The sequence below is a fragment of the Undibacterium sp. GrIS 1.2 genome, assembly GCF_040544435.1.
In the GTDB taxonomy this organism is placed as follows: domain Bacteria; phylum Pseudomonadota; class Gammaproteobacteria; order Burkholderiales; family Burkholderiaceae_D; genus Undibacterium.
Window position 1 is genome coordinate 1 of record NZ_JBEONP010000038.1, and the last position, 49,446, is coordinate 49,446.

The 49,446-nt window shown below is 46.7% G+C and carries 31 protein-coding genes and 3 pseudogenes; 17 read left to right on the forward strand and 17 right to left on the reverse strand.

The window, feature by feature from the left end:
• Positions 1-111 precede the first annotated feature (111 nt).
• From AAKU61_RS15660 to AAKU61_RS15675, 4 genes are all read right to left on the reverse strand, one after another.
• Positions 112-2,715, reverse strand: coding sequence for a DNA topoisomerase III (locus tag AAKU61_RS15660; protein ID WP_354333744.1), 2,604 nt, complete (start codon positions 2,713-2,715; stop codon positions 112-114).
• Between the two features lie 284 nt (positions 2,716-2,999).
• On the reverse strand, positions 3,000-3,476 hold the full coding sequence (locus AAKU61_RS15665; RefSeq protein WP_322120442.1) for a Smg family protein: 477 nt from the start codon (positions 3,474-3,476) through the stop codon (positions 3,000-3,002).
• A gap of 223 nt (positions 3,477-3,699) precedes the next feature.
• Complete coding sequence (gene dprA / locus AAKU61_RS15670) at positions 3,700-4,884, reverse strand: DNA-processing protein DprA (protein ID WP_503012626.1); 1,185 nt, start codon at positions 4,882-4,884, stop codon at positions 3,700-3,702.
• Between the two features lie 33 nt (positions 4,885-4,917).
• The gene (locus AAKU61_RS15675) at positions 4,918-6,015 is read right to left on the reverse strand and encodes a LysM peptidoglycan-binding domain-containing protein (protein WP_354333748.1); all 1,098 of its coding nucleotides are present in this window, start codon (positions 6,013-6,015) and stop codon (positions 4,918-4,920) included.
• A gap of 151 nt (positions 6,016-6,166) precedes the next feature.
• Here AAKU61_RS15675 and def point away from each other — a divergent pair, with 151 nt between their 5' ends.
• The gene (def, locus tag AAKU61_RS15680; RefSeq protein WP_354333750.1) at positions 6,167-6,706 is read left to right on the forward strand and encodes a peptide deformylase; all 540 of its coding nucleotides are present in this window, start codon (positions 6,167-6,169) and stop codon (positions 6,704-6,706) included.
• The gene (fmt, locus tag AAKU61_RS15685) at positions 6,706-7,680 is read left to right on the forward strand and encodes a methionyl-tRNA formyltransferase (RefSeq protein ID WP_354333752.1); all 975 of its coding nucleotides are present in this window, start codon (positions 6,706-6,708) and stop codon (positions 7,678-7,680) included. The genes def and fmt overlap by 1 nt, the downstream gene beginning before the upstream one ends.
• Before the next feature lie 358 nt (positions 7,681-8,038).
• Here fmt and AAKU61_RS15690 read toward each other — a convergent pair whose 3' ends face one another.
• The 3 genes and pseudogenes from AAKU61_RS15690 to nhaR all read right to left on the reverse strand — a co-directional run bounded on the left by AAKU61_RS15690 (position 8,039) and on the right by nhaR (position 12,498).
• Positions 8,039-9,760: a diguanylate cyclase gene (locus tag AAKU61_RS15690; protein ID WP_354333754.1), complete on the reverse strand. Its 1,722-nt coding sequence runs from the start codon at positions 9,758-9,760 to the stop codon at positions 8,039-8,041.
• Positions 9,761-10,435: 675 nt separating this feature from the next.
• Positions 10,436-11,467 (reverse strand): annotated as a pseudogene (locus AAKU61_RS15695) (ABC transporter substrate-binding protein); the annotation flags it as partial.
• A gap of 131 nt (positions 11,468-11,598) precedes the next feature.
• A complete protein-coding gene (gene nhaR / locus AAKU61_RS15700) occupies positions 11,599-12,498 on the reverse strand; it encodes a transcriptional activator NhaR (RefSeq protein ID WP_354333758.1) in 900 nt (299 codons plus the stop codon).
• Between the two features lie 313 nt (positions 12,499-12,811).
• On the opposite strand from nhaR, the gene AAKU61_RS15705 reads away from it, so the two are divergent.
• A complete protein-coding gene (locus AAKU61_RS15705; protein WP_354333760.1) occupies positions 12,812-13,498 on the forward strand; it encodes a Bax inhibitor-1/YccA family protein in 687 nt (228 codons plus the stop codon).
• A gap of 132 nt (positions 13,499-13,630) precedes the next feature.
• Positions 13,631-14,584, forward strand: a complete 954-nt coding sequence (locus AAKU61_RS15710; RefSeq protein ID WP_322120450.1) for a TerC family protein — start codon at positions 13,631-13,633, stop codon at positions 14,582-14,584.
• 328 nt (positions 14,585-14,912) lie between these two features.
• Here the strand turns inward: AAKU61_RS15710 and AAKU61_RS15715 are convergent, their stop codons facing one another.
• Positions 14,913-15,728, reverse strand: a complete 816-nt coding sequence (locus AAKU61_RS15715; RefSeq protein ID WP_354333762.1) for an NF038132 family protein — start codon at positions 15,726-15,728, stop codon at positions 14,913-14,915.
• A 436-nt stretch (positions 15,729-16,164) separates the two neighbouring features.
• On the opposite strand from AAKU61_RS15715, the gene metH reads away from it, so the two are divergent.
• The 4 genes from metH (at position 16,165) to AAKU61_RS15735 (ending at position 25,055) form a co-directional block, all read left to right on the forward strand.
• Positions 16,165-19,950, forward strand: a complete 3,786-nt coding sequence (gene metH / locus AAKU61_RS15720; protein WP_354333764.1) for a methionine synthase — start codon at positions 16,165-16,167, stop codon at positions 19,948-19,950.
• A 445-nt stretch (positions 19,951-20,395) separates the two neighbouring features.
• Positions 20,396-20,872, forward strand: coding sequence for an RICIN domain-containing protein (locus AAKU61_RS15725; RefSeq protein ID WP_354333766.1), 477 nt, complete (start codon positions 20,396-20,398; stop codon positions 20,870-20,872).
• A 732-nt stretch (positions 20,873-21,604) separates the two neighbouring features.
• Positions 21,605-22,615 carry a substrate-binding domain-containing protein gene (locus AAKU61_RS15730; RefSeq protein WP_354333768.1) on the forward strand — a complete coding sequence of 337 codons (1,011 nt, stop codon included), beginning with the start codon at positions 21,605-21,607 and terminating at the stop codon, positions 22,613-22,615.
• 25 nt (positions 22,616-22,640) lie between these two features.
• Positions 22,641-25,055: an ATP-binding protein gene (locus AAKU61_RS15735; protein WP_354333770.1), complete on the forward strand. Its 2,415-nt coding sequence runs from the start codon at positions 22,641-22,643 to the stop codon at positions 25,053-25,055.
• 87 nt (positions 25,056-25,142) lie between these two features.
• Here AAKU61_RS15735 and AAKU61_RS15740 read toward each other — a convergent pair whose 3' ends face one another.
• Positions 25,143-26,864, reverse strand: a complete 1,722-nt coding sequence (locus AAKU61_RS15740; RefSeq protein ID WP_354333772.1) for a methyl-accepting chemotaxis protein — start codon at positions 26,862-26,864, stop codon at positions 25,143-25,145.
• 499 nt (positions 26,865-27,363) lie between these two features.
• On the opposite strand from AAKU61_RS15740, the gene AAKU61_RS15745 reads away from it, so the two are divergent.
• The 3 genes from AAKU61_RS15745 (at position 27,364) to AAKU61_RS15755 (ending at position 33,343) form a co-directional block, all read left to right on the forward strand.
• On the forward strand, positions 27,364-29,046 hold the full coding sequence (locus AAKU61_RS15745) for an acid phosphatase (RefSeq protein ID WP_354333774.1): 1,683 nt from the start codon (positions 27,364-27,366) through the stop codon (positions 29,044-29,046).
• A 565-nt stretch (positions 29,047-29,611) separates the two neighbouring features.
• On the forward strand, positions 29,612-30,919 hold the full coding sequence (locus AAKU61_RS15750; protein ID WP_354333775.1) for an HD-GYP domain-containing protein: 1,308 nt from the start codon (positions 29,612-29,614) through the stop codon (positions 30,917-30,919).
• A gap of 24 nt (positions 30,920-30,943) precedes the next feature.
• Positions 30,944-33,343: a sensor domain-containing protein gene (locus tag AAKU61_RS15755; RefSeq protein WP_354333777.1), complete on the forward strand. Its 2,400-nt coding sequence runs from the start codon at positions 30,944-30,946 to the stop codon at positions 33,341-33,343.
• Positions 33,344-33,505: 162 nt separating this feature from the next.
• On the opposite strand, the gene AAKU61_RS15760 is transcribed toward AAKU61_RS15755, so the two are convergent.
• The 3 genes from AAKU61_RS15760 to AAKU61_RS15770 all read right to left on the reverse strand — a co-directional run bounded on the left by AAKU61_RS15760 (position 33,506) and on the right by AAKU61_RS15770 (position 38,290).
• Positions 33,506-35,098, reverse strand: a complete 1,593-nt coding sequence (locus AAKU61_RS15760) for a GMC family oxidoreductase (RefSeq protein ID WP_354333795.1) — start codon at positions 35,096-35,098, stop codon at positions 33,506-33,508.
• A 156-nt stretch (positions 35,099-35,254) separates the two neighbouring features.
• Entirely contained in the window at positions 35,255-37,696 is a 2,442-nt protein-coding gene (locus AAKU61_RS15765) for a PAS domain-containing protein (RefSeq protein WP_354333779.1), read from the reverse strand.
• A gap of 132 nt (positions 37,697-37,828) precedes the next feature.
• Positions 37,829-38,290 carry a thioredoxin family protein gene (locus AAKU61_RS15770; RefSeq protein ID WP_323491730.1) on the reverse strand — a complete coding sequence of 154 codons (462 nt, stop codon included), beginning with the start codon at positions 38,288-38,290 and terminating at the stop codon, positions 37,829-37,831.
• Positions 38,291-38,703: 413 nt separating this feature from the next.
• On the opposite strand from AAKU61_RS15770, the gene dinB reads away from it, so the two are divergent.
• Positions 38,704-39,780, forward strand: a complete 1,077-nt coding sequence (gene dinB / locus AAKU61_RS15775) for a DNA polymerase IV (protein ID WP_354333781.1) — start codon at positions 38,704-38,706, stop codon at positions 39,778-39,780.
• 184 nt (positions 39,781-39,964) lie between these two features.
• Here dinB and AAKU61_RS15780 read toward each other — a convergent pair whose 3' ends face one another.
• Positions 39,965-40,738, reverse strand: coding sequence for a substrate-binding periplasmic protein (locus AAKU61_RS15780; RefSeq protein WP_354333782.1), 774 nt, complete (start codon positions 40,736-40,738; stop codon positions 39,965-39,967).
• Between the two features lie 217 nt (positions 40,739-40,955).
• Positions 40,956-42,296 carry a chloride channel protein gene (locus AAKU61_RS15785; RefSeq protein WP_354333784.1) on the reverse strand — a complete coding sequence of 447 codons (1,341 nt, stop codon included), beginning with the start codon at positions 42,294-42,296 and terminating at the stop codon, positions 40,956-40,958.
• A gap of 136 nt (positions 42,297-42,432) precedes the next feature.
• On the opposite strand from AAKU61_RS15785, the gene AAKU61_RS15790 reads away from it, so the two are divergent.
• The 3 genes from AAKU61_RS15790 (at position 42,433) to AAKU61_RS15800 (ending at position 45,716) form a co-directional block, all read left to right on the forward strand.
• Entirely contained in the window at positions 42,433-43,008 is a 576-nt protein-coding gene (locus AAKU61_RS15790) for a MarR family winged helix-turn-helix transcriptional regulator (RefSeq protein ID WP_354333786.1), read from the forward strand.
• Between the two features lie 168 nt (positions 43,009-43,176).
• Positions 43,177-43,800: a DUF3106 domain-containing protein gene (locus AAKU61_RS15795; protein WP_354333787.1), complete on the forward strand. Its 624-nt coding sequence runs from the start codon at positions 43,177-43,179 to the stop codon at positions 43,798-43,800.
• 623 nt (positions 43,801-44,423) lie between these two features.
• Positions 44,424-45,716: an MFS transporter gene (locus AAKU61_RS15800; RefSeq protein ID WP_322120793.1), complete on the forward strand. Its 1,293-nt coding sequence runs from the start codon at positions 44,424-44,426 to the stop codon at positions 45,714-45,716.
• Positions 45,717-45,783: 67 nt separating this feature from the next.
• On the opposite strand, the gene AAKU61_RS15805 is transcribed toward AAKU61_RS15800, so the two are convergent.
• The gene (locus AAKU61_RS15805) at positions 45,784-46,350 is read right to left on the reverse strand and encodes a TetR/AcrR family transcriptional regulator (RefSeq protein WP_354333790.1); all 567 of its coding nucleotides are present in this window, start codon (positions 46,348-46,350) and stop codon (positions 45,784-45,786) included.
• Positions 46,351-47,029: 679 nt separating this feature from the next.
• Between AAKU61_RS15805 and AAKU61_RS15810 the strand changes: the two are divergent.
• Both AAKU61_RS15810 and AAKU61_RS15815 read left to right on the forward strand, forming a co-directional pair.
• Positions 47,030-47,512: pseudogene (locus tag AAKU61_RS15810) on the forward strand (IS3 family transposase); the annotation flags it as partial.
• Between the two features lie 66 nt (positions 47,513-47,578).
• A pseudogene (locus tag AAKU61_RS15815) lies at positions 47,579-47,788 on the forward strand (DDE-type integrase/transposase/recombinase); the annotation flags it as partial.
• Between the two features lie 48 nt (positions 47,789-47,836).
• Here the strand turns inward: AAKU61_RS15815 and AAKU61_RS15820 are convergent.
• Positions 47,837-48,631 (reverse strand): hypothetical protein, encoded by a 795-nt coding sequence (locus tag AAKU61_RS15820; RefSeq protein ID WP_354333791.1) that lies wholly within the window; start codon positions 48,629-48,631, stop codon positions 47,837-47,839.
• Between the two features lie 289 nt (positions 48,632-48,920).
• Positions 48,921-49,211 carry a hypothetical protein gene (locus AAKU61_RS15825; RefSeq protein ID WP_354333793.1) on the reverse strand — a complete coding sequence of 97 codons (291 nt, stop codon included), beginning with the start codon at positions 49,209-49,211 and terminating at the stop codon, positions 48,921-48,923.
• Between the last annotated feature and the right edge of the window lie 235 nt (positions 49,212-49,446).

Genomic DNA, 49,446 nt, shown 5'->3' on the forward strand with positions numbered 1-49,446 from the left:
TGTCACATGTGCCGCTTCAAACAAGAAAACCAATCGCAACAGTGGCCACACCCATGCTCGACTTTACTGGTTTGGGTATTTTGCAAGAAGCTCTTTTGTTAAACTTTTTTATCAAGCCGCTTTTTTCTTAACCGTAGTCGTTTTTTTGGGTGATTTTGCCGTAGTTTTAACTATTTTTGCGGACACTTTTACTGCCACATCTTCAGTTTCGCTGGTCGCTTTTGCCTTAGCAGGCACTTTAGCTTTGCGCTCTTCAAACTCAAAACTGACTTTGCCATCTTTGCCGCGTACCAAGAACGCCTTAAACGGACGACGAGTGCGCTGGGAAATAAAACCAGGTAGCAAATCAGTTTTACCGTCATTTAATAATTTTGCCATTTGCTCCGGCAAAATCTCTTGCTGCAAAATGATGCGTCCGCTACGGAAATCGCACGCCTTAGGTTTGGCAACGGTTTTTTCACAGGTATAAGATAAGCCCATTTCGTACACATCGCTGCCACATTTAGGACAAGGTCCCAGCGCAGTTTGGCCAGTAAAATCAACAGGCTCAGCATTTTCATCATCCTGATTTTGACCGAAATCAAATTCAAGCTTGAAGTTATTGTGCTCTTCATCACGTACAATTTTTAGGATCGCGGCGAATGGTCTGCCCATTTTTGAGCGAAACCCTTGCAAGGGACCAATTTCTCGCTTACTTAAAACCTCCTCCACTTCAGCAACCTCAAATTGACGGCTGCCTGGCGTCTTGCTCATAGAAAACTCACACTTGGTGCAAGCGAAGCGACGATAGTTTTCTTTAACTATGCCGCCACAATTCGGGCATGGTGTGTGCAGCGTGGCGTAGTCGCCGGGGATTGTATCGTTGTTATATTCCTTGGCGCGCTTGACGATCACTTGCGTCATTTGGGCAATTTCGCGCATGAATTCTTCGCGACTGATTTTACCGCGCTCCATTTGCGAGAGCTTGTATTCCCATTCACCTGTCAATTCTGGCGAAGTCAATTCATCAACACCAAGTCCGCGCAGCAACGTCATTAGCTGAAACGCCTTGGCGGTCGGCATCATCTCACGGCCTTCACGCAGTAAATATTTTTCGTTAATCAGCCCCTCGATAGTGGCAGCACGAGTAGCTGGCGTACCTAAACCTTTACCAGCCATTGCCTCACGCAAATCACCGTCGTCAACCAATTTACCTGCACCCTCCATCGCCGACAACAACGTAGCTTCAGTGTAGCGAGCAGGTGGTTTAGTAACTAAGCCGTTAGCTGTGATTTTTTCTGTTTTGACTTTTTCACCCTTAGCAACAGCAACTAAATTGCCTTTATTTTCCGGGTCATTATCGTCTTGTGCCTCTTTGCCATAAATAGCTAACCAACCAGGGTTGGTCATGACCTTGCCTTCGGTCTTAAACTGATAGCCAGACACTTCTGTAATACGAGTCGTGACTTGGAATTCTGCCGCGGGGAAGAACACGGACATAAAGCGACGTGTCACTAAGTCATATAACTTTTGCTCGGGCTCGGACAAATTTTTTGGCGCTTGGCTAGTTGGAATAATCGCAAAGTGATCACTGATTTTGGCGTTATCAAATATCCGCTTATTCGGCTTGACCCAATTACTATTCAAGATCTGGGCGGCGAACTGGTAATAGTTATTATTTTCCGAGACCGTTTCGAGCGTTTGCTTTACCGTATCTAAATAATCTTCTGGCAAGTGACGGGAATCAGTACGCGGGTATGTCAGCACCTTATGTTTTTCATACAGAGCTTGCGCTAATCCAAGTGTATTCTTGGCAGAGAAACCGAAACGAGAGTTCGCTTCACGCTGCAAGCTGGTCAAGTCGAATAATGCCGGCGCCATTTGTGTAGCTGGTTTAGATTCTTCACTAACATTGCCTTGTTTATTTCTGCAAGCAGCGACAATCGATTCTGCTGCTGCTTTGCTCCATAAACGCTCGGCTTTTTTCTCTGGGTCATGCTCATCTTTTTTGAACTGATGATCTAACCAGCGCCCTTCATAAATACCGGCAGCGCAAATAAATTCTGCACGGACTTCCCAAAAATCACGAGAAACAAACTTCTTAATTTTTTCTTCGCGCTCGACCACAATCGACAAGGTTGGCGTTTGTACGCGACCTACTGTGGTGAGATAAAAACCACCCTCTTTAGAATTGAATGCCGTCATGGCGCGAGTGCCATTAATACCGATTAGCCAGTCAGCCTCGGAGCGGCAACGCGCGGCATCAGCCAGCGGCATCATGTCTTCATCTGTACGTAGCTTTTTAAAACCATCGCGGATAGATGCTGGCGTCATAGATTGCAACCACAAACGACTTACTGGTTGTTTGGCTTTGGCGTGCTGCGCAATCAAGCGGAAAATTAACTCTCCTTCACGGCCCGCATCGCATGCGTTGATAAGAGCAGTAACATCTTTACGCTTGATGAGTTTATTCAACACCTTTAAGCGCGATTCGGTCTTGGCGATAGGATTCAGTGCGAAGTGCGGCGGGATCATCGGCAGATGGGCGAAACTCCATTTGCCACGCTTGACGTCATATTCTTCTGGTACCGTGATTTCTAGCAAATGGCCGACCGCCGATGACAATACATAATCGTCCGACTCAAAATAATCATCATGTTTAGTAAAGCCGCCCAAAGTTTTGGCGATGTCATTTGCGACTGAGGGCTTCTCGGCAATGATGAGGGTTTTGGTCATGGTGTTATTTCTCTATCGTTTCTTTGGCGTCTCTATATCAGAGACTGGCTGAATCGGTGCATGCTAAACAGATACTGATTAATCACTAAAGGGTAAAGTAAAAACTTAATTCGTCTCAATGCAGCGCAAGCCTAGCCTAAATTTGCTTGCGCCGCTGCAACAAGATAGCGCAAACCCATGCACATAAGGCATATTAAGCGCGAATAATAAACGTGATCGATGAAAAACTGCAATCGAGATATGTTTTTTACCACAAAACAAGCGATGACAGTGCTTTAGTGAACTTAGTGCAACAAGCGAGGTTCGCTCTCTTCGTCGGATAATAGCAATTCGTCAAACATGAGCATATCCGGTTCTTTGCCCTGACTCCAGAGCATCATCAGAACGATGACCTTGAGCTTATCCAAAGGAACAGGAGATTCATTAATGGCCAGAGCACGCTCAATCACGATCTCCCGCTGTTGTGAGTTCATCAGGCCAGCGGATTCCAGAAATTGCAAAAAACCCATGGCTGGCGTACCCAAAACTGCAATTTCGCGCTCGGCGTAGATACGGAAACCCTTGGATGCGAGAACATCAGATTCGGTCTGCTTATCGATTTCATTCGTTGTGTCGGCCAGGACGGTAAGCCAGTCCAGTGCTTCGGAAATTTCATCTTCTTCAAAGCCGACTGCGGAAAGTTTTTTAGCCAAAGCTACCGTGTCCGGACATGCGTCAGGACGGTAGTAGGTTTCATAGAGGTATACAAGAATATCGAACATGCCGTTACTGTAGCCTCAAGGAGAATTCGAGACAAGTCCTGCGTTACTGCTTTTTTGCATCATCAATAATACAAAATCACTGCGAAACTTGCCTTATTATATATACTAGGTAGTAGTATTCTAACATGTCCATGTGTTACCTGTTCAATATGCCAGATTTTGACGATACTCCCCAATTTTTAATGGCTATTTTAGTTTTAGGAATTATAGAAGTTACGCAAAATTACCCCAGGCGTTTAATCATGGCACCAGCGAGCTGCTCAATATGCCCGTCCAACTCTAATGATAATAATTGTGCGCTCAGGCTTCCCGCATCCATACCTACACGCTCAGCCAGCATATCGATGTGCACGGGATCGTAGCCAATCGCATTTAATAATTCGCTGTCGGCGGCCGACACGCTGACATTTACATCGGCTCTTACCGCATTTTGTGCGAAGTTTGGGGCAACCGAATTAGCTAGCGACCGATCACGGCTACCGACACCGCTTGAAAATAGTGGCAAAAATCCCAACTCATCCAAAATATCCTGCGCGTTATCGACTAATTTTGCACCTTGCTTAATCAGTTGATGGCAGCCCTTAGCCAAAGGTGAATGAATCGAGCCAGGAATAGCAAATACATCACGCCCTTGTTCTGCCGCCATGCGCGCGGTGATCAATGAACCTGACTGCGCGGCTGCCTCAATGACTAATACCCCTTTTGCCAAGCCAGAAATAATCCGGTTACGGCGCGGGAAGTTAGAGGCAATCGCTGGCATGCCGAGCGCATATTCACTGACAATACAACCACCATCAGCAATCAAGTGCGCAAGGCTGCGATTGCGTGCTGGATAAACAATATCGGCGCCAGTACCAATCACAGCCACGGTCGATCCAGCACCGCGCAGAGCACCATGATGCGCAGCGGCATCAATGCCTGCAGCCATGCCAGAACTAATTGTTAAACCAGCCTTGCTTAAGGATTCAGAAAATTGCTCGGCATTTAAGATGCCCTGCGTAGTTGCATTTCTGCTACCGACAACGGCAATGGTTGGCGCATCCAATAAAGCAGCACGGCCTTTGACATAAATCAAAATTGGCGGATCAGGGATGTCAAGCAAGGCACGCGGATAATTGGCATCGGCCAAGGTCATTACCTGATTACCAGGCGATGCGCACCAATTCTGGGTAAGATTGATTTGTTGTTGAAGTTGATCGGAAGGCGCCTGCAGCAAAGCACGTGCAATTTTTTCCGATACAACTTGGGTCAGCGCAGAGAAGCTTGCTGCAAAAATCTGCGCTGGCAATCCAAATGCAGCCAACAGCTTACGGGCAGTTTCTGGCCCGACACCTGAGGTTTGTTCTAGCCGGAGCCAATCCTGCCAATCCGTGTCGTCAGTCTTTAACGATATTTCTGACGAAGGCAAAAGCATCCCAGCGTAAAGCACTATTTAACTGATTTATTCTGGCGAACTAGCCAGATCGCCGACGGTGACTGCCTCTGATACTCCCATGATCAAGCCATAAGAAATATTATCAAAAACACGGAAGACAAACAATGTGCCATATTGCTCGTCCGGCAAACGTATTGATTTTTTATCATCTGTTTTGTCTTGTATAACTTTGCCGTAACGAGATAATTGCAAGACTGTGCCTAGATTTAAGCCGGCATTGGTACCGCGATTAATGCTGATCACTTGGTTCGAGCCTGCATTGCTAACGCCACCATAGATCGAGACTACGCGTGCGCTAACAGACTGCTCAGGTGGATGAGGTACGTAATTCAGAATTGGCATTGGAGGAATCGGCACCAAGCGATCGCCGACCGTCATTTCTTCTTTGGAATTACTGACAATAAAGGTATCAACACCATCCGATGTTTTGGCAACACGATCCAACTTCACAGCACCAAGGAAAGTTGCTTCATAAGCGATCACTTTCTTGGTCTCAGGATCTTTCAGCGGCCTTCCAGGGCGGAATACTTGGAAGGCTGTGCCTCCTTTTAAATCACCACGCACGTAAGCCTTGTCACCTTTCCCCACATTCACTCTACCCTCTTGGGTTGCAACAATCCGTGGTGAGGTTAATAGCGTATTTTCTTCAACGATTAATGGTTGCACCAAGAAAGGTTCAATCAAATTAGAGGGGATTGAAGTAATCGCGTTCCCATCTAAGGATTCACTGCGAATTTGTGGCTGTAGTCTGCTCGATCCACTAGTCCCTAAATCACTACCGCCCATAGGATTGCCCAAGCGAAGACGTCCATTGACACGGTCAAAATAAACAATCTGGTTTGGATAAATCCAGTGCGGATTACGGATTTCTTCCCGGTTCATACCCCAGACTTCTGGCCAGCACCAAGGATTACTCAAAAATTTGCCGGAAATATCCCACAAAGTATCACCCTTAACCACCACATGTTTATCTGGCGCATTCGGTAAAAAAGCACATTTATTGGTACGGGCAGTACTACCAACTTCTTGTGCTACCGCCTGTGAAGTGCCAATAACAGGGAAGGCAACTGCGAGAAGCAAGGCGATTGTGCTAAACTTTTTCATGAATGTTGTCCGATGCGTGGTGCTGGATGCTAGATGGTAAAGCAGATAGGCGAGTAACAACTTGCCAAAGTGAATCAAATTTTGCCTATAAATCATTGAAGTAGCAAGAAAAACCGCATTGCAACGCCCTTTCGTTGTTGTGAAAAGTCTTATGTCTATACTAAATATCCTCCGTTATCCTGATCCACGTTTGCATAAAGTGGCTAAACCCGTCAGCGTTTTTGATGAACGCCTGAAAAAACTTGCCGCCGATATGGCCGAGACCATGTATGACGCACCGGGCGTTGGTCTGGCGGCATCCCAAGTCGATGTGCATGAACAATTGGTGGTAATCGACACCTCCGAAACCAATAGCGATTTGCGCGTGTTTGTAAATCCAGAAATTATCTGGGCCAGCGCAGAGAAAAAAGTCTATGACGAGGGCTGTTTGTCAGTACCTGGCATTTATGATGGTGTTGAACGTCCGTCAGAGGTCAAAGTCCGCGCGTTTGATGTCGATGGAAAATCATTTGAAGTCCACGCTGATGGCTTGTTGGCCGTTTGCATTCAGCATGAAATGGATCACCTCAAAGGCAAAGTGTTTGTAGAGTATTTGTCACCACTCAAACGCAATCGCATCAAAACAAAAATGCTCAAAGAAGAGCGTGAAGAACAACGCACTGGTCGAAATCCATCGTCGAAAGCACGTTGATGCGCGTCATTTTTGCCGGCACGCCCGAATTTGCCGCAATTGCACTGCAAGCGATTCATACAGCAGGCTTTGAAATCCCATTAGTGTTGACCCAACCCGACCGTCCGGCGGGTCGTGGCATGCAATTGCACGCCTCCGCGGTCAAGCAGTTTGCCCTTCAGCATGGGATTGCGGTAGCGCAGCCGACTTCTTTGCGACTAGACGGTAAGTATCCAGAAATCGCACAAGAAGCGCACGATCTATTACGCAATACGCAGCACGATGTGATGGTGGTTGCCGCGTATGGTTTGATTTTGCCACGCTCGACTCTCAGCATCCCACCACTAGGCTGCATTAATATTCACGGGTCCCTGTTACCTCGCTGGCGCGGCGCAGCGCCTATCCATCGCGCGATTGAAAGCGGTGATCGAGAGACCGGCATCACGATTATGCAGATGGAAGAAGGACTAGATACCGGACCTATGCTGAGTATGCAAAGTATTGCCATCGCAGCGGATGACAGCACCGGTAGTTTGCATGACAAACTGGCGCAACTTGGTGGCGAAATGATAGTGCAAACGTTGCGGGTTTTAGAGGTAGAACAAACGTCCATACAAGCAACGGTGCAACCCGAACAAGGCGTCACTTATGCCGCCAAAATCAGTAAAGAAGAAGCCGCATTAGATTTCAATTTAGCCGCCGATGTTTTGGAGAGGAAAATTCGTGCCTTCAACCCCTTCCCCGGGGCACATGCCAATATGAATGGTAGCGTCATCAAAATTTGGCGTGCTGAAGCCATTAAGTCATCATCCGGCACAGAAGCCAGACCAGTGGGTCGAGTCCTCGCCGCTAACGCGCATGAAGGTGTGGTAGTTGCCTGTGGCGAGCAATGCCTGCGTTTGACTGAGCTACAAAAGCCCGGCGGTAAGCGCTTGCCTGTTGCCGAATTTCTCAAAGGCTTTGTGATCGAAGTCGGCAGTCAATTCTCCCTCTAAAACTTTAGTTGAATTTTCTGCTGCGATGCGCCTCTTGCGTTTGCTGAATTGACGCTAGTGTTTGAATCCGTGAATCTGTATTTGAACTTGCGTTTGAACCTGTATTGACGTTTGCATTGCACCCAAGATCGGTATTGCAATCAACAGCCTATCGGACTTGCGTTGCGATTATGATCCGAGTTTATTTCCGCCAAATATCTCCAAGATACATCTGCTTTATTTAATATACTCCATACTGTATATTTCATTGTCCATATATTTATTGGAGGATAAGGCACATAAGTACATATACTCCCGTTATTTTCATTAATTTACTGGGATTTTATTTGTAGAAAACGCTGCGTCAAAATCATTCAAATCATACCGTTCCAGCAGTATTAGATTCAGCCGAAACAACTCTATTACGACCAAGCGCCTTTGCGCTGTATAAAGCGTGATCAGCTCTGTCTACCAAAGCTTCGGGCAAGCGCCCTTCTTCTGGAATCAGCACTGCCACACCAATGCTTACCGTGACATAACCATAGTGCGAACTCGCGTGTGGCAAAGCGCTGCTGGCGATCGCCTGGCAAATCGTATTGGCTAATATCATCGCGCTGCTGAAATCAGTTTCTGCGGCAATCAGGACAAATTCTTCACCGCCATAGCGGGCCACCAAATCGCTGGCACGACGAGAATTGGACTTTAATATGTTCGATACTTTGCGCAGGCATTCATCACCGGCCAAATGACCATAATGATCGTTATATTTTTTAAACCAATCCACATCCAGCATCAGCAATGCAATTGGGTGTTTATTGCGCATAGCTCGCAGCCATTCGCTAGCGAGTACCTCATCAAAGCGACGACGGTTGGCAATACCAGTCAGCCCATCCGTTGCGCTGATGGCAGCGAGTTTGCTGTTTGCCAGTTCCAGATCGCGGGTTCGCTCGTTGACGCGCTCTTCTAGCCGTTCATTATTTTCATGGACTTTACTTGCCATTTCATTGAACTTGGCAGAGAGCGCGGTGATCTCGTCTTTGCCTTCATAGGTCATGCGTATCTGATAGTTGCCAGTCTCGGTTTCTTTCATGATAGCGATTAGTTTTTTGAGCGGCATGGCGATACTGCGCGAGATCACCAGCGACAACATAATCGCAAAAATAAAACACAGTAATCCGATCAAAATCATCTTATTTCTAACCGACTCAGCCTCTGCAATCAGGTTGTGCAAAGGGATCGTGCTGATAACGTACCAGCCCGTGTTCGGGATGCGGGAAAAAGCAGCAAGATAGGTGCTGCTGCCTTGATCAGCATAAGAGGTAAAGTTGGTGTCAATACCGTTTTTAAGACTTGCTGCAACCTGCTCCAGAAGTAGCGGCTCAATCACCATATTGATCGCTTTATTCGATGACGTAATTAACTCGCCAGTTGCGCCGTTTACTACGAAGGTATTGGCATTACTTCCTAAATCAACGTTATCAAAAATAGTCGAGAAATAAGAAGGCTTTATGCCCACGAATAAGGTACCTGCCAGATAATTATTGGCTTTGATATGCATCGCCCGCAGCATGACCACACTTTTTTGTCCGGCTGAAATACTGTAAGTACACCAATACGGGCGGCCGTGCATGACTGGCGCTTTAGTGACGACGTCCACCACGCCTTTACCCAACTGCGAAAATACTTGTGAATCGAGGATACGATTCTCGCGGTCCAAAAAATATTTTTGATTGATATAAGTAAAAGAGCCGTATTTTTCTATTAAGGCTTTGGTCAGATCAGAGCGGGCAATGATTTTAGCCGCCTCGTCATCACCGTCATACTTGACGAGTGCATTTTGTACCCGGTCGGAGAGTACTAATTCTTCACTGGCAGTTTCTATTCTGCCCATTTGCAATTGGATATTTTTAGATACCTGCTTGACTATCTCCGTAGAAAATAACCTTGCCTTGTCTTGAATTGCCTTGCTCGATTCGAGATAAGAAATATAACCAGAAACAATCAAAGGCAATAACGACAGCAATATAAAAGAGATCGTCAGCCGATATCGGATTTCTATTTTTCTTAATCCTGATGAAAAAAAATCTAATACTCTGCGCATAGGTAATGAACTATTTTTATCGATTTTTTCTGTCGGAACTCCCACTTATTCAGCGATCACAATTGCTCTCTCATGATTAATGTTCTGATGCTGGATGTATGGAAGACTCTTCTACCGTATCACGACAAATTGCACATGCTTGTCCACGACTCGAACGGTATAAACGATTAGTAATAAAAATGACCGTTGCTAGCAATGCCCACAAAGCTGATTCCCATGATGCCTGCCAAACTTCCCGGTGACGAGGAAGAACTGCCGACAAAAATATCAACAAAAACGTACAACAAAAAACGAGCAGAAACCGTTTAATCCAAAATAGAGTTCCCATTTTTCCTCTTATTTTAAAGAAAAATACACTTTATCTAAATGCCTCAATCTGAACGTAACATCGCACTATTAATCATTTTTCTTGGCTTCATCTTTGACGGAGGCATCTAATGCGTACGCTGCCTCTTGCGGTGTTTTCTTACCAAACAATACACCTAACAACAAGGGATGCAAGATTTCTATTGTCTCTGCAGGTAAGGACGAATAATAAGGATTTGCTGTCAGCGGATACTGACTCACCTTGGCGATGTAATCCAGAATTTGCGGATCACTAACAATCTTGCCTTCGGTTTTCTTAAATAGAGAAATATTCTGGCGCTTATTCTGCTGAATAGCATATCCCTTACCATTCATAAAATCTAAAAACTTCAGCGCCGCCTGCTTGTTGGGTGTGTCGCATACGGCAAACCCTGTCTCATTACCAATCACGGGTACCACGGTCTGATCAGCATCGTTCCAAGGCGGGATAAAAATCCCAGTGGTAAAGCCCTTGCCATGCATTAATAAGCCAGCCGCCCAGGTGCCATGAAAAGCCATCGCTGTTTTACCCTCAGTAAAAAGCTTAATGCCATCATCATAATTAGTATTCATATAGCCGGGCTGGACGTAACCACGATCTGCGACCAGCTTGATCCGTTCAAATATTTCCGCGACTTCTGGCGTATTCAAATCCAACATACCGTGGGCGATTTTGTTTTTCCAGTCAGGATTTTTGGCGACGACATTATTTGCAAAGCCAAAACTAAACGGCCCATTACCTAGCATATTCGGGAATCCGCCATTCCACATGATAGGGATAAAACCCGCTTTTTTTAAGCGCTCGCACACCTCTAAAAATTCTTCAAAATTACCAGGGGGTTTACTGATACCCGCTTTTGCAAACATCTCCCGGTTGTAGTACATCAAGGTCGCAGCGACGCCGCCAGAAATACCGTAGTAATGCCGTTTGGATGATGTCCAGTCGGGTTTTAATGAGTCCAGCATATTATTCCACGAGGCAGTCTCACCAAGGTCAATCAAAATTCCTTGATCTGCGAGTCTGGCAGCGTAGGCGTTAGGATTGATAGAAATAATATCGGGCAAATGATTTGCAGCGATTTTTGGTTTGAGATTTTCTTCAACAGAATCACCGATCATAAACTGCACATCAACTTTGATCGTTGGGTTTTCCTGACTGAATTGATCGGCGATACGCTGCATTTCTTCTGGCCAATCGGGCGCCCAGATCAAAGCAGTAATAGTGGTTTGTGGCACTGGCTTGCTGGTAGCTACCGTTTGCTCCGCTGGCTTATTACATGCAACGCTAATGCAAACAAGCATAGCTAAAGGCAGTTGAACGAAGAGCGCCTTGGTGATGCCGTTATTTGCTGCTTTATGCATGTATTTTTCCGGCTTGACTGTAGCATCTACAGCATGATCGATTCGATATCTATTGAACCACAAAATTCCAACTAGGAGACATGACTAACTGTCGGAAAATCAGATAAAAGCACACTACCTACGTTCCTGAATTAGGAAACTTGGTTCTGTTGCGTCGCTTGAGTAATCGCCAATACTGCCGGATGCGTCAACTTGCGTTGTACAGAAATCGCATAAAACTGTTCACGAATCTCGTCAGTATGCCCCACCTGCTGCACATCGTATTGACGTATGACCATATCAGCAATGGAGGATGGCGCCGCAAAAAAACCGGCCCCCGCCTGACCGAAGGCGCTCATGAGAGCGCTATCGTCGAATTCTCCAGCAATTCGCGGGTGCAGTTGCTTTTCACTCAGCCAAAACATCAGTTTAGAACGTAGGGCAGAATCTTCTCCGGGCAATAAAATAGGCGCGCCCTGCAAACACGCAGGAAATGCCTCGCCATATTGCTGCGCCAGAGCAGCCGTCGCAAAAAAACTAATGCCACATTCTCCAAGCTGGTGATTAAATCCACGTACATTGACCGTGGGTGACATCGGGCTATCAGTAATCACAATATCGAGCTTATGCAAAGCCAGCTCAGCAAGCAAGACATCGAGCTTGCCTTCGCGGCAATTGATCCGCAAAGTTTGCGGTAACGCCAAGGCAGGTTCTAACAAACGATAAGCAACGGCTTTAGCTACCGCATCTGACACGCCAACACGCAGTTGCAGCGTGCGCGCGGTCGGTCTGTGCTGCAATACTTCTTCCAGCTCTTGTCCCAAAGAAAAAATCTCTTCTGCGTAACCCAATACCAATCGCCCTGCCTCGGTCAATTGCAAATTGCGACCTTGCTTCTTAAATAATTGCTCGCCTTGAATATCTTCAAATAAACTAATTTGACCGCTGATGGTTTGTGGTGTCAGGTTCAATTGCTCGCTAGCACGGGCAATACTGCCCGCTTTGGCGACGACCCAAAAATAATGCAGATGCTTGTAATTAAGGCTGGTCATCGTTGGCCGCACCCAATAAAAATTGAATAGATTTAGGACTTACGCAAAATTGTCCCAGCAAGGCGCTGCGACGCTTTGCGGCGGTTTTGCATAAATTTTAAGATTGCAATATTTCTAAACACTTCGTTTTATACGAACCATTTATCAATTATATTCGACTTTTATTACTAATTGAGGCGCACTATACTTTGGTCACCTTGTATAAAAAGGCGAAAAACTTACTTTCTGACTGGCATTGTCGCTTGGTTCTTATTGGCAATGTCCGAATAAATAAGTTTAGCTTTTAAGGTTTTCGACATTCTAGGAGAAAAGCATGAAAATTTTAGACCGTTCCGCCTTACGCAATGTGCAAACCGTGGATTACAGCGACAGCAATGTCGATGCTAGCCACAAAGTGTTACGCAACACTTATATGCTGCTTTCAATGACGCTGTTATTCAGCGCACTGACGGCCGCAGCCAGCATCGCTTTCGCTCTACCAAACCCGGGCATGATTATTACGCTGGTTGGTTATTTTGGTCTGCTATTCCTAACTAATAAATTCCGAAACAGCGGCTTAGGCATCTTATTTGTCTTTGCGTTGACAGGCTTTATGGGATTGACCATAGGACCGATCATCAGCCATTACCTTGGTATGGCAGGCGGTGCAGGGATTGTGATGAGCGCAATGGGGTTAACGGGTGCTATCTTTTTATCTTTGTCTGCGTATGTGCTGGTGAGCAAACGTGATTTTAGCTTTATGGGTGGCTTTTTGATGATCGGTATGCTGGTCGCTTTTGTGGCAAGTCTGGGCGCAATTTTCTTCCAAATCCCCGCATTGTCATTAACGATTTCTGCTGCGATGGTATTGCTGATGTCTGGCATGATTTTATTTGAAACTAGCAACATCATTCGTGGTGGCGAAACCAATTACATCATGGCTACAGTCAGCTTATACGTCACGATCCTTAACCTGTTCCTAAGTCTGTTGCAATTGTTGGGTTTTATAGATAAAGAATAAAGTTTAGCTGGGGTGCGCATATTGCAAAAAACATCTTGCATAAAACCGTGTGCCCCAGCCAAACGTCACTCTGTATAGACCACACATAACCTATACCACTTCTTCTACCAAACCGGTTTAATAGGAAATTCAATGATTCACAGTATCGCCCAACCTTGGATGTGGGCAGTTTTTATTGCTTTCGTCTTGGGCATGCTTGTACTCGACGTAGTTGCCCTGGGCGGTTCGCGTTCACATAAAGTTAGCGTAAAAGAAGCTGCTATCTGGTCAGCCGTCTGGGTCAGCCTGGCCTTACTGTTTGACTTTGGCCTATGGATGTATTTGACGGACACTTTCGGACGCGCTGTAGCAGATGCTAAAGCGATGGAATTTTTGGCAGGTTACGTTATTGAAAAATCCTTGTCCGTCGATAACGTATTCGTCTTTCTGCTGATTTTTGGTCACTTTGCTGTACCGCTGCAATATCAGCGCAAAGTCTTGTTATACGGCGTATTGGGTGCCATCGTCATGCGCATCGCGATGATCCTGGCTGGCACTTGGGTCGTCACACAATTTGCCTGGGTACTGTATTTGTTCGGTGTATTTTTGCTGGTTACGGGTTTCCGTATGTTAGTCGCAGCAGAAAAAGAACCCGATCTAAACGCAAACCCTGTCCTGCGCTTTTTGAAGAAATGGATCCCATTTACTGAGGACTTCCGTAAAGAAAAGTTCAGCGTAGTAGAAAACGGTAAGCGCGTTTTTACTCCATTACTGTTAGTCCTGATTTTAATCGAAGTATCCGACGTGATCTTTGCAGTTGATTCAATTCCAGCAATTTTTGCAGTTACTACCGATCCGTTTATCGTATTTACGTCTAATATTTTTGCGATTATGGGCCTGCGTGCACTGTATTTCTTGTTGGCAGATATGGCGAATCGCTTCCACTTATTAAAATTTGGTCTCGCCTTTGTGTTGATGTTCGTCGGTATAAAAATGCTCATCGTAGAATGGATGCACATACCAACAGCTATCTCGTTATTGGTTATCGGCAGCATTCTGGCAAGTTCTATTGTAGCCAGCCTAGTTGCCACTCGCAGCAAAAACTAGTTTTACTTGTATCGATCCCTTTTGGGCGCATTACCGATTTTGGTGGTGCGCTCTTTTTTTATCTAGAGTTCCTTAGTCGAGCGACGACAAGTATGAAGTTATCGCTGCAATGTTTATACTCAAATCAAGACGAGATTATTCATTTGAATGTGGCATACCGCGGTATTTCTACGACGTAATAACGGTCTGATAGAAAATCTAGGTTTAATTAAACCGCTCTTCTCAGAAAATATAGACACAAAAAAACCCACGATTTACATCGTGGGTTTTTTAATTTTAGCCAACTAACTACAATCAGCTTAACGCAGCTTAAATTACTTAATACGAATTATGATTTACGACGACGCATAAAACTCAAACCTGCCAGACCCAATCCAAGCAATGCGAGTGACGCTGGCTCAGGCACATTACCAGGAACATCTTCAATTGGCTTGCCACCGATAGTAATGCCATCAAATGCCAAACCTGTTTGATAAGCAGTATCAACGTAATTAGCAGTACCAAATTCCAGATAATAATTACCTGCCGCTGCGACGTTATAAGTCGAAGATACCCAACCAGTGTAACCACAACCATTGCTGTAGCAAGTACCACTGCTGCTACCCAAAGGCGCCCAAGAAGGTGCACCAGGAACAATTGTCACTACGCCTGGATTAATCGTTGCTGCAATACCTGGCATACCAAATCCTGGAACACTATTGCCGTTTGGTGTAGTTCTCGCCGTGAAAAGCAAAGCGATCTGGTTCAAGGAAGAGTCTAACAAACGAGCCCAAGCATAATCAGAAAAACCAGCGCCATCAGAAGTGATGAAGTCAAAACTGAAATTCAATGCGTCACCAGCATTAGATGAAAACAAAGTACTGCGCAATGTAGAACCGTTAGTGCTAGAAGCACCAACTGCCGCCAATACATTTCCAGATACCCCACCGTTAGTAGAAACCCAGCCGTATTTGCTGCTGCCAACTGGCGACAAACCAACTACGCCATTTGCACCGGAAGTACCGCAACCACCAGTGCATACCCAGCCTGATGGCAGACCACCGTCAAATATCGCAGCAGATGCATTACCTGCGACAGCAGCAGCGCCAAGAGTCAATGCTATTGCCAAACTCAATTTTTTTACAGATTTTTTTAAAATGTTCATTTTTTCCTCACATGTTATTGATGATTATGGTTGAAGCTGATCGTCAATAAAGCACTTATCATGCCAAATTGGAATCAAGCATTAAATTCTTTTAAATTCAATCACTTATAATAATATTTCTTGCAATAAAAACTATTAATTCCGGTGTACGTAATATTTATCGACAAAAAATTGACGCTCAAGAATCAAAATGATGGCTCTGACATCCACTTTATTAAAATCGTATTAGCAAGTAACAAAAATGCATAAGGGAAACAAGCCAATCCTGCTCCAGACTAAATTTGTCACACTCTCTTTATCGTATAATCTTTAACTTGCGCCGATTTGATACTCAGATTGCGGGCGCGTAATAAGTGCAGCTAAAAGGAACGCCCGGTCCCGCCTGCATTTTTTGTATGAGCTGATCGGGTTTTTTGTTTCATTAAGAGCATCTTCCATGACTACCGCAAAATCCACTCCCGCTACGAATCTCAACGCAAGTGCAACGACAGCTGTCAGCACAGAAGCACGTCTGCGCGCATTGTTGAAAGAACGCATTCTGATTTTAGATGGTGCGATGGGGACGATGATTCAGCAATACAAATTGACTGAGGCGGATTATCGTGGCGAACGCTTTAAGGACTTCAAGGGTCCGGAAGGTGTCAGAGAATTATTTGTCAAAGGCAATAACGAATTATTGTCACTAACACAGCCGCATATTATTCAAGAAATTCACGAGCAATATCTCGCTGCGGGTGCCGATCTGATCGAGACCAATACCTTCGGCTCTACCACTGTCGCACAAGATGATTACCACATGGCTCATCTGGCCTACGAGATGAACGTTGCAGCTGCAAAAATTGCCCGTGCCGCTTGCGATAAATATTCAACCGCAGACAAGCCACGTTTTGTCGCTGGCGCCCTCGGCCCCACCCCCAAGACAGCATCCATCTCGCCTGATGTGAATGACCCTGCAGCACGTAATGTGACCTTTGATCAATTGGTTGCGGCCTACCTGGAACAAACCCGTGGTCTGGTCGCGGGTGGCGCAGATGTGCTACTGGTCGAAACTATTTTTGATACCTTAAATTGCAAAGCCGCTTTATTTGCGATTGATCAGTATTTTGAAGAATCTGGTATACGCTTGCCGATCATGATTTCTGGCACCGTCACCGACGCATCAGGTCGTATTTTGTCCGGTCAAACCGTGCCAGCGTTTTGGAATTCAGTGCGCCATGCCAAGCCTTTAACGATAGGTTTGAACTGCGCATTAGGTGCGACCTTAATGCGCCCTTACGCCGAAGAGCTCTCTAAGATTGCAGACACTTTTGTGTGTATTTATCCCAACGCCGGTCTGCCCAATCCTATGAGTGACACCGGCTTTGACGAGCTACCTGCTGACACTTCTGCATTGCTAAAGGAATTTGCCGAGAGTGGATTCATCAATATTGCTGGTGGCTGCTGCGGTACGACACCGCCACATATTAAAGCGATTGCAGAGTTGCTTAAGCCGATCACTCCGCGTCAAATTCCAGCAATTACCAACTGCATGCGGCTATCTGGTCTGGAACCATTTACGATTGATCAGGATTCTCTGTTCGTCAACGTAGGTGAGCGCACCAACGTCACCGGATCAAAAGCATTTGCACGTCTAATTCTGAACGAACAGTACGACGAAGCCTTGGCGGTAGCGCGCCAACAAGTAGAAAACGGCGCGCAGGTCATCGATATCAATATGGACGAGGCGATGCTCGATTCGCTCGCGGCCATGACACGCTTTTTAAACCTAATCGCATCAGAACCAGATATCGCTCGCGTGCCTATCATGATCGACTCGTCTAAATGGTCGGTGATTGAGGCGGGACTAAAATGTGTGCAGGGCAAGGCCATCGTTAACTCGATCTCGATGAAAGAAGGCGAAGCCGAGTTTTTGCGACAAGCCACATTATGTAAGCGATATGGTGCCGCCGTCATCGTCATGGCATTTGATGAAAAAGGTCAGGCCGACACCTATGATCGTAAGGTAGAAATCTGTGAACGCGCTTATCGTTTATTGGTTGATACGATCGATTTTGATCCTTACGACATCATCTTTGACCCCAACATTTTTGCCGTCGCCACCGGTATTGAAGAGCACAATAATTACGCAGTCGATTTCATCAACGCGACGCGCTGGATACACCAAAATTTGCCCGGCGCCAAAATCAGTGGCGGTGTGTCCAATGTGAGTTTCTCTTTCCGCGGCAACGATCCGGCGCGTGAAGCGATTCATACCGTTTTCCTGTATCACGCAATCCAGGCAGGTATGACGATGGGTATCGTCAACGCGGGTATGGTCGGCGTATATAGCGAACTGGATGTTGAGTTGCGTGAGCGGGTAGAAGACGTGGTACTGAACCGTCGCGACGACTCGACCGAGCGCATGATAGAAATTGCGGCCACCCTCAAAGCAGGCGGCAAGAAAGAAGAAGCCACGCTGGAATGGCGTAGCGAGTCTGTAGAAAAACGTCTCTCGCATGCAATGGTGCACGGCATCACGCAATGGATAGTAGAAGATACGGAAGAAGCCCGTAAACAAATCATGGATGCTGGCGGACGCCCCATACAAGTGATTGAAGGACCGCTGATGAGCGGCATGAATATCGTCGGCGACTTATTTGGCCAAGGCAAAATGTTTTTGCCACAAGTCGTTAAATCTGCCCGTGTTATGAAGCAAGCCGTTGCGCATTTAGTCCCGTATATTGAAGAAGAAAAAAAGCGGAGTGGCGACAACAAACCCCGTGGGAAAATTGTCATCGCCACCGTCAAAGGTGACGTCCACGACATTGGCAAAAATATCGTCACCGTGGTTTTGCAATGTAATAATTTTGAAGTCGTCAACATGGGCGTCATGGTGCCCTGCTCAGAAATTTTAGCTAAAGCCAAAGCGGAAAATGCCGACATCATCGGCCTCTCTGGCCTGATCACACCGTCACTGGAAGAGATGGCCTATGTCGCAAAAGAAATGCAGCGCGACCCTCATTTCCGCATGCTAAAAATACCGCTGCTGATTGGCGGCGCAACCACCAGCCGCGCGCATACCGCAGTAAAAATTGCACCCAATTACGATGGCCCAGTGGTGTATGTACCTGATGCTTCACGCTCAGTCTCGGTCGCGCAATCGCTGCTGACACCAGAGAGCCGTGATCAATATATGGACGATCTGGCTACCGATTACGAGCGTATTCGCGTACAGCACGCGAACAAAAAAGCTACGCCGATGGTCACGTTAAAACAAGCACGCGCCAATAAAATGAAGCTCAATTTTGTCGGCGCCAATGCGCCTGTCAAACCAAAGTTTATCGGTCGCCGTATCTTTAAAAATTATGATCTGGCGACGATTGCGCAGTACATTGATTGGGGTCCGTTCTTCCAGACCTGGGATTTAGCAGGACCGTTCCCCGCAATTCTGACGGATGAAGTTGTAGGCGAAGCGGCCACCAAAGTATTTGCCGAAGGTCAGGCGATGTTGAAGAAAATCATCGATGGTCGCTGGCTCAGTGCCAATGGCGTAATCGCGCTGCTCCCTGCGAATACCGTCAATGATGACGACATCGAAATTTATACCGACGACAGCCGTACCCAAGTGGCGCTGACATACTATGGCACTCGTCAGCAAACAGAAAAACCTATCATCGATGGTGTGCAACGTCCTAACCAATGTCTGTCCGACTTTATCGCACCGAAGGACAGTGGCATTGCAGACTATATCGGCATGTTTGCCGTCACCGCTGGTTTGGGTATTGAGAAGTACGAAAAACGTTTTGAAGATGCCCATGACGACTACAGCAGCATTATGCTCAAGTCCCTGGCAGACCGTCTGGCAGAAGCCTTTGCTGAACATCTGCACGAACGTGTACGTAAAGATTTATGGGGCTATGCCAGTGATGAATCTTTATCCAATGCCGAGCTGATTAAAGAAACCTATAAAGGTATACGTCCGGCACCAGGTTATCCGGCCTGCCCTGAGCATACAGTCAAAACTGAGATGTTCCGACAAATGCAATGCGAAGAAATCGATATGTATATCACCGAATCTTGGGCGATGATTCCGGGTGCGGCGGTTTCAGGTTTTTACTTTGCACATCCCGAATCTAAATATTTTAACGTCGGCAAGATTGCGGATGATCAGGTAGTGGACATGGCTACACGCCGTGGTGTAGCGAAGGACGAGGTTGAGCGATGGTTAGCACCTAATTTGTGATGACCGGTAGGATCTGATCACACTACAGTAAGAGTACGAAGGGCGAGTCTAAGGCTCGCTTTTTTTCGCCTTTTTTGCTGGCTCTTGCTATTTATTTTTTCCCTCACTCAGGTCTAATTCCATCATTACCCCAAATACTAAGCTAGGTGGATATGCCGGTTTTTTATTTGCTCCGAGTCGTGGTAAACACCTATTAAAGACAGATAAAACTGTCTCGGTTCAGCGCCGAGATTGCGGCCATTTAAGTCTGTTAAAAACACATTTTGTTACATCATATACACGCTTGTTAAGTTCTTTTTAAGGGCAAATGTGTTTTGGAAATGTAACATAAACGCCAGTTAATCTAGGCATGTTAAGCGATACTAATGTTATGCATTTTTCAGTTTTAACGTTCTTATCCGGCGCCGACTGCTACTTTCACATCCACATTTATAAAGGTAAAAAAATGAAGAAAATAATCGCTTTTTTGTTGATCGCCATACTTGGGCTGGTTGGCAACGCCAATGCTCAAGGTGGTACACATTTGACCATCCGTAATGAACTTGGTGGTGACCGTTTGTGTATGGATGCGAGTCTGGACCATGGCATTGGCGATGGTGCACCAGTCTATGTATATCGCTGTCATGGCCATGAAAATCAACGCTGGACAGTGACCCAAAGTGTGCACGGTCAGAGCGCTATTGTTGGCGTTGATGGCTTTTGCCTGGACGTACGCGGTGCGTCACGTCAACCTGGTACACCGGTAGAACTGTATCAATGCCATTTCGGTAGTAACCAAAAATTTGTAGTGCAACAAGAAGGCCATATTAAAGAAGTAGAGAGTGGTAAATGTCTGGCATCTTTAGGCACCCGAGACCGCTCGCCTATCGTGTTGGATTTCTGCCAAAACTCACCTAACCAAATCTGGTTGCTGGAGAGATAATTTGCAATAAGTTTTTGTCTGCTACCTGTCACTTTATCGACTCGCCTTGCTCACTTCGGTACGTCTGATTTTACTAAAGTGACAGATATATTCTGAAAAATAATCCGAAGAAATTCGGATTATTTACCCAATCCAAATCTTACGCTGTACACCAAATCATACTGTGTTTTTACAAGGTGAAGTCAGTGTTAAAAAAGCCCGAACACAATATACTCCCCCAATACCTCTCCAAAATACCGCCACTCACAACATAACATATGGACAACTAAAATATACTTATCTGGAGTATAAATTTAGTTATCTGATTTTTGGCTTATTCATTCAAACAACCGGTTTAACCCATATGCGACTGGCGTAACACAAACGCATCCACACAAATTTGTGGGCAACCGCTATTGGCTGGTAATTGATAATGAATTGACAGCATCAAATCGAATGATAAATATAGTCATCACACCTGAAAGAGACAAAAGCAGGTTAGCTAGAGCGCTAATCCACAACAATGCCTAAAATAGTATCAACATAGATTGCGTCAAATTAACTTAATGCCTATGCTTGTTTTGGCAGCATAAAAGACTAGCGACAAAGCGAATCGCCCCGTCTGTAGATTGATCAAAAATTGCGACGAAACTCTTGTTGTCGCAAAAATAATGATTTAGCGAAGAGCGCAATATAGTCATCTAATGTCATCCATTGCCCCCTAAGACTTATCCCTTGATTGAAAGAGATAACATGGCCATCCAGCGGTTTTTTTTAGTCTTGATCACCAGCCTGTTTGCGATCGCCACCAGCGGATGCAGTGACTCCAATCAACAATCTCCGTCGCTACCTGCCGCAAGTCAATCTTCTGGTGCGATAAAAAATCTGGCAGACAACAAACCAAAACGAATTGCACTAGTATTAAAAACTCTGACCAACCCTTATTTTATTGAAATGGAAGCCGGTGCGCGTGATGCGGCCAAAGATTTGGGTGTGGATCTGGTGGTCAAGATGGCATCGCAAGAGACTGCAGTAGAGCAGCAAATCCAGTTGGTAGAGGAATTAATTCAGACCAAAGTCGATGCACTGGTGATTGCGCCTAGTGATTCGCAACGCCTGGTGCCAATTCTAAAAAAAGCTCAGCTCGCCGGTATTCTCATCATTAACATTGATAACCAACTTGATGCAGCAACCGTGGCGAGCCATCAAATGAGTCCGATACCATTTATCAGTGTGGACAATCTAAGCTCAAGCTATGAATCCGCAAAATTCATTTCAGATCAAATAAAAACGCCTGGCAAAGCAGCTATTATCGAAGGAATGCGCACCTCAGAAAATGCCCGGATGAGAACCACGGGAGCCGAACGTGCTTTTGCGGAAAATCGAAATATTAAATTGATAGTGAAAGAAACCGCCAATTGGAAAATTGACGAAGCTTATCAAGTGACTAAAAAAATATTTACCCAACATCCTGACATTCAAATTTTATTTTGTGCCAACGATATGATGGCTTTGGGCGCAATTAAGTATTTAGGCGAAACCAATAAAAAAGTATTGGTTGCCTCCTACGATGCATTAGCCGAAGCAAAACTAGCAGTAAAAGCTGGAACGCTGGCAGTGACCGTAGACCAGAAAGCAAAGAAGCAGGGCTATGAAGGTATCGTAACGGCCACACGTGGACTTAAGGGAGAAAAATTACCCGCTGTCATGTTGGTAGATACCTCTCTGGTGACAGCACAGACTCTAAGATCTGCTAGTAATTAAACTGAGTAAATGAGGTTAGTGTATCTTGTCCGTCAAACACAATATCTCGGTCAAACTAATTGGTTACCTGGTCTTTGTCAGTGTATTGCCGTTACTGTTATTTGCTCTCATTTCTTATAGTACGACACAGAAGACGATTTTTGATTTAGCCAGAAGCTACAGTACACAGTTGCTCTTAAATCAACGTGATTATCTGGAGCTGGAAGCCGAACAAGTAGAGAGTTTTGCTTTCAATGTTGCCGGGGTCGAAGAGATCAGCAATATCATCATAAAAGCTGACCAGGCTATTACTTTAAGCCATAATTCTTATGACGAATTATTTACTCAGTCAGAAATCCGGCAACGACTCAATTCCAATAGTAGCCTCAAAGGTGTGGTGTCAATAGACCTGTTCACGGCCAAAGGCCATCGGTTTTATGTGGGTGACACGTTAAGCGTGGCTCCGGTCAACGACATGATCAGACAAACTATTTTTGACACGGGTATCGCTTCAGATAAGTCGATTCTATGGCTTGGAGTAGAAAATAATTTAAATCCTGCATCACCCAACCGCAAGGTGCTGACAGCACTCAAAATTATCCGGCATTTTTCTTCCGAGAGTATGACGTCAACGCCGGCAGGCATGATTTTAATTAATTATTCTACCGATTATTTGTACCAACATTTTAGTCGCATTGATATGGGCGTCGGTTCGTATTTGATGGTGGTCGATAGCTATGATCGCCTTATCTATCACCCGGATAAAGAAAAAATTGGCAAGCCCATCCCCTCAGAGTTCAACACTGCCGCGATACATAAATCAGGTATTCATAATCTGCGATTAAATGATCAGGAGCTGATGCTCAATTCTACTTGCCTGGCGAAATTAGATTGGTGCATCGTTGCGGTGATCCCGGAAAAAACTTTTATGCTGCCGATGGAGCGGCAATCACAAACAGCAGCGTTTTTAATCTTACTTTGTCTGGCACTCATCGCCTTTGGTGCTCGCCACTTTAATCGTACGATGCTATTACCGATTAAAAATATCTCAGATGGATTTAGAAAAATTGAAGAACAACCTTCCATACAATTACAACCATTAAGCATACCCAAAAGCGAAGATGAAATTAGCGAATTGGTCGATTGGTACAATGCATTTCTGGAGTCACTGGAGGCACGCAAACATGCAGACGAAGAGCTACGAGAGAATCAGGAAAAGTTTGCCAGTATTTTTCAAAAATCTCCGCTGCCTTTAAGTTTGGCACGTGTTAGTAATGGCCGGTTTATCGATGTGAATGATGCCTGGTTAAATCAATTTGGCTTTACACGTGAAGAGGTAATAGGACGCTCAGCCATAGGTTTGGGTTTATGGCTAGATGACGCAGAGAAGTCACAATTGCTGGAACATTTAAATCAGAAAACAACGATCAACCAGTTTGAGGTGCATTACCGCTGCAAAGACGGGCGCAATATTACTTGCCTGTTATCGGGTCGCGTAGTAGAGCTGCGAGGCGAAGAATTTTATATTTTCTCGCCCACTGACATCACTCGACAGCGTGAAATAGAAAACGAAATCCAACAGATTAATCAAGAGTTGGAATCCCGCGTCCAGCGCCGCACACTCAATCTGGAGCAAGCCAATACGGAACTGGCAAATGCGATGGAAACCCTCAAACTCACCAAAGATGAGTTAGTCCGTTCAGAAAAAATGGCGGCACTCGGTTCTCTGGTTGCAGGCGTAGCACATGAGTTAAATACGCCGATCGGTAACAGCGTAACCGTCGCCAGTACCTTGCAGCACAAAACCCAGGAGTTAGCACGGGAAATCAATAGCGGCAATATACGTCGCAGCACGCTGGATGCTTATTTGGATAGCTCGGCCATGGGTACAGAATTATTAATGCGCAACCTCGCCTCGGCGCGTGATCTGGTGATCAGTTTTAAACAGGTTGCAGTAGATCAAGCTAGCAATCAGCGCCGTCGCTTTGATCTTAAACATACTTTAGCCGATGTAGTCGTAATGCTAGATCCCATGTATAAAAATACGCCATTTATTTTGGAAGTGGCGTTGCAGGACGAGATACAAATGGATAGCTATCCTGGACCGCTAGGGCAATTGATCACTAACTTTGTCACCAATGCACTCGCCCATGCGTTTGACGGCAGAAACCATGGCACCATGCGCTTAACCACGCGACTAAAACAGGAAGGTCTAGTAGAGATTATTTTCTCTGACAATGGGGTTGGCATCCCTGTAGAACACCAGGCGCGGGTGTTCGATCCTTTTTTTACCACCAAACTGGGGCAAGGCGGTTCTGGTCTTGGCTTAAACATTGTGTTCAATATCGTTACTAACCTGCTCGGTGGAAAAATAGAACTCCAATCCTATGCAGGCGTCGGTACCAGCCTGATCATCACGCTACCACTACAAGCGCCTGAGGTTGTAGAAAAAAATCTTTAGAGACTACAAGATCAGACCTGCGCTGAGTCGGCGGGTCATTAAGTCAATGAGTCATTGCGGTCTAATCTAATTCGGACAGCAGTAAGGCTAAAATTGCTCCCAGTCATCCGTCATACCCGCTGGCTCTTGCGTGGCTTTTCTGGTTTTTGCTGCATCACTGATTCTGCTCACGCTGGATGCTTTAGTTGCAAGCTTAACCGGCGCTTTCGGCACTGCCTTGGCTACTGGAGCGCTCGTCCGTGTTGGTTTGATATTTTGCACTTGCGCCCCGTCTAGTTTAAACACACTCACCAGTTGCGCCAGACTGCTGGCCTGATCTTGCAGTGCTTCGGCGGCGGCCGCTTCTTCTACCAAGGAGGCATTTTGTTGAGTAACGGTATCCATCTCAGTGATGGCCTGATTGATCTGTTGTATGCCACTTTCTTGCTCTTGGCCAGCGGAAGTGATTTCGCCCATGATGTCGGTGACGCGCTTAACGCTGGCGACGATCTCATCCATGGTGGTTCCCGCTTGATTCACCAAGGCGCTACCGGTTTCTATCTTCTCGACTGAATCACCGATCAAGGTTTTAATCTCTTTAGCCGCGCCAGCAGAGCGTTGCGCCAGGTTGCGCACCTCGCTGGCGACGACCGCAAAGCCACGCCCTTGTTCGCCGGCTCTGGCGGCTTCCACTGCGGCATTTAAGGCCAGAATATTCGTCTGGAAAGCGATACTGTCAATCACGCCGATGATGTCGACAATTTTCTTGGCGGAGTCATTGATAGACCCCATCGTTGAAACGACTTTCGCCACAACCTCGCCGCCTTTTACCGCCACGTCAGAAGCAGATACTGCCAGCACATTGGCTTGCCTTGCGTTGTCACTATTTTGTTTAACGGTCGAGGTCAGTTCTTCCATCGAAGATGCGGTTTCTTCCAGCGAACTGGCTTGCTGCTCTGTGCGCGAAGACAAATCCAGATTGCCCGATGCGATTTGGCTGGAGCCAGTCGCAATCGACTCTGTACCTGCCCGCACCTGACCGACGATATTTTGTAAGCTGGCATTCATTTCTTTTAAGGCTTGCAGCAATTGGCCTGTTTCGTCTTTCGTAACAACATCAATACGACCCGTCAGATCATTCGATGAAATCAACTTGGCAATGCCCACCGCTTCCGCCAACGGACGGGTAATACTGACGGTAATAAACCAAGCGCCTGCAACGCCTAACAGCAAGGCGAGTATGCCTAGACTAATAATCAGCGTGCGACCACTTTTATAATCCTCAATAGATTGTTTGCCTGCTTTGATGACGCTGTTATTTTCAAATTCAACAAATTTTTGTAGCGCGACGACATATGCTACCTGCGCCGGTCGCATGCTTTTTAACAGTAGTTCTTTGGCTCCTGCGGTATCGCCCGCGCTGACTAGCTTTAAGAAGTCATCCTCGGACGGGACATAAGCTAAACGGGTCTCGATCACAGCTTGCAGCATTGCCTTCTCATCCGTGGCGGTGACAGTTTTTTGCAATTGATCCAGATATTCTTTACGCGCCCGCTTGTCATCCATGACGGCATCGACTTCTACCTTAATTTTGTCTTGTCCCTCAAGGATCAGCATATTGCGGGTATGACGCGCGGTTTCCATCAAACGGAAAATCCAATTATTCGCCGTCATTAACTTCGGCAAACGCTCCTCGTTGGTGGCGTTGATATCGTCATTCAAGCTGGACAAACGCGACAAACCTACCATCGTGAGTATGGCGAGCAACAACAGTACCAAACCAAAACCTAGTCCCAACCGGGCACCTACTTTTAAATTTGAAAACGTCATGCTCTTCTCCATGTCTATAAAAAATCTGAGTGCGGTGGTGGTGATTATGGTTGTGATTTATCTAGGTATAGCAGAGTCCCGTGAGTCCAATCATATAAACGATTATGACCGCCAGGCAAGTAAAAACAAGCTGGCGCTTACAAATCAGTGTGCCTTAATACCAAAATGCAACCTAGGTGTAAGCAGCAATATTTAACGCTTATTATGTAACAAATGGTAACGATTATCTGGTGAGCCATCGTGTGTGAATTACTCGCAGTCATCGCATAGTTGAAATTCATATAATCGCAGCGTTTAGATAAACAAAAAACCTGCTAACACTACCAATTTTTATAAGCCGATATCACTTATTTCGCCAGCTTACATCGCTGCATTGATCATTCTAAAATGCTATATTGCTGCGTAGAATTTTCCTTGCGCTGTTGTTTTACCTCCGACAATCACGCCGTTGATAACGCATCTTTGCATCAACTTTAGCCCATCATTTTCAGGAACAGACATGTCAGACAAACCTGCTGCAATCGCAACCAAGACTGATCATGCCGATCATGCCGATCTTCCCGCCGATCCTTCTCGTCGGCGCTTATTGCAAGGTGCGGCCGCGGCTGGTGTCGTTGGCAGCCTTCCGATGATGGCCGATGCAGTGACTAGTAAAACGACCAGGATCGTGGCAGGTTCCCTGGATACCAAACTCAAGGCGCATATCAAAAATGTCGTGGTGATTTATCTGGAGAATCGCAGCTTTAATAATTTGTTTGGTAATTTCCCTGGCGTACGCCAGGCATTGTCCGATGTCCCTGCTGCGACTTTTACGCAAAAGGACAGAGACGGCTCGGTTTTACCAAGTTTGCCCAAGGTCTGGGGTGGCATGGTGCAGCGGGGGCAAAATCTAGGCGGCAAGCAATATCTGATCGCAGAAGACAAAATCAGCGGCCTACCGAACGCGCCATTCGCCTTAAAAGATGCGGAGGGTTTACCTCTGCCAGAGTCAGTGATCACCCGCGACCTGTGGCATCTGTTTTATCAAAATCAGATGCAAATCAATGGCGGTAAAAACGACCAGTTTGTTGCTTGGGCAGATTCTGGCGGCTTGACGATGGGACATTATGGCGAGACCCATAAAAATCTCGATCTCTGGAAAATCGCCCAGCAATATACCTTGTGCGACAACTTCTTTATGGCGGCATTTGGTGGCTCTTATTTAAACCACCAATTCTTAATCTCTGGTCGCACCCCAGAATATTTTGATGCGCCCAACACGCCTGCCAAAAAGAAGATTGCCGTCACCGAAGATGGCATTACCGGCAGCAGATTGGCAGTGGACAAAGACAGTCCCGCGTCCGCCTTAAACGGCAGGCCCAAATTTGTCAACGACGGAGCGATTACGCCAGACGGCTACGCGGTGAACACCATGGCGCCGCCATACCAGCCTAGCTATATCAAACCCGCGCCAGGCGGTGACACGTCGGTGGCTGATCCGCAAGACCCAAGTACGTTGCCGCCACAAACCTACAATACCATTGGTGATTTGCTGTCACAAAAAGGCATTAGCTGGGCCTGGTACGGTGGCGCATGGCAAGTTGCGCTGGAGTATAAAGGCGGTGGAGAAAAACCTAATTTCCAATACCACCATCAGCCATTCAATTACTTTAAACAATTCGCACCGGGAACCGCTGCACGGGCAAACCATTTGCGCGACGGTGGCTTGGGCGATAGTCCCATTTCTAATAAATTTTTAGCCGACGTAATTGCCGGAAAACTGCCTGCTGTCACTTTCTATAAACCGCAAGGTAATCTCAATATGCATGCGGGTTACTCGGATATTGAATCCGGTGATCAGCATGTTGCTAATGTCATCGAGCATCTGAAAAAAAGCCCGCAATGGAAAGACATGCTGGTAGTCATTACTTTTGATGAAAACGGTGGCTGGTGGGATCACGTCGCGCCTCCCAAAGGTGATCGCTGGGGGCCAGGTTCCCGCATTCCAGCCATTTTGGTTTCACCTTATGTGAAGAAGGCGAATGTTGATCACAGCTTTTATGACACCACATCCATCCTGCGGTTTATCACGCGCTTGCATGACTTGCCATTGCTAGAAGGGCTAAAGCTACGTAACACCGCGTTTGCCGAACGAGGCGCGTTGCCACCGGGTGATTTGACCGGCGCACTCAGCTTTGTCTAAGTGTGCTCGGGGATTTTTGGTGGGAATCAAATAGAGTATCATTTCTATATACTCCCCATTATTTTTATAGAAAATGCCGGATTGTCCATGTACTATCTGGCCGATTAAAATATACTCTATACGAGTATTTATAAAACTATGTGTTTTTGTCCATCCACGTTAAACCGCGTGTTGAGCACTTTGATGGATGAGAACCTTGCCCGGCTCTAGCCAGACATGTCTAATATCAATAAACTAATCACTCAACTTAGTACTACACTGATGACTAAGCTGACCAAGCAGGTAACAAGCAAACTCATAAGCAAACTCATACACAAATTCCTACGCAAACCCACATGCAGAGTCACATGTAAACTAAGTCCCGATTCCGCAAAAGCGGCGTCACCGATAAAAGTCATTTGTGCTAAATCACACATATAAATCTGCTACTAAAACGACAAGCATTTTTGTTTTATGTGTTTCCCTGACACAAATGTTGAAAAAGATGGATTTTTCAGAAATGCCGTGTTAATAGTACAAGTTACTCCAACTGGCAGATGAATCAGGATATTGAGCAAGGCGCTTTATGACTGACATTCATACACAATTTATTGACCTTTCAGAACTGAAAGTCGGGATGTTTGTTTATCTCGATATGGGCTGGATGGATCATCCTTTTCCGGTAAGCAGTTTTGAGGTCCGGAGTCAGGAACAAATCACCACGCTGCAGTCCCTGGGTCTGGAACGCATTCGCTATGCACCCGCCAAAAGTAGTCCCGAATTTAGTCAACGCCATACAGAATCAGCGCCATCGCTAGCGGTGATCAGCCCTGCGCAGCCAGAACCTAGCGCCAGCGAACTGGCCCACTCAAACAAACTGGCGGAAGGTCGCAAAAGGCGCGATCTGCTCGCCAACCAACAAGCCAGTCTATTAGTCTGCGAACGGCAATTTATGCTGGCATCGCAAACGTTTAAGCAGGTGACGGAGACCGTCCACGCGCAGCCGCTTCTTGCACGAAAACATGCTGAGGATTTGGTACATAGTTTTCTGGGCGAAGTACTGGGCGAAGGTGAAGCAGCAATCCGTTTATTGTCAGAAAAAGCGGGTGAAAGAACCTCGCTGCATTCCATCAACGTCACCATCATCTCGCTCTTGCTGGGTAAGGCTTTGCACCTCGACAAAGCCGACATGCTGGAACTGGGCATCGGAGCGCTGCTGCATGACATCGGCAAGATGGAATTGCCAGATCGCCTGCGCTGGCCGGAAGATCATTTCACCCACGCCGAGCGGCAGTTGTACCAAGACCATGTGCTGCATGGGGTCACCATAGGGCGCAAACTGGCGCTATCTGCCAACGCCATGCTGCTGATCGCGCAGCATCATGAATGCGTCGATGGCAGCGGCTACCCAAGTCGTATTTTGGCTGAAAAAATATCGCCGCTGGCGCGCATTGCCGCACTGGTCAACCGTTACGATAACTTATGCAATCCCGGCAATCCGGCGCTGGCGATTACGCCGCACGAAGCGCTCTCGCATATTTTTACGCAAAGCAAATCCCAATTTCACGCGCCGACCTTGACTGCGTTTATTCGCATGATGGGCATCTACCCGCCCGGCTCAGTGGTACAACTGACAGATGATCGTTTTGCGCTGGTGGTATCGGTCAATTCAGCACGTCCGATCAAGCCTCGGGTAGTGATCCATAATCCCGAGATTCCGCGTGATGATGCCCTTGTCATTAATTTGGATAAAGAAAAAAAGCTCGGTATACATCGCAGCTTAAAACCCTTACAACTACCTAAAGCCGCGTACGATTATTTATCCCCGCGCAAACGTCTATGCTACTTTTTTGAGCGTGGGCGGGAGCTAGAAGAAGTCGGTGCAGAATCATGACAACAACATCATGAGAGCGACATCATGAAGACGCATCAATGGCAAGCCCTGATTGAGGGCATGTTAGAAGCGGTGTTACTAGTTGACCCCATTCAATTGCGCATATTAGCGGCCAACCGCTCTGCCCATGCTTTGCTCCATTTAGATGCCGGTAGTCTGATCGGCAAACCGGTAGTCGATCTGGCTGCATCGCCAGAGGATCTATTCTTTTGGGAAGACGCCGCGGCCGGCTTGTCGGACAATATTTTTTCCGAGACCTTGCTGCAACGACCAGACAAGAGCACGGTACAAGTTGAACGCCGGGTCAGCTTAGTCCACATCGGCCTGGATACGACTATTTATGTCGTGGCAATCCGCGACCATACCAATCAACGTCATGTAGAAAACGAGTTAGAAAAACTCATCGCTGAACTACGTGCCACATTAGAATCTACCGCCGATGGAATTCTGGTAACAGATCTGGACAGCGGCATCCGCAGCTATAACCATCTGTTCGCTAAACTCTGGAGTCTGCCGGAAGAATTGCTCACCCAGCGCGATGACAATGCGATCTACGCCTGGATGGATAAATGCATGGTCGATGCCAGTCATTATGGCGAGCGGCTAGGTGCTATCAACCGCTCGCCGTTGATGGAGGCGACGGATGTGCTGGTGCTGCGGTCCGGCAAAATATTAGAGCGCGTCACGCTGCCGCAATACGCACGCGGTCGTGCGATAGGCCGGGTTTATTCTTATCGGGACATCACCCAACGACTGGCAGATGAGGCTCGCTTGCAACTCGCCGCCAAAGTATTTGAATCCAGCACCGATGCTATCTTTATTACCGATAGCGACCAAAAAATTATCACCACCAATCCCAGTTTTGAGCAGCTCACCAGCTATTCAGAACAAGAAATGATGGGCAAAACCCCCAGCGATTTTTTTTCTGAAGAAACCAATAGTGCGCTCGTCGAACAGCTATTAGAAAGCTTAGAAACCAAGGGTTTTTGGGATGGCGAATTATGGAACCGGCGTAAAAATGGTCATGCCTATTTATGCATGATCTCGTTGGTCAGAGTACAAGACGAGAGCGGTGCGACTATGCACTATATCGGCTTCTTCAAAGACAGAACCGAGACCCATACCGCCAAACAGCGCATAGAAGAATTAGCCTTTTCAGATGTGCTGACAGGTTTGCCCAACCGCTTATTACTGGCAGAGCGGATTAAACAATCGATCACTCTCGCCAGCCGTAATAACGGCACATTTGCGCTACTATTTTTAGACCTGGATCATTTCAAACAAATCAATGATTCACTCGGACATCAGTTCGGAGATCGGGTCTTGATTGACGTGACCGAACGACTAAAAAAATGTATACGCCAGGTAGATACGGCATCGCGGCTCGGTGGAGATGAGTTTGTACTATTGCTACATCAGGCAGACGCCAGTGGCGCAGAAATTTGTGCCAGACGAGTGCTGGAAGAATTAAGCGCGCCGTTTACTTTAGATGGCATGCACTTCTCGGTTACTTGCAGCATCGGCATTGCGCTGTATCCCGATGACGGCACTAACATGGATGATCTGATCAAAAACGCTGACAGCGCTATGTACCATGTGAAGGAAAGAGGGCGCTCGGATTTTCGTTTCTATCAGCGGCAAATGAATATCGGTTTGCTGTCCCGCATGAAGATCGATCATGCGATGCGCCAGGCACTGGAGCATCAAACTTTCCGTCTGTATTATCAACCCCTGGTGAATCTGGACAGCGGCAAAATCTTTGGCGCAGAGGCGCTAATCCGCTGGCACGATAAAGACCTGGGCGAGGTCAGTCCGGTGCAATTTATTCCCATTGCAGAAGAAACCGGCGTGATCGTTGCAATCGGTAATTGGGTAATGACTACCGCAGTTAAACAAGCTGCTTTATGGAATCTGGGCGACCAGCAGATGCGGATTTCGGTCAATGTCTCGGCGCTGCAATTCCAGCAAAGTGATTTTGTAGAAAACGTCGCACGCATCCTGGACGAAGCCGGTTTGCCGCCAGACCGGATAGAGCTGGAACTGACCGAATCAATCTTAATCCGCGATGCGGAAGAAGCCTTGGTCAAACTCAAATGCCTCGCCAATCTTGGCGTCAGTATGGCGATTGATGATTTTGGTACCGGCTATTCCAGCCTGAGTTATCTGAAACGTTTTCCGATCAACAAACTCAAAATCGACCGCTCTTTTGTGATGCACCTGCCGGATGACGAGAGCGATGTCGCCATCGTCACTGCCATCATCAGTCTGGCACATGCGCTTAAATTGCGGGTGATTGCGGAAGGGGTAGAAACCGAAGAGCAGCGCAATTTCTTGCAAACCCTGAGCTGCGATGAGCTGCAAGGTTATTTGTATTCCCCCGCCCTGTCAGCACATGATTTTGAGGCCAAGTATTTGCGGGATTGAGCCTGGTAGTTTAATCCCTGCATTGGCAAGACGCACGATGTATAATCACACAAAAGTAATATACTCCCCCTATTTTTTATTAAATATGCCGTATTGTCCAATTAACCTATGGACAATTAAAAATACACATGGGGAGTATAAATAAATCTATCACGGAGAGTCTTAAGCTTGCCGTAACAAATCCGCCGCCTTTTCACCTATCATCATCGTCGGTGCATTGGTGTTGCCGCCGATCAGAGTTGGCATGATGGACGCGTCAACCACACGCAAACCTGTTACGCCGTACACCCGTAATTCAGGATCGACTACTGCCATTGCATCCACACCCATTTTGCAAGTGCCGACGGGGTGATATACGGTATCGCTGCATTGGCGTATGACTTGTCTGATCTCTTCATCGGTATGCACATTCGCGGTCTGGTAGTCGCTGGTGCGCGCGTTGGCTAAGGCTGGAGCATCCATCAATTTACGTGTCAGTTTATAGCCTTTGACCATCACATCCATATCATCAGGATGTTCTAAAAAGCGCGGATTGATTAAGGGCGCAGCCAACGGATCTTTGCTTGCTAACGTCAGTTCGCCGACACTTTTTGGGCGCAGTAAACAGACATGACAAGAATAGCCGTGACCCAGATGCTGTTTGCGGGCATGGTCATCAATCATCGCCAATACAAAATGGAGTTGCACGTCGGGTGCGGGCAAGTTGGGATCAGTTTTTAAAAAGCCTCCACCCTCTGATCCGTTGGAGCTAAACGTCCCGCGCCGCTGGTTTTGGTAGCGAAAATACTCACGCGTGATGCGTACCGAGCCACCCAGAGAAATCCCCAGTAAGTCCAGGCTCTTGGCACGATATTTAAAAACGAAATCGGGATGGTCTTGTAAATTCTGCCCCACGCCCGGGAGATCATGCACCACCGGTATGCCCATTGCCTGCAAGGCTTTGCCGTCGCCTATACCGGATAACATCAGTAATTGCGGCGTCTGCAAAGAGCCAGCCGCTAACAAAATCTCGCGCTTGGCACGCAAGGACTGCTTTTGACCATGCTGGATAAACTCGACGCCGACAGCGCGTTTGCCTTCAAAGATGATGCGGGTCACGTGGCAGCCGGTTTCTACCCGTAGGTTCGGGCGTTTGCCCATATGCGGATGCAGATAACCGCGGGCGGCACTCCAGCGTTCGCCCTCATGTTGGGTGACTTGGTAAATCCCGACGCCTTCCTGATCGTCGCCGTTAAAGTCGCGATTAATTTTAAATCCCGCTTGTCTGGCGGCATCTAAATAAATTGCCTGGAAAGGATTGTCTGAGCGCAGATCACTGACCCGTAAAGGTCCGGCCTGACCATGCAAATCGCCGCCCAGACTAGCGTTATTTTCTGAGCGTTTAAAGTATGGCAACACCTCATCAAATGACCAGCCCTTGTTGCCCAAGGACGCCCAATGATCGTAATCCCAGCGATGACCACGGATGTACACCATGGCATTGATGGCAGAAGAGCCGCCCAAGGTTTTACCACGTGGCTGATAGCCGCGCCGTCCATTCAGGCCGGGTTGCGGCACGGTTTCAAATGCCCAGTTATTGAGTTTGGTCGGCAACATGGCAACGACCGCTAACGGTGTTTTGACAACCCAGCTATCACCTTTGCCACCCGCCTCTAATACGGTGACGTTGATATTGCCGTCTTCACTTAATCGTCCGGCTACCGCGCAGCCACCGGCACCACCGCCGACCACGATGTAATCGGCAATTGCATTGATTGCTTCTGTCATTTGTCTCGTCCTTTGGATGATTTTTATTTTTGTACTTCTTGGTGTTGCTTGGCGTTGCTTGGTGTTGCTTGGTGTCGCTTAATATTACTTTGCTTTATATTTTTGAGGTTTTGTACTACGACTGTATTGAAGCTGAAATTGGATTTAAATTGCGGCAGACTCTGGCGCCGATACTGCTTTAAATTCTACCCAAAAGCTACTCCCTTTGCCTTCGGTAGTGGTAAATCCCAGTCGCCCATGCATTTTTTCTACTAAAGTTTTGGTGATGGGAAGTCCCAAGCCAGTACCACCTTGTTGCCGCGTATCGGTACCATCAGCCTGAGTAAACGGTTCAAACAAATGCGCTTGAAATGCCTTCGGTATACCGGGGCCATGATCGCTTACTTCGATGCGGTAGCTATAACTGCTACCGCTACTGTCTGACAGCGATTGATGCAATAAACGGATTTGCACTGCCTCACCTTCAGGAGAAAATTTGGCGGCATTGGACAACAGATTTGCCATAATTTGCATCAGGCGGTCATGGTCGGCCAAGATCCATGCGCTGCTGACAGCGGTACTAAATTGCAGGCTGACTTTAAGCGATAAGGCATAGGCCGCATTGGCTTCTATTGCGCTGTTAATGAGCGCAAGCAAATCGACAGGTTCTTCTTTAAAACGCATTTTACCGGACACCAATTTGTCCATATCCAGAATGTCGTTGACTAGACCAATCAGGCGAAAACTATTGCTATGCGCGATTTTAATCAGTTGCGCCGCTTTTGCTGGCAAGACGCCAGCCACACCTGCATCCAGCAAACCCAAGGAGCCGCGGATGGATGTTAGCGGTGTACGCAACTCGTGACTGACGACAGAGATAAATTCCGACTTCAGTTTATTAATGCGATGCCGTTCGCTGATGTCTTCCAGCATCCAGACAGCACCGCGCACATAATTTTCTGCCGGTAGGGCGCGCCCTGCTATGCGTGCCAAAAACGTTTCCCCGGTAATTCTTTTTACGGTCCATTCCAGCTCTACCCGTTCGTCCGCGATTAACTGCGGTATGACGCGTTGGCCAAAGGCTTGATAATCCTCTTCACCGCAATATAAGAAGCTGGTTTTAACGCCGATCATCGCTTGTGCATCTGGAAAATTACACAGTTCTGCCAGCGCCTGATTAGCGAGGATGATCACACCGTCGCTGACGAACATAATGCCAACAGGGGCGTTGTTGATCAAAATATCTAACTCACGCGCCAGCAGTTTGTAGCGGTCTTTACTGGCTTGCAGTAATTCTTGATTGATGCGCAAAGTCTCTTCGCTGACTTTTTGCTCGGTGATATCAATATGCGTGCCTTGCATGCGCAACGCGTGACCCTGCTTATCGCGCTCCACCACCCGGCCGCGTGACATGATCCATTTCCACTCACCGGACTTCGTTCTTTGCCGGAATTCGGCATGGTAATCCGTGAGCGGAATACTTTTACCTTGCGCATCAAATTGCTCTGGTGCGCGTAAGTGGTTACGCAAGGCTTGCTTGAGTTGTGAGATATCTTCAGGATGTACGCCGACCTGAGCGAAGTTGCCCCAGAGCTGCTGAAATTCTGCATATTCTTCCGGCTCATAGCCCAGCATCCTGGCGTACTCAATACTGAATTTGGTTTCTCCCGTTTGCACATTCACATCGTACAAACCCTGATTCGCCGCCTCCAGAATTAAGCGTATTTGTAGCTCGGCATTTTGCGCGCGCTGCTCTGCTTGTTTGCGCTCGGTAATGTCATTGAGGTAGCCATGCCAGAGTATGCTGCCATCGCTTAATTTTTCTGGCGTTGCGTCGCCGACGTACCAGCGCTCTTCTTCAACCACGCCAACCACACGATATTCTTGATGCCAGGGGGTGAGCATAGTGGCAGAAATATGCCCAGCCTCTCGCACTTTCATTAGATCATCGGGATGTATTTTGGCAATTACGATGCTTGCGTCATAGCGAATTTGTTCCGCAGTTACGCCATAAATAGCCGTGACTGCATCACTGACATAAGGATAACAACTACGCCCATCTGGAAAGCGCTGATATTGATAGAACATACCAGGCAGCTGCCGCGAAAAGTTAGATAACAAGGTATGGCTTTGTTTGAGCTGATCAGTCAGGCGGTGATTCTCGGTGATATCGCTGACCAGACCGATCATGCGTGCCGGCTGGCCATCGATGGTACGTTCTACCAGCGTACCGCGAGAGCGTAACCACTTCCAGTTACCATCACGGCATCGCAGGCGATGCTCGTGTTCGTATTGAGGAATTTCACCCTCCAGATATAACCTGGTCGCACGCATGGCTTCTTGCGCATCATCGGGATGCAGCCGGTCTATCCACTCATTGATGTGATTACCCAGCTCGTGTTCGGCATAACCCAGAATCTGTTTATAACTACGGGAAAAAAATGCCTCGTTGGTGAGTAAATTCCAATCCCATAAACTATCGCCCACTGCCTCCAGCAAAGTCCGCAATGAACTCGCGCTCACCAGTACACCGGTTTGTAACGATGTGCTGGTGGCGTTGGCGGCGGCCTCGCTTGATTCTGACAACGGGTCCAGACGATTGGGCATAGTGAGTTGAGTAAGGAATCAAGTAATGCGGTCAGTCATTTAAGGTGCCAACTAAGCTGTCATTTAAGCTGTCATTTCAGGCGCCAATAAAACGTATTTGTCTTTGAGCTGCCGGACAAATTCAAATACGATTTAGTTTGAAACCTGATTAAAAAAATCGTAAATGCCTTGGTCGCTCATCTTGCGCGCATTCGACAATTCGCCGCCTTTGCTCGCATACACCAGGCTGTTGTCAGCCTTTAAAACTACTGCCGCAGGAATACCTTTTTTGATCGGATTTTCGTACTGTTTTGCGATCTCCAGATTTTTATCAAACTGACCTACATCCACTTTGACCAATACAAATTTACTGGCGATCAGCGCGGCATTTTGACCTTTGATCGATTTGTCCAGTTCTAAACAATCTTTGCACCAGTTAGCGCCAAAAATCACCAGCACTTTTTTATTTGTCGCCTGCGCTGTTGCCAGAGCTTTGTTAATGTTGGCCTGCGCATCGGCGGTTTCGTCATAGGGTTGATAAGTGGCAGCAGCGCTGACGCCAAGCGTAGCAAAAGACAGGCTGAGACCAAAACAAAATGCGAGTAATTTTTTCATGAGAGTCCTCAAATAACACTGCAAAATTAGCGAGGTCAGCTACATCAGCGAAACCAGCCTAACAGCGCAGCTTGAATTGATTAAATTAATTGAACGAAATAGACAGGATCGGCAAAGCTCTCCGGTCAGACATCATGACGCAAATACCGGAATTTGTCATGGACAGGATGGACGCTGAAACAATTATGGTAGATGCTTAAAATTACAGCAACTTAAAGCGCTGACTTAGAGCAAAGATAGGCGCTGTTTTGTATGCGAGTACGTTGATAGCAGGCTCACTCAAATACTGATTTTATATACTGATGTTACATACTGATTTTATATACAGTATTTTCTTTTAAATGGATTAAAATACCTCAACGCTTGTCAGCAATAATCTCAGTAACAGCTTCAGTAATCACTTCGATAACATCATGTCCACCGCCCAGCGAAAAATTATCCATTGCGATTGTGATTGCTTTTATGCCGCAATAGAAATGCGGGACGATCCGCATCTGCGCGATAAGCCGCTGGCCGTTGGCGGCAGAGCAGATCAGCGCGGTGTGGTGGCGACTTGCAATTACGAGGCGCGGCGTTTTGGCGTGCGCTCAGCGATGCCGACCTCATTGGCGTTACGGCGCTGCCCTGATTTAATCGTGCTGCCACCAACGATGGAGAAATACCGTATCGCATCTAAAGCGATTTTGGCAATTTATCGTGACTACACCGACTTGGTCGAACCTTTATCACTGGATGAAGCGTATCTGGATGTGAGCGATTGCACGCAGCACAAAGGGAGTGCGACCCTGATTGCGCAAGAGATACGGGCGCGGATTGCAGCCACGGTGGGCATCACAGCCTCCGCCGGTGTGGCGGCGAATAAATTTCTCGCCAAAATCGCCAGCGACTGGAATAAGCCAGACGGTCAGTTTGTGGTCTTGCCAGAAGACGCAGATAGTTTTGTGGCGGAGCTACCGGTCGCCAAATTATTTGGTGTGGGCAAAGTCACGGCTGCCAAATTACATGGTCTGGGTGTGCAATATTGCCGAGATTTACGTAGCTGGTCCTTACCCGATTTGCAGCAAAACTTTGGCAAGCTTGGCTATAACTTGTACCAGCTTTGTCGCGGCATTGATCATCGTAGTGTCTGCCCGGACAGCGAGCGGAAATCGGTCAGCGTAGAAGAAACCTACGCCCAGGATTTACCCGATCTGGCCGCTTGCCAAACAGAATTGCCTGCCTTATTTGCGATGTTGGTAGCGAGGATGAAACGAGTGCAAGCGGAGGACTACATACATAAGTTGTACGTCAAAATCCGCTTTGCCGATTTTCACCAGACTACCGCAGAATGTCGTGGCAGCAGCTTGGATGAAAGTAGTTTTGTCAGCTTGTTAGAGATCGCATTTGCACGCGGCCAACAACCCGTGCGCTTGCTTGGACTGGGTATGCGTTTAAGCGGCGCGGAGCAAGCGTCAACGACGGAGCAGCAATTGGTTTTGTTTGCGAATTAAATTTCTAAAAATAATATACTACCCGTTAGTATAATTAATTATCCAATTAATTACTGGCCATTAGACCAATTCCAATAAAAATTGGGGGGAGTATATTGATTAATGGGCTTATGACTGTACTAAACAACGGCAAAACAGCCTTCTGGCCAAGCCACATTCAGAGCAGAAAAATTCCCGACATTATCTACTTTTGAGCTGCGTCCAATTGCTGGAAATAGCTGTCTTCTAATTTTTGTGTATCGATTTTATTCAGCGCAAGATTGAAGGCTTTTTGAATTGCCAGCCCGCGCTCGTTGCGCTGAAAACAGATGTGCATAGAAAATTTTGCTAACTCATGAGGATAATATTCGATCCGGTTTTTGTCTGCCTGCAAACTCGGTTCCGACGCCAGCAGCTGATGCAAGACATACTTATCGATCACGATCACATCGACTCTATGCGCTAGCAATTTGCGCAGATTGCTGACATCGGAGGGTGCTGCATCGGTATCCAGCACCCGTTGTTTGACCATGGCATCAAACTCTTCTCCATTAGCGTAATCTTGCACAATACCGATTTTAATACCGCGTAAATCATTGAGCTTAGTCCATTGGAATGGTCGCTCTTTGAGATGCGCAAAACCCACTACGCTATGTCCTAACACGCCAGAAAAGTAGCAAGTTTTTTCGCGCTCTTTTAAGTAAAACGCTGGGAAATAACCCGCGTAATTAGGATCATTTAATCCCGCGTAAACGGTACGACTCCAGGGAGAATAACTAATTTTGGCGTCCATGCCGATTTGACGTGCCGCGACTTTAACGATGCCTGCGGTCAAGCCTTCTTGATGTAAACGTGAGCCTACATAAGGCGCCCACTCCAGACTGGCTAAACGCATCACTGAATTATCCGCGGCAAATATAGGCGACATCCCAAAGGCATACATCAGGATGGCAGTGACAGGAATACATCTGATCTTCAAGGCAATGACTCGGCAAAAGTGATGATGTAGTTTAGCGTAAGTTGTGCGGGTATTGCGCTAAGCTTATTCCTAAGTGTTGTGCTTTGGCAAAACATATATTTACTTCTGGCTCTGTGCTGTCAGAGCAAAAAAACAAGAGTCTTCAAAGTCAGCCAAAAACTATTTTGACTATATTAGTAATACTACGTAGCCTGAGTGAACTCGCTTCAGTAACGTTTTATTCATGTTTAAAAAATCGTGCTGGTAGCGGCAAAAAGCGTTCCGCCAGTTTGTGATAAAGCGGCGTCGGGCAGATGAATTTGGAGATTGCGCTGGCAATCACGGATGCTGACATCAGCGGCACCAACATTTGGTGACTATCCGTCATTTCCATCATGATGATGAATGAGGTCACCGGTGCGCGAGTCACACCAGATAAGTAGGCCGCCATCACCAATAATACGATCGCGCCATGGGTTGCCAAATTGGGGAATAGTGTCGCGATGTTATCGCCAATACCTGCGCCGACGGCGAGTGAGGGCGCGAAGATGCCACCGCTAATGCCGCAAACGGATGAGAGCAAGGTAGCAATCAATTTTGCTATCCCAAAATACCAGGGCAATGTGCCGCTGTCTTCCAACGTTAAGCGGGTAGATTGGTAGCCTGTGCCGAACACTAAGCCATTCGTGTAAATACCAATCAGGGCAACGATTAAACCGCAAACAGCGGCAAATAACAGCGCCCGGTTTCTGAGCAGATTCGCCAGTCGTGGCGGTAATCGTGACGATACTGATATCAATAATTGACTGAACAGACCACCAGCGCCACCGCCGATTATTCCGCATACCAAAATCGCCCAAACACCCGAGCGCCAATCAAGTTCCGCTCCGGTCGATCCAAAGTAGGTGTAATTACCCAGCAAAGATAATGAGATCAGGCCGGAGACGATCACGGTAATCAAAGTCGAGCTGTTCGCACTAAACGCATGCCGTTTACTCAGTTCTTCAATGGCAAACATAATGCCAGCCAGCGGTGTATTAAACGCCGCCGCAATCCCCGCAGCGCCACCCGCTAAAATCAGCGTCCGGCGGGCTTCAGCATTTTGAAAAGGACCACGTCCATAAAACATATGCATGATGGAAGCGCCGATTTGTACGGTGGGGCCCTCGCGCCCGATCAACGCGCCTATCGTCAACCCGCCCAAGGTCAGCAATATTTTTCCTATAGCGATACGCAATGACAGTAACTTGTTATTTTTAGCGGTATCGAGCGTATTAATGGCGGCAACCGTTTGCGGGATACCGCTTCCCTGCGATCCCGGGAAAAAACGCCTGCTCAGGTATGCCAGCAGCGCAAAACCTAGGGGCATAAAAATTAATGGAGAATAAGGCGCGGCTGTCAGTACCCAATTATTTAACTTACTGGCCTGCTCACCACCAAATGCCAAGCCGACGGCCATCGTCCCCACCAGCAAAGGACCTAAAATCCAGGCGGCGCCGCGATGCCAGATATCCACAATTCTAAAAATGAGGCTGGAAGAGAGCACCGGATAGCGCATTCTGAGGCGAGGAAATTGCATAATGGAACCTGTGACGCCTTTGGGTTGGCAGTGAAATAGAAGAGCGATATTTTTCTCAAAAATGACAGAATAAGTTTCGTCAAATTACATTTGTACAAATATAGATATGTTACACTTTAATCGCTGGAGATTTGCAATGACAAAAAAAATTGAACAAAAAAAAGACATCGTGAAAAACGCAGCAAAAGATCTAAAAAAGGTGATGGCGAAAGACAAAGCTAAACATAAACCGGAGGTGGCAGTTAGCGCCAACCTAAGGCTGGAAATTTTAAAAAAGCTTAGAATTGTTATTCGTGCAGCACAACAGCATTCGCTTTGGATAGAAAAACAATGTGGTGTAAACGGTGCGCAGTTATGGATTATTCAAGAGTTACATGAATCGACAGGTCTGCGCGTAGGTGAATTGGCGAAAAGATTGGCCATACATCAAACCACTACCAGCAATTTGTTAGATGGATTAGATAAGCGTGGCTATATCGTTAAGACACGCGATCCAAATGATCAAAGAGCCGTTGTGGTGAATTTGACAGAATCGGGAACTGGCTTACTAATGGCGGCCCCAAAACCTGCCAGAGGTTTGCTACCCGAAGCGCTCTTACAGCTAGACGATCCTTGTCTTGATGACTTGAATAATGGTTTGCAGGGTTTGCTGAACAGTATTGATATTCTGGATGAGGGTTTTGAGTTGTTGCCGCTACCATTTACGATGTAAACATTATTTACATGCTTAAAAGTTTTAAACCTTGCTTTGTTTTAAGTTCTTCACAGAGCATAATTTTTTAGCAGCAAATTACGATTCGACCCATCAATATTTTGATCGTTGAATCGTTCGATAGTTCGATAGTGATTAACCAATCAATCTGGTTCAAGGAGATATCCTATGTCATTGCATCATCTGCGCAGCCCCTTGCTAGTGGCTTTGATGGGATTGTGCTTATCGATATTGCTGGCACATGCAGACGACAAGCTTAATCCAGCTCCTGTTATCAATCCGGCTAAACCAACTGTGCCCGTCAGCCTGCCGGTGCATACACAACCTGACTGGTCCGCGCTTTCTCCCAAACAAAAAGAGGCGCTTGCACCTTTGTTGAGCGAGTGGAAAGGCATTGATGACATCAGAAAGAAAAAATGGGTGGAAATCGCCAATCGGTATGAGGGGATGAAGCCCGAGGAAAAATTTCGCGTACAAGAACGCATGCGCGCTTGGGTCAAGCTCACACCAGAGCAGCGTACGATCGCACGCGAGAATTACATACGGAGTGTGGCTCTTAAAGCACAGCAAAAGACCGAACAATGGAAGCAGTATCAGCTGTTAAGTGAGGCAGATAAAGAGCGGCTGGCATCAGAAAAACACAAAGCCAGGTTAACCAATCTGCAATCAAGTAGTTTAAAACCACAAAATCCAATATCGCCTTTAAAAGTGGTTTCTGCGCCTGCCAAAACTACGCCGGTCAATCCTGAAGCGCCCAATACTGCTTTAGCCAGTGAGCCTATGCGTCAATAAACTTAGAACTAGCAAATCAGATCTGATTACACCGATAAATATGTCGGTCGCATGGACTCATCGCCCGCCAGTTCTGGGAAGTGAAAATCTTATTTTGATAACAGAACCAATGCTCCTTCCCGCCTCTAGGTCAACATCGTCGTTGGCCTTTGCCCACTTTCACTGGCGCCACCACTTGTGAAAATCTATCTAGTAATCGCAAATAGGGATTGCCCGCCAAGATGCTTGAGACGGTCAGCATTTGTTGTTCGCTTCTGCTCATCTAGCCACCTGAACGACGCGGTATTTCTGCCAGATTGATCAGCAGACTAAACAATTTTGGTTCCCCGTTCGAGCCAAATTTCCCAATGCATCTGGCCCGGTCAAGGCGAATGGTCAGAGAATTCTGACTGATTCCTTTACTTCTTTCTTTTGATTTACAAGCAAACGAAATATTTTTAGATTATGATCGGCATCTATTGCATAAATTACGACTGTAATTTATATTAGCAGTGGAAGTTCCTTCTGATGAGAAAGAATGTGCTGCCGGAAGTGCGATGTGAAATGATAAGCTACATGCAAAGCTAATTTGTTGATAGCGCCGGATCATTCCACATGTGATTTGAAATTTGACAAGGATGTCTATGTTTTCCCAAGCACTTTCTAAATGGCTGGACAAGCGTGGTTTTCATTACGCCTGGATCATCGTCATCATTACCTTTATGACAGCGCTGTCGTCTTCGGCTGCGCTTGGCTTGCCCGGTGCACTGATGCAGCCATTGAGCAAAGAGTTTGGCTGGAGTGTTGATCAGATTTCTTCAGCGCTCGCGGTTCGTTTTGCCTTGTTCGGTCTGATTGGACCATTTGCAGCAATTCTGATGGAACGGTTTGGCCTGCGTAATATTGTGGTGACCGCACTAAGCTTGATCGCAACCGGCTTGATCTTATCAACCCGCATGACCGCGTTTTGGCATCTGGTTGCTTTGTGGGGCATCACGATAGGCATAGGATCGGGGTTAACCGCTTTGGTGCTGAGTGCGATCGTATCTAATCGCTGGTTTGAAACCCATCGCGGTCTGGTGATTGGTCTTTTGACGGCAAGCTCGGCGACCGGGCAACTGGTATTTTTGCCCGCGGCGGCATGGCTTACCGAGCATCTAGGCTGGCGCATTGCGGTGTTACCGGTGTCATTTAGTTGCGCTGTAGTAGCAATCGCTGCCTTCTTTTTCATGCGCAATCGTCCTTCAGAAGTAGGACTGATACCCTATGGTGCTGATCCGGCGATTGCCATCCCGCCAGTGGCGCCTGTTAAATTCAGTTTTAGTATGCCGTTTACAATTTTGCGTGAGGCGGCAAGTCAGAGAGTGTTCTGGATCTTGTTTGGCACCTTTTTTATTTGCGGCCTCAGCACGAATGGCTTGATCCAAACCCATTTCATTTCTTTATGTGGTGACTCTGGCTTGGCGGCGGTACCTGCGGCCTCTGTATTGGCCATGATGGGTGCTTTTGATCTGGTCGGTACCATCTTGTCTGGCTGGTTGTCGGATCGCTATGACAACCGTAAATTACTGTTCTGGTATTACGGTTTGCGTGGTTTATCCCTGTTTTGGTTGCCTTACTCCGAATTCACGCTGTATGGCTTGTCCTTATTTGCGATGTTTTATGGCATGGACTGGATCGCAACAGTACCGCCGACGGTCAGATTGACCACCGCCACTTTCGGTAAAGAACGCGCTGGCATGGTGTTCGGCTGGATATTTGCGGGACATCAACTTGGCGCCGCCGTGGCGGCTTATGGCGCGGGTCGTGTCAGAACATTGATGCTGACTTACAACCCAGCGTTGTACACGGCTGGAGCAGCATGCTTACTCGCCGCGCTGTTGGTGATGATGATTAAGCGGCGGGATTCTAAAGTAACCGAGCGTAAAGCAGCGTAAATTAATAGAGCATATTGAAAGCATTTTGTCGCTTTCAATATGCTCAATTTGCACAATATCAGGCTTGCTACTGGCTAAGCGCCTGACGCACAACACGTAAAAACTCATCGGACAGACCCGGCTCATTCACCGCACGTGACAGCATCAGCGCGCCCACCATGCTGGCATATGCGACTAAGACCGCATCACGCTTTTCTTGCGATGACTCTGCTTCTGCCAGTACAGTCAGTTGATCAAGCTGCTGACGCACGCCGTCAGTCAATGCATCACGCACTCCCGAAGAAAGTCGTGCCACCTCAGGGCCAAGAGCGACCACTGCGCAACCAGCACCCGGATTGTCACGATGCTTAGGTGATAGATAAGAGGCCGTGATTGCCTCGAACGGTGCATCAGGATGTTTGGCTGCAAGCCTAGCCCATGAGCTGGCAGAATTCTCAAAAGTACGCGCACAGGCCTCCACCATCAAATCTTCTTTTGAGTTGAAATTGCCATAGAACGCGCCATTAGTCAGACCGGCAGCTTTCATCAGATCGGCCACACCGATACCGTTATAGCCATGCTCACGAAACAGTTTGGCGGCAGTATCAACGACCCGCTCACGATTTTTCTCGGCCTGTTCTCTGCTAACTTTCATGATGCTTCCTTCTAATTACTGATCAATATTATTCATTACGATAATAATATAAAAACTATAGAACAGGCAGATATGCAGGCAAGTAAGCAAGTTGGCATATTCAAATGAAAAAAATCACTTGATTTCGTGACAGTGATCCGCTGTCGGAGCATTCAAAAATGACAACAATCAGTTGCGGCAGGACAAAAGCAAAAGGGTGTACGGTATAGAAATCGAACTTGTATTGCCGGCTTAGAATGACGAATATCTGGGTAATAAGTTATTAATAAACTTAACCCGTTGATTTAAAGAAGAAAAATGAGGTTTGATAGCAGTGACTATCGGCGCATACCAGCCGATATAAGCAAATTTAAGCAAAATTGATAGTTGAATTTGAACCAAGAACTGGTTCGAATGGTGCACCGACAGGAATCCTATGGTGCCTTAAAATCGTTGCTGCCATTAAGTTTAGATAAAAATTAGTGATGAAGTACCATGAAAAATACCAACAAAAGTATAAGCGTCTTTTCTGTTGCCAAACTACAACGCTGTGGTGTATGAAAAATTGAATAGCATAACCAAAGAATACTAGTCGTTTTGTATTTACATCATGCTCTTGTTTGTAGGTTAATAAATCATTTATATTATTACCATAAGTAAATTTTCTCTTAGTGGCATGCTATTAGATGCTGAATTTTTGCTCACCGACATCACGGAGTTCCAAATCCCGGCCGGCAAAGTGTATCTATCGCCGATGATCGATTGTTTCGACGGTCTGATCATCAGTTGGTCAATCGGCACGCGTCCGGACGCAGAGCTTGTCAATACGATGTTGGATGCGGCCGTAGAGACGGTTGCCATTAGAAACGACAGGCCCGTCGTCCACTCTGATTGCGGCGCCCACTATCGCTGGCCTGGGTGGCTATCGCGTATCGGCAATGCGAAGCTGATTCGCTCAATGTCGCGCAAAGGGTGTTCGCCCGATAATGCGGCATGTGAAGGCTTCTTCGGGAGGCTGAAAACGGAAATGTTCTATCATCGGGACTGGCGGACTACGACCATTGAGCAGTTCATTGAGGCGCTCGACTCCTACATCCGCTGGTACAACGAAAATCGGATTAAAATCTTCCTAGGTTCTCTCAGTCCTATCGAATACCGCGAGAGTCTCGGATTAATGGCATAAATCAGTCCAAGTTTTTGTCCGCATCCCAATTAACAGGAGTTATGCCGACTCAATATCGACCAGTCTAACACTGCCTGGGTAACAGACATTACCTATATTAGGACACACGAAGGCTAGCTCTATCTTGCTGTCATTATTGATCTTTATTCACGCGCAGTCGTAGGACGGTCAATGAAACCGAGGATGACAACCGATATTATTCTGGATGCATTGATGATTGCTATGTGGCGCAGCAAGCCAAAACAATCGGTGATGATTCATTTTAATCATGGAAGCTAATTTGATAGCAATGAATTTGCAAACTGGTGTAAAGATCATTGGACATCACTTTTTCAGATAGCGTGAAATTAACCTCGCGTCCCCAAGCGAAACAGAAAGCTCATCTGCGGCATCAAGTGATATGGCGGCAGAGTCACCGGTGACACTATCGACGCGGATCGGAAAACCGGCGATTCTTACATCCTTTGTGAACTGGTCAAGCTGGTGAGCCGTCGTACTTAGAATCTTTCCGTCTTGAATCCAAACTTCTTGAAATTGTATAGAGCCCGAAGTCACGCCGTTATAGATGATTCTCAAACTCCCAACACCCCAGCTATGGTCAGCCTTGCCAAAGGTAAATTTGACATCCTCAGGATAGGTTTGATAGGTGTAAGCAACGATCGAAGAGCTATCTGACGAATACCGCACAACTCTGTCGCATAGCATCCCGTCTTCGCGAACAAAAACAGCATCTTGTTTATACATAAGGACATGGTAGATATCGCCACTATTGGCTTTGAACCGATAGAGCGCCGTTTGCGCAGATGTGGGGTTATATGAGAAGCTGACAGCGAGCAAATTTGCTGAGTACTTGAATGGTTGCTGCGTACTTAACGAAACATCTCTCTGAATCAATTCAAGGTCGGAAACCAATATTGCGTCGCCCTTGGCGACAATTTTCTTGGATATTGTTCTTACAGATGTGTTGGTTAGTTTACGGATAAATTCAGGTTGCCCTATGAGCTGAGGACTGGACTGAAAATTCTGTACTGCTGTAGCGCCAGAGAGATCGCATTCTGGCAGCGGTGCTGCGAAGATATTTGCTGTAACTAGAGTAAGCGCTATGGCAATGAATTTCATGTGGGAAGAAGTTAAGTTAGTAGTGACACAGTTTGTGAGGCAGAGCTTGAAACATAAGCGGTCCTAAAAATGAAGCCGCATGTTTGCAGGATCTCATTGTCGAACTCGAAAAACACCGATTTGATATAGAAAATTATGACGTTAATATGAAAAATTAAATGCGCTAATTCGCTGAAAATGCATCCTATTTCTAGCGGTTACTCCGAGATACTGAATACGAGTAACCAGCGGCCTCCGCCGAAAATATCGCATCTGCTTTTAGCTATTGCACCTTTGAACAAAAGAGCAACTACTTGAGCATCGTTCGTTGATGACCAATCCAAAATTTCTTATGCGTATCTCCCATGAGACATCGTAGTTCCTTGATACTCAATCCGCTGACTTCATGCATGCGGATTAGTAGTGATGATCCCACAGGCAGGCGTCGATGACGAATTTTGCTAATAATCGGTGCCGACACGCCTAACTCTTGCGATAAGGCAGCATCATTTTTTAAATGCAATTGTTTAATCAAAGTATCGAACAAGTGATTCGGATTGTATTGAAACTCTTCGGCTTCATGGTCTAACAGGTGTTTCATAGCTTTATTTCTTCAATTACGATATTTAAAAATTCTTGCTTCAACTGTTGTAGAAAAAGTGCTTTACGATATTTCTCGTCCCATACATACAACCCAGACTCGGTCAATACCGCGTAACTCTGGCCGCCAGATGATCTCTAGTAAGCCCTCCATAAACCCCAGATAGCGAGCAGATTTCGTGATTTTTATCGATTTTCGTTCAAAGGTGTGATTCAGGAGAGCTGGCTTAATTTTC

Excerpts from the sequence above, each read along its gene's own strand:
- AAKU61_RS15660 (WP_354333744.1), bottom strand. The coding sequence starts at position 2,715 with ATGACCAAAACCCTCATCATTGCCGAGAAGCCCTCAGTCGCAAATGAC.
- AAKU61_RS15665 (WP_322120442.1), bottom strand. The coding sequence starts at position 3,476 with ATGTTCGATATTCTTGTATACCTCTATGAAACCTACTACCGTCCTGAC.
- AAKU61_RS15675 (WP_354333748.1), bottom strand. The coding sequence starts at position 6,015 with ATGAAAAAGTTTAGCACAATCGCCTTGCTTCTCGCAGTTGCCTTCCCT.
- def (WP_354333750.1), top strand. The coding sequence starts at position 6,167 with ATGTCTATACTAAATATCCTCCGTTATCCTGATCCACGTTTGCATAAA.
- fmt (WP_354333752.1), top strand. The coding sequence starts at position 6,706 with ATGCGCGTCATTTTTGCCGGCACGCCCGAATTTGCCGCAATTGCACTG.
- AAKU61_RS15690 (WP_354333754.1), bottom strand. The coding sequence starts at position 9,760 with ATGCGCAGAGTATTAGATTTTTTTTCATCAGGATTAAGAAAAATAGAA.
- nhaR (WP_354333758.1), bottom strand. The coding sequence starts at position 12,498 with ATGACCAGCCTTAATTACAAGCATCTGCATTATTTTTGGGTCGTCGCC.
- AAKU61_RS15705 (WP_354333760.1), top strand. The coding sequence starts at position 12,812 with ATGAAAATTTTAGACCGTTCCGCCTTACGCAATGTGCAAACCGTGGAT.
- AAKU61_RS15710 (WP_322120450.1), top strand. The coding sequence starts at position 13,631 with ATGATTCACAGTATCGCCCAACCTTGGATGTGGGCAGTTTTTATTGCT.
- AAKU61_RS15715 (WP_354333762.1), bottom strand. The coding sequence starts at position 15,728 with ATGAACATTTTAAAAAAATCTGTAAAAAAATTGAGTTTGGCAATAGCA.
- metH (WP_354333764.1), top strand. The coding sequence starts at position 16,165 with ATGACTACCGCAAAATCCACTCCCGCTACGAATCTCAACGCAAGTGCA.
- AAKU61_RS15725 (WP_354333766.1), top strand. The coding sequence starts at position 20,396 with ATGAAGAAAATAATCGCTTTTTTGTTGATCGCCATACTTGGGCTGGTT.
- AAKU61_RS15730 (WP_354333768.1), top strand. The coding sequence starts at position 21,605 with ATGGCCATCCAGCGGTTTTTTTTAGTCTTGATCACCAGCCTGTTTGCG.
- AAKU61_RS15740 (WP_354333772.1), bottom strand. The coding sequence starts at position 26,864 with ATGACGTTTTCAAATTTAAAAGTAGGTGCCCGGTTGGGACTAGGTTTT.
- AAKU61_RS15745 (WP_354333774.1), top strand. The coding sequence starts at position 27,364 with ATGTCAGACAAACCTGCTGCAATCGCAACCAAGACTGATCATGCCGAT.
- AAKU61_RS15750 (WP_354333775.1), top strand. The coding sequence starts at position 29,612 with ATGACTGACATTCATACACAATTTATTGACCTTTCAGAACTGAAAGTC.
- AAKU61_RS15755 (WP_354333777.1), top strand. The coding sequence starts at position 30,944 with ATGAAGACGCATCAATGGCAAGCCCTGATTGAGGGCATGTTAGAAGCG.
- AAKU61_RS15765 (WP_354333779.1), bottom strand. The coding sequence starts at position 37,696 with ATGCCCAATCGTCTGGACCCGTTGTCAGAATCAAGCGAGGCCGCCGCC.
- AAKU61_RS15770 (WP_323491730.1), bottom strand. The coding sequence starts at position 38,290 with ATGAAAAAATTACTCGCATTTTGTTTTGGTCTCAGCCTGTCTTTTGCT.
- dinB (WP_354333781.1), top strand. The coding sequence starts at position 38,704 with ATGTCCACCGCCCAGCGAAAAATTATCCATTGCGATTGTGATTGCTTT.
- AAKU61_RS15785 (WP_354333784.1), bottom strand. The coding sequence starts at position 42,296 with ATGCAATTTCCTCGCCTCAGAATGCGCTATCCGGTGCTCTCTTCCAGC.
- AAKU61_RS15790 (WP_354333786.1), top strand. The coding sequence starts at position 42,433 with ATGACAAAAAAAATTGAACAAAAAAAAGACATCGTGAAAAACGCAGCA.
- AAKU61_RS15795 (WP_354333787.1), top strand. The coding sequence starts at position 43,177 with ATGTCATTGCATCATCTGCGCAGCCCCTTGCTAGTGGCTTTGATGGGA.
- AAKU61_RS15800 (WP_322120793.1), top strand. The coding sequence starts at position 44,424 with ATGTTTTCCCAAGCACTTTCTAAATGGCTGGACAAGCGTGGTTTTCAT.
- AAKU61_RS15805 (WP_354333790.1), bottom strand. The coding sequence starts at position 46,350 with ATGAAAGTTAGCAGAGAACAGGCCGAGAAAAATCGTGAGCGGGTCGTT.
- AAKU61_RS15820 (WP_354333791.1), bottom strand. The coding sequence starts at position 48,631 with ATGAAATTCATTGCCATAGCGCTTACTCTAGTTACAGCAAATATCTTC.
- AAKU61_RS15825 (WP_354333793.1), bottom strand. The coding sequence starts at position 49,211 with ATGAAACACCTGTTAGACCATGAAGCCGAAGAGTTTCAATACAATCCG.